The following is a 42,947-nucleotide window of genomic DNA, read 5'->3' on the forward strand; positions in this document are numbered from 1 at the left end:
TGTTTGGAACGCCATCGTTGTGGACGGTTTCTTCACGGAAACGCACGTCACCCTTGAATTGGGTCTTGGCGGCCCACGCCAGTTTCTGGTCGAAGGCGCTCAGAGTGTCGGTTTTCTTCGCAGTTGCTGCGATCTGCTCGTTGGTCTCTTGTTGAGCCTGGCGGGCGATTTGCTGGTCTTTTTGATCCCTGGCCAGCTCGGCTTGCAGTTCGGTGTACTGCGCAGGCGAAATCGATCCGTTTGCCTTGAGCATGTCGAGCAGTTTGGCGTCAACTGCGGCGCTGGCCGGAACACTCATGGCCAGCAGCAACCCACCACACAAGGCTGCCGCAGTTTTCGTGGAAGCAAGACGCATATCAATCTCCGAAGATGTAATGGGATGACTGAGCCATCCAGGACACAACCGACCGTTGACGGACGGAAAACAGTGACCAGGTATAGAACCCGGCGCTCTAAAAACAGGCGCCAGTATCGCGATGGTTTATGACAGAGCGGTGGCAAAGTGATGGCGTCTCGATGACGATACAAATAGGGCGTACACCCTTGTCCAGAGCCCTGTCGGCGGATTGCTCGTGTGGATTTTTTGGCGATGGGCGATACTCGCCGGGCTTTCACGCAAAGAAGTAGGGAAGAACTGATGCCGCTGCAACGTCTGGAAAGTCTGTCCGAAATCGCGTCGCAGACGTGGGACGCCCTGGTGCCCGAGAATCAGCCCTTTCTGCGCCACGCCTTTCTCGGCGCGCTGGAAGACAGCGGCAGCGTCGGCCCTCATTCCGGCTGGCAACCCGAGCATTTGTTGCACATCGAAGGCGATCGCCTGATTGCCGCGCTGCCCAGTTACCGCAAATGGCATTCCTACGGCGAGTACGTGTTCGATCACGCCTGGGCCGATGCCTGTGAGCGTGCGGGTATCGATTACTACCCCAAGCTGCTGACGGCTGTGCCGTTCAGTCCGGTCAGTGGCCCGCGTTTACTGGCCGCCACGCTCGAGGACGGTTTCGAACTGTTGAACAGCCTGCCGGGCTACCTTGAAATCGAACAACTCTCCAGTGCCCACATCAACTTCACCGACCCGTTCACTGACGCGGCCTTGGCCGAGCAGCCGGGCTGGTTGCAGCGAATCGGCTGTCAGTACCACTGGCAGAATCGCGGCTATCGGGATTTTCAGGACTTCCTAGACGTCCTTAGTTCGCGCAAGCGCAAGCAGATGCGCAAGGAACGCGAACAAGTGGCGGGGCAGGGCATTGATTTCGAATGGCTTGAAGGTAGGCAACTCGATCAGGCGCAGTGGGATTTTGTCTATGCCTGCTACGCCAATACCTACGCAGTGCGTCGGCAAGCGCCGTATCTGACGCGGGAGTTTTTCAGTTTGCTGGCCGAGCGCATGCCAGAGTCGATTCGCGTGGTGCTGGCCAAGCAAGGCTCACGGCCGGTGGCCATGGCCTTCAGTCTGGTGGGTGGCGACAGCTTTTACGGTCGTTACTGGGGCTGTCTTGCGGAGTTCGATCGTTTGCACTTCGAGACCTGTTTCTACCAGGGAATGGACTACGCGATTGCCAACGGCTTCCAGCGATTCGATGCCGGTGCCCAGGGCGAGCACAAGTTGATTCGCGGGTTCGAACCGGTGATCACTCATTCATGGCACTACTTGCGTCATCCCGGCCTGAAAGCGGCCGTCAAAGACTTCCTGCAGCAAGAGCGCGTTGGTGTGTTGGCGTATGCCGAGGAAGCGAGGACGGCCTTGCCTTACCGGCAAGACTGATCCTCACCCTGGGCTTCAGCTGCCTTCCTTGCCTAACCATCGATACGTCACGCCGCCGATCACAGCGCCGAGCAGCGGCGCCACCCAGAACATCCACAATTGCGCGATGGCCCAGCCTCCGACGATCAGCGCCGGGCCAGTGCTGCGGGCCGGGTTGACCGAGGTGTTGGTGACAGGGATCGAGATCAGGTGAATCAGCGTCAGGGCCAGGCCGATGGCGATCGGTGCCAGCCCGGCGGGGGCGCGCTTGTCGGTGGCGCCGAGGATGATCAGCACGAACATCGCCGTCATCACCAGCTCACAGACAAAGCCTGCGGCCATCGAGTATTTGCCGGGAGAATGCTCGCCGTAGCCGTTGGAAGCCAGACCGTTGGCGAGATCGAAGCCTTCCTTGCCGTTGGCTATGTAGTAGATCAAGGCCGCCGCGATAATCGCACCAATCACCTGAGCGATGATGTAGGCGGGCAGCTCTTTGGCGGGGAATCGACCGCCGACGAACAAACCGACCGAAACGGCGGGGTTGAGATGGCAGCCGGAAATATGGCCAATGGCGAATGCCATGGTCAGTACCGTCAGACCAAAGGCCAGGGCCACACCCAGCACCCCGATCCCCAGCGGAGAAGACGCGGCCAGGACCGCACTGCCGCAACCCCCCAACACCAGCCAGAACGTACCTAACAACTCAGTGACTGAACGTTTGAACAGAGACATGAGAGCGTCCTTGATAGGCTTCCTATCGAGACTGTATCGAGTGATGCATCCTGCACATTTACGACAGGCTCATCTCCAGAACCTTGGCTGATTACAGCAGGGTTTTGGCGGATTTCCAGTGGCCACAAAAAACCGCTAGAGCCCGTCATTGAAGGGCTGTAGCGGTTTTAATGATGTAGGAAGTCTATGTAGCAGCTGGCGCAGCCTGCGTTCGGCTGCGCAGCAGTCGTAAAATCATACAACGCGGTGTTTCAGGTAAAACGCATGTGCTGGATGAACGACTGCTGCGCAGCCGAACGCAGGCTGCGCCAGCTGCTACAAGGGCATTGGCGATCGACAAATTTAATCGATGCCGACAAACCCACCCGTCTGGTGCTGCCACAACCGCGCATACAACCCGCCATGGGCCAGCAGTTCGGCGTGGCTGCCGGTTTCGGCGATCTTGCCTTTTTCCAGCACCACCAGCCGGTCCATACGGGCGATGGTCGAGAGCCGGTGAGCGATGGCGATCACGGTTTTGCCCTGCATCAGGGTTTCGAGGCTTTCCTGGATCGCTGCTTCGACCTCCGAATCCAGCGCCGAGGTGGCCTCGTCCATGATCAGGATCGGCGCGTCCTTGAGCAGCACGCGAGCAATCGCTATCCGCTGACGCTGACCGCCGGAGAGTTTCACCCCGCGTTCACCGACGTGGGCGTCAAAACCGGTGCGACCTTCGGAGTCCGACAACAATGGGATGAACTCGTCGGCGCGGGCCTTGTGTACCGCCTCCCAGAGTTCGGCGTCGGTGGCGTCGGGTTTGCCGTACAGCAAATTGTCACGGATCGAGCGATGCAGCAGGGACGTATCCTGGGTGATCATGCCGATGCGCTCGCGCAGGCTTTCCTGGCCGACTTCGGCGATGTTCTGGCCGTCGATGAGGATGCGCCCGCCCTCCACGTCATAGAGGCGCAGAAGCAGGTTGACCAGGGTTGACTTGCCGGCACCGGAGGGACCGATCAGGCCGATTTTCTCGCCGGGCTTGATGGTCAGGTTGAGGTCGCCGATGATCCCGCTCTTCTTGCCGTAGTGGAAATCCACGTGCTCGAAACGCACCTCGCCACGGGTGACCGTCAGCGGTTTGGCCTGCTCGCGATCGGTGACGCTGACCGGTTGAGAAATGGTCTGCAAACCGTCCTGAACCATGCCGATGTTTTCGAAAATGCCGGTGACCACCCACATGATCCAGCCGGACATGTTGACGATGCGGATCACCAGACCGGTGGCCAGGGCGATGGCGCCTACGGTGATCAGCGACTGCGTCCACAGCCACAGGGCCAGGCCGGTGGTGCCGACGATCAGCAAGCCGTTCATGCTGGTGATGACCACGTCCATGCTGGTGACCACCCGGCCGGCCAATTGGGCTTTTTCGGTTTGTTCCTTGATCGCTTCGCGAGCGTATTGCTGCTCGAAGTTGGTGTGGGCGAACAGCTTCAGGGTGGTGATGTTGGTGTAGCCGTCGACGATCCGCCCCATGAGTTTGGAGCGCGCATCGGAGGACACCACCGAGCGTTCCTTGACCCGTGGCACGAAGTAGTAAAGGGCACTGATGAAGGCGGCGATCCAGGTCAGCAGCGGGATCATCAGGCGCCAGTCGGCTTCGGCGAACAGCACCAGCGAACTGATCGCGTAGATCAGCACGTGCCATAACGCGTCCACCGCTTGCACGGCCGAATCGCGTAGCGAGTTGCCGGTCTGCATGATGCGTTGGGCGATGCGCCCGGCGAAGTCGTTCTGGAAAAAATTCAGGCTCTGTTTGAGCACATAACTGTGGTTCTGCCAGCGAATCAGGCTGGTCATGCTGGGGCTCAGGGTCTGGTGTACCAGCAGGTCATGCAGGCCAACAAAAATCGGCCGAAAAACCAGGGCTACCACCGCCATCCAGGCCAGCTCGATGCCGTGTTCCTTGAAGAAATCGACGTTAGGTGTGCCTTGGGTCAGGTCGATGATGCGACTCAGGTAACTGAACAGCGCCACTTCGATCAGCGCACCGATCAGACCGACGAACAGCAGGACGGCGAAACTCGGCCAGACCTGCTTCAAGTAATAGGTATAAAAAGGCAGAACCCGATCCGGCGGAGCGGCCGTCGGGGCCTCGCGGAAAATGTCGATCAGTTTCTCGAAACGGCGATAAAGCATCAGTTCTCCGCCCGCGCACGGGCTCTCCTTTGAACAGTGTGAGCGGCGCACTCCGGCAGCCGCTCAAGACTTCCTATGTAGCTTAGTCGATGACTTTGGCCGACTTGATGAACACAGGATCGGCTGGCACATCTTTCATGCCGCCACGGGTGGTGGTTTGCGAGTTGACGATGACGTCCACCACGTCCATGCCTTTCACGACTTTACCGAAGACCGCATAGCCGTCACCGCTGTCGAGGAAGTCGTTGTCCTTGACGTTGACGAAGAACTGGCTGGTGGCCGAATCAGGATTAGAGGTGCGGGCCATGGACAGCGTGCCACGGACGTTATGCAGACCGTTTTTGGACTCGTTCTTGATCGGTGCCTTGGTTTCTTTCTGCTGCATTTGTTGAGTGAAACCGCCGCCCTGGACCATGAAGCCCGGAATCACACGGTGAAAAATCGTGTTGTTGTAGAAGCCGCTGTTGACGTAATCAAGGAAGTTCTTGGTACTGATCGGCGCCTTGACCGGGTCCAGTTCGATTTCGATCTGGCCGTTGGTGGTCTCTAGCAGCACGTGCGGCGCCTTGGCGGGCGTTGCGGCCATCAGGTTGGCGGCAAACAGAACGGAGCCAGCGACGAGGGCGATTTTTTTCAGCATGGGTCAGTGATCCTGAGTGAGGTGGTGTCGACTGCGGTGAGAAACTCGAGCAGCGTTTGGTTGAACATTTCGGGTTGATCCAGCGGGGTGGCGTGGCGCGAATCGGCGATCACCACCAGCCGCGCATCGGGCAGCAGTTTTACATAGGTCTCTTTCAGCGAGACCGGTGTGTAGTCACGGTCGGCGCTGACGATGAGGGTTGGACAGGAGACCCTCGAAAGTCGTTCCTGAACCCCCCAGCCAACGATTGCATCGAAGCTGGCGAGATAAGCATGTTTGTCGTTTTTTGCCCAGCGTTCGGCCATCTTTTGACGCAAATCAGCCTGTTCCGGTTTCGGGAACAGCTTGCCGCCCAAGGCCGTGCCGATGGCGCCCAGACTGAGGACGCGCATCAGGCTCCAGCGCTTGAACCACTGCCAGTAATCGTCGCGGCTGCGCAGTTTGACCTCGGGCGCGCTGTTGACGATGCACAGGCTTTTGAGCAATTGGGGCTGATCCACGGCCAGTTGAAAACCGATCATGCCGCCCATGGACAGGCCCACGTAATGAGTGGGGCCGAGGTTCAGGTGTTCAATGAGGGCGATCAGGTCGGCGCTGAACCCGGCGATGCTGTAGCGCTCGCGGGGTTTGTCCGAGCGACCGTGGCCGCGTACATCCGGCACGATCACCCGGTAGCGGGCCGACAGCGCCGGGATCTGCTTTTCCCAGTCCAGGGTGCTGGAGCCGAGCCCGTGAACCAGCAGCAACGGCGTGCCGTGGCCATATTCCTCATAGTGCAGGTTGCAACCTTCGTGTTCGAAATAGGCCATGCGTACACTCCGTGTCAGGCTTGTTCAGGGGCAGCGAAAGGTGCATCCAGCGGCGCAGTGTCGAAAGTGCGCAGCAGTTCGATGAGAATCTGCGTGGCCGGCCCCAAGGGTTTGTCCTTGTTCGAGTACAGGTAGAAGCTTGGGTTGCGGCTGCCGCCCTGGTCCAACGGTAGCAGCTTGAGCAGACCTTCCTTGAGTTCCCGTTCGATCATGTGCCGAGGCAACCAGGCGAAACCCAGGCCGCTGCTGACAAAGGTCGCCGCGGTAGCCAGGCTGCCGACAGTCCAGCGCTGTTCCGCGCCGAGCCAGCCGACGTCCCGTGGCTGCTGGCGACCGGAGTCGCGGATGACCACTTGCATCTGGGATTCCAGATCCTGGAAGTTCAGTTCGCGGTTCAGACGATGCAGCGGGTGTTCGGGGTGAGCGACAGCCACAAACTCTACGTCGCTCAATTCCGCGCCCAGATACCCGGGAATGCTGAGGCCAGTAATGGCCAGATCGGCCACGCCTTCGAGCAAGACTTCTTCTACCCCCGACAGCACTTCTTCGCGCAGACGCACCCGGCAGCCACGGCTTTGTGGCATGAAAGCGGTCAAGGCGCGAACGAGGCGGGCGCTCGGGTAGGCGGCGTCGACCACCAGCCGCACTTCCGCTTCCCAGCCTTGTTCCATGTGGTGGGCCAGGTCTTCCAGCTGACTGGCCTGTTTTACCAGTTGCCGCGAGCGGCGCAGCAACACGCCGCCGGCTTCGGTCAGCACCGCTTTGCGGCCGTCGATGCGCAACAGCGGCACGCCGAGCTGGTCCTGCATGCGCGCCACGGTGTAACTCACCGATGATTGCGAGCGGTGCAGCGCTTCGGCGGCCTGGGCGAAACCGCCGTGGTCGACCACGGCTTGTAACGTTCGCCATTGATCAAGGGTCACGCGGGGCGCTTTCATGAATAGCTCCTCTTGTCCTAAGCTGGCAGCCCTTTATGGAGACTGCTGAATGAAAAAGCTTTGTTGTGTGGTATCGGGTTGTGTGCTGCTGGCAATGCTGCCGCTGACGGCATTTGCTTATCCGATCGATGTGAAGAAAAACCTCAACGGCTTGAAGATTGACTACGAGACCTTCGACACGGATAACGACATCGGCTCCATCCGGGTGGCCAACTACGGCGACATCGATGCGAGCTGCAAGGCAGTTTTCAACAATGGCCCGGAAGCGCCGCGTACGCGCAAGATCGATGTGCCGGCTGGCAAACACAAAAACGCCACTGCGAAGTTCACCCGCAGCATTATCAAGCTGCGTATCGAGCTGACCTGCACGCCGAAATGACATCAAGCACCTGTGGGAACAGGCTTACTCCCACAGGACATGCTCAGCTTATAAACGAATTTATTGATGGGTTATAGCAGTTATTTGCGCTTTTTCATCGATATGACTCTGTTTAACCTTCACTCCATCGACTTACAACATTCTCAGATGGAGGCTACATCCCATGTCCCGCGTTCTGATCATCGAAAGCAGCGCCCGTCAGCAAGACTCGGTTTCGCGTCAACTGACCCAGACCTTCATCAGCCAGTGGCAAGCCGCGCACCCGAACGACCAGATCACCGTTCGTGACCTGGCCGTCAACCCGGTGCCGCATCTGGACATCAACCTGCTGGGCGGCTGGATGAAACCTGCCGAACAGCGCAACGACATCGAACAGGTTTCCCTGGAACGCTCCAACCAGTTGACCGACGAATTGCTGGCTGCCGATGTACTGGTCATGGCCGCGCCGATGTACAACTTCGCCATCCCGAGCACCCTCAAAGCCTGGCTCGACCACGTGCTGCGTGCCGGCGTGACTTTCAAGTACACCGACACCGGCCCGCAAGGTTTGCTCAGCGGCAAGCGTGCCTACGTGCTGACTGCGCGCGGCGGGATCTACGCCGGCAGCACCGCGGATCACCAGGAACCGTACCTGCGTCAGGTCATGGGCTTCATCGGGATTCACGACGTGACGTTCATTCATGCCGAAGGCATGAACCTGGGCGGTGACTTCCAGGAGAAAGGCCTGAGCCAGGCCAACGCGAAGCTTTCCCTCGTCGCCTGAGGCTTTAATCGCCAGATAATCCCTTGATGTTCAAGTGACCTGGCGCAACCCCTTCATGGCTTTACGCGCATCGAACCTCCCTTTGCACTTGTTGCTCCTGAGTGCTGTAGCCCGATTGAACGCTTTAGCGAGATCGGGCTTTTTTTTGCCCGGGATTTAGCGATGGCCGGCAAAAACCGCTATCGTCGCCGCCATTCGAAACGAGGCGAGCATGGGCTATCTACTTTTTGTCACGCTGATTCAGGCGTTTTCCTTCAGCTTGATCGGTGAATACCTGGCCGGTCATGTCGACAGTTACTTTGCGGTGCTGGTGCGAGTGGTGCTGGCGGGGCTGGTGTTCATTCCGTTGACCCGCTGGCGTTCGGTTGAACCGGCGTTCATGCGCGGCATGCTGCTGATCGGCGCGTTGCAGTTCGGCGTGACGTACGTCTGCCTGTACCTGAGCTTTCGGGTGCTGACAGTGCCGGAGGTGTTGCTGTTCACCATCCTCACACCACTGCACGTGACCTTGATCGAAGACGCGCTGAACCGGCGCTTCAATCCGTGGGCATTGGTCGCGGCACTGGTGGCGGTGATGGGCGCGGCGGTGATTCGCTACGACCGGATCAACCCCGATTTCTTCATGGGCTTCCTGCTGCTGCAACTGGCCAACTTCACCTACGCTGCCGGGCAGGTGCTCTATAAGCATCTGGTGGCCCGCCATCCGAGCGATTTGCCGCATTACCGGCGCTTTGGTTACTTCTACCTGGGGGCATTGGCGGTGGCGTTGCCGGCGTTTCTGTTGTTCGGCAAACAGAACTTCCTGCCCGAAGCGCCTCTGCAATGGGGCGTGCTGGTGTTCCTCGGCCTGGTCTCGACTGCGCTCGGGTTGTACTGGTGGAACAAGGGCGCGTGCCTGGTGAATGGCGGGACGCTCGCGGTGATGAACAATCTGCATGTGCCGGTGGGGTTGCTGATCAATTTGCTGATCTGGAATCAGCATGAAGAACTGGGGCGGTTGTTCCTCGGTGGGTCGGTGATTTTGATGGCGGTGTGGATCAGCCGGTTGGGCGTCAGGCGAGAAGTGCTGCCGTTGCGGGAACGTCCATGACGGACCTGATCGCCGCCATCGAGCAGATCTACAAGCCCGCAGGTATGACGTTAACGGATGAAGCTCGGCGCGAGGAGGAGAGTGCCGAATACGGCGCCTGCCGCTTCGGCCTCGATGGCCAGGCGATGGTCTTCCGAGTGGCGAAAACCACGCCGACCAAGATGGGTCAGTTCGTCACGCTGTGGAAGCGGCCAACGCCGACCAGCGAGATTGCACCGCTCGATAGCGGCGATGGCGTCGCCTTTGTGGTGGTGAGCGTTGCTGATGAACCCCATCGCGGGCAGTTTGTGTTTGACCGGGAGATACTCGCCGCCAAGGGTGTCATGTCGATTGGTGGCGAAGGTGGCAAGCGGGCGATTCGTGTCTATCCGCCATGGTCCAGACCCGTCGCCAAACAAGCGGTGAAAACGCAGCAATGGCAGTTGAAGTATTTCCTCGCGCTTGACCAAGGCGGTAATGCCGATCCCGTTCAGGTGCGCCGGCTCTTTGGAAAATAGCCCTTAAACCCCTGCGTGAGTGAGGTGTTACATGACGTGTTTTTCGGGCTCTGGAATATGGCTCGCACCCAGCAGCGCTGGCAACAACCCCGCCCGCAAATCCCCGCCACTCGGCTGCTGATACAGGCTCAAGCCAAACTCCGGCAACACCGCCAGCAGGTAATCAAAAATATCTCCCTGAATCCGCTCGTAATCGGCCCACGCGGTGGTGCGGGTGAAACAGTAGATTTCCAGCGGAATCCCCTGCGCGGTGGTTTGCATCTGGCGAACCATGCAGGTCATGTTCGGCTGGATTTCCGGGTGACTCTTCAAATACGCCAGTGCATAGGCGCGGAAGGTCCCGATATTGGTCATCCGCCGACGGTTGGCCGACATCGCCGCCACATTACCCTGGGCTTCGTTCCAGGCCTTGAGTTCAGCCTGCTTGCGACTGATGTAGTCGGTCAGCAGATGCACCTGGGACAGCTTCTGCTCTTCGTCATCGCGGATGAATCGCACGCCACTGGCGTCGATGAACAGGCTGCGCTTGATCCGTCGCCCTCCGGATTGCTGCATGCCGCGCCAGTTCTTGAACGACTCGGACATCAGGCGCCAGGTTGGAATCGAAACGATGGTCTTGTCGAAATTCTGCACCTTGACCGTGTGCAGCGTGATGTCGACCACATCACCGTCGGCGCCGACTTGCGGCATCTCGATCCAGTCGCCGACCCGCAGCATGTCATTGCTGGTCAATTGCACGCTGGCGACGAACGACAGCAGGGTGTCCTTGTAGACCAACAGAATTACCGCCGACATGGCGCCCAGACCCGACAGCAGCAACAGCGGCGAACGGTCGATCAGCGTGGCGACGATGATGATCGCGCCAAACACGTACAAGACCATTTTTGCCAGTTGCACGTAGCCTTTGATCGAGCGGGTACGGGCATGTTCGGTGCGCGCATAGATGTCGAGCAGCGCGCTGAGCAGGGCACTGACCGCCAACAGCAAGAACAGAATGGTAAATGCCAGCGCGACGTTACCAAGGAAGATCAGACTGGTCTTGCCCAACTCCGGCACCAGGTGCAAGCCGAACTGGATCACCAGCGAGGGGGTGATCTGCGCCAGACGATGAAAGACCTTGTTATGCCGAAAGTCATTGATCCAGTGCAATGCCGGCTGGCGACCGAGCATTTTGGTCACATGCAGAATGAGGTAGCGCGCCACTCGTCCGAGGACCAGCGCAACCACCAGCAATACCACCAATGCCAGGCTGGAATGCAGGAGAGGGTGCTGATCAAGGGCACCCCAAAGGTCTTGAACGTTGAGCCAGAGCTGTTTGATATCCATGGGTAAAAACGGTTCTTCTGTAGGACGCGACGGGGCGATTAGAGCATTTAAGACGCTTTGGATGACGTTTCAGGACAAAAGACGCAACAAAAAAACCACTGTTTAGCGCCGTTTGTATAAAGAAACTCGGCCTGAGCGCTCGAAACCGTTACCCTATGCAGCTGTTTTTTTGTATTTCTTCGAGGTAGCACCCGTGTTTTCCCAATTCGCCCTGCACGAACGCCTGCTCAAAGCCGTGGCCGAGCTTAAATTTGTCGAGCCAACGCCAGTGCAAGCAGCGGCTATTCCGCTGGCGCTCCAAGGGCGTGACCTGCGGGTGACAGCGCAAACCGGTAGCGGCAAAACCGCTGCCTTCGTTTTGCCGATCCTCAACCGTCTGATCGGCCCGGCTAAAGTCCGCGTCAGCATCAAGACCCTGATCCTGTTGCCAACCCGCGAGCTGGCCCAGCAGACCATCAAGGAAGTTGAGCGTTTCGCTCAGTTCACCTTCATCAAGTCCGGCCTGATCACCGGCGGTGAAGACTTCAAGGTCCAGGCCGCCATGCTGCGCAAGGTGCCGGACATCCTGATCGGTACGCCGGGCCGGATGATCGAGCAACTGAACGCCGGCAACCTCGACCTCAAGGAAGTCGAAGTACTGGTCCTCGACGAAGCCGACCGCATGCTCGACATGGGCTTTGCCGAAGACGTCCAGCGTCTGGTGGAAGAGTGCACCAACCGCCAGCAGACCATGCTGTTCTCCGCCACCACCGGTGGTTCTGGCCTGCGCGAGATGGTCGCCAAGGTATTGAACAACCCTGAGCACCTGCAGCTCAACAACGTCAGCGACCTGAATGCGACCACCCGTCAGCAGATCATCACCGCTGACCACAACCAGCACAAAGAACAGATCGTGAACTGGCTGCTGGCCAACGAGACCTATCAGAAGGCCATCGTGTTCACCAACACCCGGGCCATGGCCGACCGTATCTACGGCCGCCTGGTGGCGCAGGAATACAAAGCGTTCGTCCTGCACGGTGACAAAGACCAGAAGGATCGCAAGCTGGCCATCGACCGTCTGAAGCAGGGCGGCGTGAAAATCCTCGTCGCCACCGACGTCGCCGCTCGCGGCCTCGACGTGGAAGGCCTGGACCTGGTGATCAACTTCGACATGCCGCGCAGCGGCGACGAATACGTTCACCGCATCGGTCGTACCGGCCGTGCCGGCAACGATGGCCTGGCCATCTCGCTGATCTGCCACGGCGACTGGAACCTGATGTCGAGCGTCGAGCGCTACCTCAAGCAGAGCTTCGAGCGCCGCACCATCAAGGAAGTCAAAGGCACCTACGGCGGACCGAAAAAGGTCAAGGCTTCGGGCAAAGCCGTTGGCGTGAAGAAGAAAAAAGTCGACGCCAAAGGCGACAAGAAGAAAACCGGCGCCAAGGCACCGACCAAACGTAAAATCGCCAACCGCCCAAAGACCGACGCCCTGTCGCTGGTCAGCAAGGACGGCATGGCGCCGCTGAAGCGCCGCAAGCCGGAAGCGCCGGCTGCTGAATAAGGCGCGGTAGCGATCCAATAAAAAACCCGGACAGTGTCCGGGTTTTTTTACGTCAAAAGATCGCAGGCTCCCTGTAGGAGCTGGCGCAGCCTGCGATTCTTTGATCTTGCCGTTCAGCTCTTGGCTTTCTGCGCCGCCGATTCCAGCTCCTTGAGACGCTGATCGATCAACTGGCACTTGTCCGGTAAATCCTTGCTGGCCGTCTCCAGATCCATCTTCTGCAGCTCATCGTTGATCTCCTTGGCCTTGGCCGGGTTCTGCTCAGTGATCTTGGCGACTTCCTTGGCCAGTTGTTCGCGCTTGGCGGTGGCTTCCTCGGGAGGGCAGGCCCAAACGGGGAGGGCGCAGGCGAGGGTGGCGGCGAGGGTGAGTTTGAGCAGGGTTTTCATAAAGTCAGGCCTCGGTTCCGGTTAAGGCGGGTTATCCGGTTGAGGGCTGAAGGGCGAAAAAAGTTCAGTGACAGAAACGGGCGACCCACAGGTCGCCCGTTTTCATTCACTCCGCAGCCGTCTGCCAATTACATCCATCAAATCACAACCATCGCGTAACCGCGGGCAAGCCCCACAGGGGATTGTTGGTGTTCACGGATGCTGTGACCAACCCGGATCAAGCGATCTGCCCCCCATGACAGCAACTGTCCGGTGCCTTGTCCTCATACCGGTCGTGATACCTCACCCAATCCATAATTTCCTCTTCATTGCGGCCCTTGGGCGTGAGGTCGAGGTAGTTATAGGCGCCGACCAACATGTCCAGACCTCGGGCATAGGTTGAATAAGTGTGAAAAATCTCTCCAGCTTCATTGCGATAAAACACGCTGAGGCCGGGGAGTTCTTCTTCGGCGCCGTCGGATTTTTCGTAGTTGTAGGTGGCATTGCCGGCGGTGACGTCTTCTGCTCGGGCCGAGACGCCGAAGTCGTAATTGAAGTCGCAGCCTTCTGACGACACCCAATCGAATTTCCAACCCATGCGTCGTTTGAAGGCCTGGAATTCGGCGAACGGTGCGTGGGAAACCGTCACCACGGCGACGTCGTGATGGGCCAGGTGCTGGTTGGCGCCGTCAATGTGATCGGACAGGAACGAGCAGCCGGAACAGCCTTCGTCCCAGCCTTTGCCAAACATGAAGTGGTAGATGACCAATTGACTACGGCCGCCGAACAGGTCAGCCAGTTTCAGTTCGCCGTTCGGACCCTGAAAGCGGTAGTCCTTGTCGATTTTCACCCAGGGCAGGGCGCGGCGTTCGGCGCTGAGTTTGTCTCGTTCTTTGGTGAAGGCTTTTTCGTGGGCCAGGTGTTGCTTGCGCGCGGCTAGCCATTCTTCTCGGGAGACGACGGGATGATTCTGAATGTTCATTGGGATTCTCCTGCGGGGTGCTGGGAGGTGACTTACACAACCTAGTCGTTTGACCTACGCCCAATTCGACATACCGCCGGTCGATGCTGTTCAAAACCTCGGCTGAACGGCTACGAACCGCGCCGGTCACAACCTATGAAGGCCATCTCACTCGCGGGCACCGGAGGTTGAATCAGGATGACGACTTACAACTGGGATTTGATTGAACGCTTGCTGCATGAGGTGCAGAACGGCGCTGGCCACATTTTCACCCCACGGCCCTACGCCGAGCAGTATGCGGCGGAGAAAGCGTCGAAAGGTGAGCCGTTTGAGAACCTGGATCACCTGAAAACGGTAGCTGGCGAGTACGAAAAGTTACTGTTGATACGGGGCTATATCGAGCCTCGGCCAGAAGATCAGGGTGGCAATGGCGAGAACTACATTTTGACGCCTCGGGGCTCGAGTTTATTGAGCCTGATCGACAGCAGTATTCCGGGCAATGACCATCCGCGGCAGGTGTTGGATGAGCAGGAAGATGCGCTGGATGAGGTGAGGTTTGATGAGATCGCATCGAGGGCACAGATTGCCTGAAGATCACATCTACCCCATGTGGGAGCGGGCTTGTTCGCGAATGCGGTGTACCAGTTAACTTATCGTTGCCTGACACTGCATTCGCGAGCAAGCCCGCTCCCACATGGGATTTGCGTAGTGCTTAGCTCTGTTTTGCTGCTTTCAGGCACTTCAAATCATTGAAGTCCTTGCGCACCCCTTCGATCTTCTTCAACAACCGCTGGCGCTGTTCCGGCGTGCTTTCGGCCATCAAGTCCACAAATAACGCCCGTGCCTGGGCTTCGGTGCTGGCGTAGGCCTGGCGATAAGCGGGGGTCCACAAACTCTCGCGATTCACCAGAAGCGTCTCGATTCTCTGTGGGAATTCTGGACTCTGGCGCTGCGCAACTGCCGCACTGAACTGCTTCTGCCAATGGACGCGGTTGGCGATCCATTGCGTATTCTGGTCCCCCAAGGCGTTGGACCACGTGACAACGCGTAGCTGCTGGGTTGTGCTGAGCGGGCCGAGCCAGTCATTCAGGCGTTTTTCCATACGCTGGCTGCGCGCCTTGATCTGTTGATCGAGCGACGGTTTGAGGTATTGGTCCTGGCGTTTGCGCTGGTCTTTGGCAAAGGCGTCGTTCATCTCTGCGACTTGCTTGTCATCCAGCCCCTGTAACAGCTCAATGGCCGACGGGGTGATTTCCCGTGCGGTCTGGGCGATTGCCTTTTTGGCTTCCTGGACGCGGGTTTGCAGCGCAGCGTCGGTGACCTGGTTGGTCTCGACCATGACCTGCAAGCGATCCAGCCAGTCGAGATAGCCCGGCAATTGTGTGGTGCAGTGCCAGCTCAGGTGTTCCTTGAGGCGCTCGTTGAGCCAGCCTTTCTGCTCGCCGTTCATGTCCAGGTAGTCGCTGAGCGTCCACGGAATGATCACGTCGAGGTTGCGGTAGGCCAGGCCCACGCGGCTGCACGCACCGAGGGCGAGACTGAGGGTGATAACGACGGCGAGACACTTCAACCAGCGCGACATGGGCGAATCCTTTGCGAAGGCCTGGCTTTTTTAATGGGCTTTTCTATGTGAACGCAGGATGAGCCTCGCAGTTCAGCCGATCAGTAAAAGGCGTGTTCGGCCTTTAGGGTGACCAGCCCATCGCATTGGCTGTTGTGCCCGGAATAGGCGGAGCAACTGTTGCCACTCAAGCTGGAGTCACTGTAGATCAGGTCCAGATCAATGCCCATGAACGGACGGGAAAGTTTCACTGACCAGTCGGTGAAACTGCCTACGTACCCACCGTCGACGGACACCGGCATATTGAGCTGGTGGGTGGTGTATTTCATGCTGATCCCGATGCCGAACGGCTGATTGCCGCCCAGGTCGGCGAACACGGTGCTGTTCTGTTTGTCCGGATCGTTGATGAACGCTGCGCCGAAACGGCTGCCCAGAAAGGTCAGGCCACCGAAAAGCTCCTGGCTGTCGAGGGTGTCCACTTTTGGGTAGCTGTAACGGATCATGCCGACTTCGTACCCGAGGGTATTATCGAAAGGCTGTTTAAAGCCCATGTAGGAGTCGACTTCAAGGTTGGCCCCTGACGTTAAACCCATGCTCGGTGCCCATTGGCCTACATAAAAACCGCTGTCGTGACTCAGATCGAGACCACCGTGGAACGAGCCGGTGCTGGAAGGTTTGACCAGTCCCTGGGCCATGCTGCGGCTGGGGGTGGTGCCGAGTTTGAGATCGAAGTCGCCCAGTTCACGCTGAAAGATTTGCGCGTTGGCGACCGAACACGACAACAGGGTGCCGAGCAAAAAACAGGAGGGTTTGAGCATGCGTCACTCCATGACAGCGAGGAGCCGGAACTGAAACCTACTGAAACGCTTGATCTAGACGTGTGTAAGCATACCGGCGAATGCTCGGCATCGAGGGCCGTTCGTCGATTTTTGAAATATTGGTTTGTTTGCGGGGGTGTTGCGAGGAGGGTTCCAGTCCAAGCGCTTCGAAGCTCAAAGCGCTTAGGGACCAGGTGATGCGGCGGATCTAGGGGAAGTTACTTCTTGCCCAGGGTGATCTGCTTGGACGGGCCGAACGTCTGGCCGCTGACGCCTTTGGCAATTTGCTGGATCTCTCCGCCGGACTTGAGGAACGCAGCAATCTGGCTGTTGATCGATTCGCTGGTTTCAACGGCTGGAGCTGGCTTTGCTTTGCTGTTGGATGCTTTTACACGCATGGCGGCCATTAACCTATAGAAAATTAACTTGGCCAGGCATCGTACAGGAAATACTTGACAATTGCTTGGTAAATATCCCCCCGAAATACACAGGGCAGATGAAGAATTAATCACAAGTTATTATTCTGAATAGGCCTCTAAGCTGCTGTTTTAACTAAGAACGATCGTGAAAAATTACAGTTTTCCGTCTGGCGGACGGGTGCGAAAATTTCCAGAACGGCCTGACGAGCGGCCAGGCACGTGCGGTAAAGCCCAGGAAAATTAAGCCCTTCAGAGGATTTTCTTGCGCCACCGGGCTGGCCAGCGAACGCGGCCCGCAAAACCGGGTAGAATGCCGCCCACGCAATGAGGGTATTGGAAATGGCTTTAGTCGGGCGCTACAACAGTTTGCAAGTGGTTAAACACACTAACTTCGGTTTATATCTGGACGGTGGCGCGGATGGCGAAATCCTCCTGCCTAATCGTTATATTCCCAAAGATATTCCCAGCGAAGATGAAGACTGGCTCAACGTTTTTATTTATCTGGACAGCGATGACAAACTCATCGCAACTACCGAAAAGCCGAAAGTTCAGGTCGGTGAGTTTGCCAGTTTAAAAGTCGTTGAAGTCAACAGCATCGGTGTTTTCCTGGATTGGGGTTTGCCGAAGGATCTGTTGCTGCCGTACTCCGAAGAAAAGCGCCAGATGACCGCCGGCGAGTATGTGGTGGTGCACGTCTACCTCGACAAACACACCCGCCGCATCACCGCGACGGCGCGTCTGGATCGCTACCTCGACAAGACCCCGGCCAACTACACCCCTGGCCAGGAAGTTGATTTGCTGGTTGCCGAAGCCACCGATATGGGCTTCAAGGCGATCATCAACAACAAGCACTGGGGTCTGATTCACAAGAACGAAATCTTCAAGTTCATGCGCGCCGGTAAAGAAGAGAAGGGCTTTATCAAAGAAGTCCGTGCCGACGGCAAGATCAGCCTGAGCCTGCAACCGGTCGGCGAAGAAGCCGCCACCAGCCTGAACTCGAAGATTCTCGCCAAGTTGCGCGACAACAATGGCAGCCTGCCGGTCAGCGACAAGAGCGACCCGACGGTGATCAGCAGTATGTTTGGTGTCAGCAAGGGTAACTTCAAAAAGGCCATCGGTGCGTTGTACAAGAACGGCCAGATCGTTATTCACGCCGATCGCATTGAACTGAGCTGACCTCGCGCCCGCCCTCATGTAACGCGATTGCATAGGGTTGGAGTGTGATGAAAAAGTCCCGGCCCTGTGTCGGGGCTTTGCTTTTTACTGTCGAGTGACTGCCATGTTTTGTGTTGTCGAGGTGTTCCGGTGAGCGCCACCCGGCGCAGCGCCGATGGGTTTGCCCTGCAAGTGATGATTGGGTTGTGCCTGATCTGGGGGGTTCAGCAGGTGATGATCAAGTGGGCGGCGCCAGACATCGCGCCGGTCATGCAGGCCGCCGGGCGCTCGGGTATTTCCGCGTTGCTCGTAGGACTGTTGATCTGCTGGAAGGGCGGCTGGGATCAAGTGGGCAACACCTGGCGCGGTGGACTACTGGCTGGCGCGCTTTTTGGCCTGGAGTTCTTCTTCATTTCCGAAGGCCTGCAGCTGACCACGGCTGCGCACATGTCGGTGTTCCTTTACACCGCGCCGATCTTCACCGCATTGGGCGTTCATTGGCTGTTGCCGAGCGAGCGTTTAAGACCGGTCCAGTGGCTGGGGATTTTCCTCGCCTTCGTCGGGATCGCCATCGCCTTTGCCGGCGGGGTGTCGTGGGACAACCTCGATCACCGCATGTTGATGGGCGATGCGCTGGGCGTGCTGGCTGGCGCGTCATGGGGGGCAACGACGGTGGTGGTGCGCGCTTCGCGCCTGTCGGAAGCGCCGGTGACCCTGACGCTGTTCTATCAATTGATTGTCGGTTTCGTTGGGTTGTTGCTGATCGCCATCCTCAGCGGCCAGGTCACTCACGTCAGCCTGACCACCGTGGCGGTGGCCAGTGTGTTGTTCCAGGGATTGGTGGTGTCGTTCTTCAGTTACTTGACCTGGTTCTGGCTGTTGCGCCGTTATCTGGCGGCGAACCTGGCGGTGTTTTCGTTCATGACGCCGCTGTTCGGCGTCACGTTCGGCGTGGTGCTGCTGGGCGAAGAGCTGAGCTTCAACTTTGTTGTCGGCGCGGTGCTGGTGTTGTTGGGCATCACGTTTGTCAGCGCTGAGCAGTGGGTGCGCCGTCGCTTGCGCAAAGCCCTTGGGCAGAGCTGACCGGACGCAATAGCAGACCGCCAGCGACAATCAAACCGCTGCCGGCGAACACCAGCGCGGGCTGCAAACCACCGCTGAAGTGGCTGCTCAATGCGGCCAGCAACGGCCCGCTGAGCTGGCCCACCGCAAAGCACGCCGTCAGCAGCCCGGCGTTGCGCTGGGTGGCGTGGGGCGCCAGTTCCCGGGAACGTTGCATCACCAATTGCATGCAGGCAAGGAACGGCGTGCCGCAGAGGATCACGCCCAAGGCCAGGCCTGGGCCGCTGCCCAACAAGCAGGCGAAGACCCCGGCGGCTTGCAGCCACAACGTCGCCATCAGCCAATAGCGAGTGCCCTGCGGGTGTTGTCGACGCAGACTCACCAGCACCACCCCGATGGCCGAAGCAAGGCCGAAGCAAGGCCAGAACAGATCGGCCTGCCATCGGCCATGGAACTGCGCGTTGGCCATTTGCGAGAGGAAAGTGGCCGGAATGATGTAGCCCAAACCGTACAGCCCATAGACCACGCCTAAACGGCCGATGCCATGATTACCCGAGCCAGCGACGCTGGGAGTGGCGGCCACGGTCATGACCGGTTGCGGCAGGAACGGCAGAATCCCCAGCAGCATCGCCAGCCCGACGCCGGCATACACCAGCCACAAGGCTGCAGAAGTCTGCCCCAGCAGGTTCGATCCCAAGGCCAGCAAGCCCGTCAGAAAAATCCCCAAACCCGGTCCGGCAAATACCAGGGCACCAAGCCGTGGGCGACCGGCCGCCGCGGCCAGTGGCTGGCTCAACGCAGTGATCATCACCAGCACCCAGGCGCTGGCCACGCCGGTGCCGAACCGCAGCACCAGATGGGACCAAAACCCGTTGGCCCAGAACGAGGCCAACGTCAGCAATACACAGAGCCATAAACCACCCAGCAAACGCCGGCGGACTTGCTCGGGGCGGCGAGAGAACATCGCGTCCACTGCGCCAACGAAGTAGCCAAGGTAGTTGGCTGCGGCAATCAGACCGGCGGCGGTCAGGTCGATCTGACCTTCGCTGAGCAGGTGCGGCAACTGAGGCGTGAGGGCGAAACGCCCGATGCCCATGGCCATCATCAGGGCGATGAAACTGGCGAGTAAGCGAATCAGAGGGGACATGGTCTGAATTCCAGCAGAGGATCAATGACCGTCAGGCTAGGACTGATTGACTTTCTTTTAAAATGAATAATAGTGAGTAACTTGTTCTGATTTGGAGAATGGCGTGGAGTTCAGCCAATTGCGAATTTTCCAGGCGGTAGCGGAGGAGGGTTCCATCACCCGCGCTGCCGAACGCCTGCACCGGGTGCCATCGAACCTGTCGACCCGGCTTAAACAGTTGGAAGAGCAACTCGGCGTAGAGCTGTTCGTGCGTGAACGTCAGCGTTTGCAGTTGTCGCCTGCAGGAAAAGTCCTGCTGGACTACACCGCCAAGCTGTTCAATCTGCGCGACGAAGCTCAAGCGGCGGTGCAAGGCGGGCAACCGGCCGGGGACTTCGTACTCGGTACTATGTACAGCACGGCGGCGATTCATTTGCCGGGGTTGTTGGCGCGTTATCACCGCACTTATCCGGCGGTGAATCTGCAAGTGCAGTCCGGGCCGAGCGGCGAATTGCTTGAAGGTTTGCTCACCGGTCGCCTCGATGCGGCGTTGGTGGACGGTCCGCTGGAACTGGCCGGGCTCGACGGCGTGCCGTTGTGCGATGAACGGCTGGTGCTGATCAGCGAGGCTGATCACCCGCCGATCCTCAGCGCGCTGGATGTGGAAGGGCGCTCGGTGTTCACTTTTCGGCAGGGTTGTTCCTACCGGATGCGCCTGGAAGCCTGGTTCTCCCATTACCACGCGGCCATGGGCCGGGCGATGGAAATCGAGTCTTATCCGGGGATGCTCGCTTGCGTGATCGCCGGCTCAGGCGTGGCGCTGATGTCAGAGTCGATGCTCGCCAGCCTGCCGGGCCGCGAAAGCGTGGCGGTGCATCCGTTGGCCGAGCCATTTGCCAGTGCCACCACGTGGCTGATGTGGCGCAAAGGCATGGTTGGGGCGAACTTGAACGCCTGGCTTGAGCAGCAACAATTGGTCTATCCGTCGGCGCCGAGTCAGGCTCGGGCGATGGCTTGAACTATCGGTCAGGTATTTTGATCAATTCAGTAACAGATCATTGCGACTTTGGGCGAGCATTGCGTAGGACTTCGGACTATTATCAGTGCGAAGTGGCTACAGAATTTTGGCCACTCGGCACTACCCTGAAGGGGGCACCATGAAAGAGAAAATCCAAAACTGGCTGCACGACTTGGGTGTTGCACTCGGTTTGATCGAACCGCCTCTGCAACCTGTGCCTATTCGCACTGACGACGAACAACGCCGACGCCAGCAGCGCCGCCGGTAAACGTAACGCAGCCGTTGTTGTAGCAGCTGTCGAGCACCGCGAGGCTGCGTTCGGCTGCGGAGCAGGCGTAAACCCTGCGTGCAGGATTTTCCTGACACACCGCATCGTCTGAATTCACGACGGCTTCGCCGCCGAACGCAGCCTCGCGGTACTCGGCAGCTGCTACAGGGACCCAGGCGAATTCAAGAGAGTGGGCGGGCTTAGTGCCTTCCGATCTCCGTCAAAAACCGGCTCAAGTCATTCGCCGTCCTGACTCTCCAGCAGGCTTCAGGCGTGCAAGCGCTGCCACTCGTCAATCATCGTGCGCAAATGCTCTCCGGAAAAACTTCCGAAATGCCCGCCATGCACCGTGCGGATCGGCAACTCGCGCAAACGCTGCAGGCTGCGGGCGTAGTCGTCGAGGTTGGAGTGGTAGGCGTCTTCGATCAACGGCCCGTCGTAGATGATGTCGCCGCTGAACAGGGTCTCGGTCGCCGCTTCATACAGGCTGATGCCGCCCGGTGAATGCCCCGGCGTATGCAGCACTTGCAGCGTGCGGTTGCCCAGATCCAGCACGTCGCCTTCTTCGATCAGGCCAGTGGCTGGCGCAGCTTTGACCCGGTATTCGGCGTAGCACAACGGGCAATCGGGATGCGCTTCGAACATGTCGTCGCCGACAAAGGCTTTGCTCAAATCGTTGTCGCCGTCGGGTGCGGCGAGGATGTCCGCTTCAGCCGGATGCACCAGCCGCTCAGGGAATTCGTGGTGCCCGGCGATGTGGTCGAAATGGCAATGACTGGCCACGGCGACCAGCGGCCGTTCGGTGATCCATGGCAGTTGCTCGCGCAGGCTGACCAGCCCGGAACCGCTGTCGAGCAGCAAGTCTTTGTCGCGCCCCTGGATGTGCCAGAGGTTGCAACGATAGAAGGGGCGGATGTAAGGCTCGTGAATCAGGCGAATGCCGTCACTGAGCTGTTTCACCTCGAACCACTGATCGCGGCTGACGATCTTCATAAGCAGTTTCCTTCAGACGAAAAAAAACGGGTGTGGCAACCGACGCCACACCCGTCGAAGAAAGCATCAAGTCGTTATGTTCAGCTTAGGCGGCGCTGGCCACCACTGCAGGGCGAGGGGACAGCAAGCTGACTACCACGAAACTCACCAGACCTACGCCGAGGCTGTAGTAGATCGGAGTGTTGGCATCCAGACCGTCTTTGAACATGAACACCAACGCTGTGGCGAAGCCCATGCCCATGCTGGCGATAGCGCCAGCGGTGTTTGCGCGTTTCCAGAAAATCGCACCGATCAGCGGGATCAGCATGCCGCCCACCAACAGGTTGTACGCCAGGGTCAGGGCGCTGATCACGTCATTCACGACCAGAGCGATGCCGAGTACCACGATGCCGGTCAACAGGGTGAACAGGCGGTTGATGCCCAGCGTCGACTGTTTACCGCCGCGCAGTTTCGGCAGCAGGTCTTCGGTCAGGGTGGTGGCGGCGGCGAGCAGGCCGGCGCTGGCGGTGGACATCATGGCCGCCAGGGCAGCGGCGATCACCAGGCCACGGATACCGTCCGGCAGGGACAGTTTGACGATGGCGGCGAAGGCGTTGTTGACGTTGTCCAGGTCCGGGATCAGCACATGGGCGGCCATGCCGATCAGGGCGCAGGCCAGTCCGTAAAGGATGCAGTAGAAGCCTGCGAATGTACCGGCGACCTGAGCCACCTTGGCGCTCTTGACGGTGAACACACGCTGCCAGATGTCTTGGCCGATCAGGATCCCGAAGAAGTAGATCATGAAGTAGGTGATGATGGTGTCCCAGCCAATCGTGGTGAAGCTGAAGGCGGTTGCCGGCAGTTTCAACACCAACTCATCCCAACCACCGACGCGGTACAGGCAGATTGGCAACAGGATGAACATCAGGCCCACGGTCTTGATGACGAACTGGACGATGTCGGTCAGGGTCAGGGACCACATGCCGCCGATCGCCGAATAAATCACCACCACGCCACCGCCGACCAATACCGACAGCCAGAACGGCAGGTCGAACAGCACTTGCAGCACGGTGCCAATGGCCAGGATCGAGACCACGCCGATCATCAGCGCATACGCCAGCATGATCACCGCGCTCGCGGAGCGGGCCATCGGGTTGTAGCGTTTTTCCAGCACCTGGGTAACGGTGTAGATTTTCAGTTTCAGCAGCGGTTTGGCGAGGAACAGGTTCAGCGCCACGATCCCGCAACCGAGGGCCGCGCAGAGCCAGAAACCGGAGATGCCATGGACGTAGCCCAAGCGCACGGTGCCGACGGTAGATGCGCCGCCCAGAACGGTTGCGGCCATGGTGCCCATGTACAGGCTCGGGCCGAGGTTACGACCGGCGACCAAAAAGTCTTCGTTGGTCTTGGCCTTGCGCATGCCGTAGTAGCCGAGTATCAGCATCGCGGCGGCGTAGATGAGTACGACGAATAAATCCAATGCCATGATGGCGTGTCTCCGATTGTCTTTTTTATGGTGAAACAAAGATGGTTCTGTGGAGCTGCTCACTGTGGGAGCGAGCCTGCTCGCGAAAGCGGTCTATCAGTCACATTGATGTTGAATGTGCCGCCGTCTTCGCGAGCAGGCTCGCTCCCACAGGGGAAGCGGTTTCAAGCCGGCTGACGTAATTCAGATTTCGTGATGGTGCTGGCACCCTTGCTGCGTGGATCGTTTGGACCGAACACCGCGGCCGATTCCGGGAACAGGCTCAGCAGCGCCAGGTACACCAGCGACGCCAGGCCAAGGGTGACCGGCAAGCTGATGTCGATGCCGCCGGCCAGTTCACCGAGCGGACCCACGAACTGCCCCGGCAGGTTCACAAAGCACAAGCCCACCGCAGCACTCGGGATCCAGGCACCCAGCCCACGCCAGTTCCAGCCGTGCGTGAACCAGTAACGACCACCTTTCTCGCCGCGGGTGAACACTTGCAGGTCATCCGGGCAGTAGAAGCCGCGACGCACCAGCAGACCGATGATCATGATCACCATCCACGGGGTGGTGCAGGTGATGATCAGCACAGCGAAGGTCGATACGCTCTGCACCAGGTTCGCGGCGAAGCGACCGATGAAGATGAAGGCAATCGACATCACGCCGATCAGCAGCGTGGCCTTGACCCGCGACAGCACACGAGGGAACACGCTGGACATGTCCAGCCCGGTGCCATAGAGCGAGGTGGTGCCGGTGGACATGCCGCCGATCACCGCGATCAGGCACACCGGCAGGAAGAACCAGCTCGGCGAAACGGCCAGCAGGCCGCCGACGTAGTTGTTGGCGGCGATGTAGTCCGGTGCCTTGATCGCTACGATGGTGGCGGTGGCGAGGCCGAACAGGAACGGGATAAAGGTTGCGATTTGCGAGATCACCACCGCCGCCATGATGCGGCGCTTGGAGGTGTCACGCGGGATGTAACGCGACCAGTCACCGAGGAACGCGCCGAAGGAAATCGGGTTGCTCATCGCGACCAGCGCCGCGCCGATAAAGGCCGCCCAGAAACCCGGTTGACCCATGCTGACGGTGCCGGCGTAGTTCACATCGAACGGACCGATGAAGGCGAAGATGCCCAGCAGGAACAACAGACTGGCACTCCACACCGCGATCTTGTTGACCCACAGCAGGAAGCGGAAACCGTAGATGCACACGGTTAGCACCAGGATCGCGAACAGACCGTAGGCCAGGCCCAGGGTCAGGTCGGTTTCCGGAAGACCGATCAAGCGCTTGGCGCCACCGATCAGCGCATCACCCGAACTCCACACCGAGAGCGAGAAGAAGGCGATGGCGGTCAACAGCGACAGAAACGAACCGACGATCCGCCCGTGCACGCCGAAGTGCGCACCGGAAGACACGGCGTTGTTGGTGCCATTGATCGGGCCGAACAGGCCCATTGGCGCAAGGATCAGCGAGCCCAGCAACACGCCCAGCACAATCGCCCAGACGCCCGCCTGAAAAGACAGGCCGAACAGTACCGGGAAACTGCCGAGCACGGCGGTAGCAAAAGTGTTGGAACCACCAAAGATCATCCGGAACAAATCCGTCGGGCCTGCGGTGCGTTCACTGTCCGGGATCTGTTCGACCCCGTAGGTTTCAATGTGCGTAAGGCTTTGGTCTTTGTTGTTGTTATTCATGATCAGCTCCGATCATAAAGGCGCGCTCATCGTGTGTGAGCGTCACCTGTTTGGCTAAGGGGTTGGCAGCCCTTCCGGCATCGCGGACAAATGTTCGTGGCAGGCCAGCCATAGGCCTTGTTGTTGTCGGCGAAACACAATCGTCTCGCGCTCCTGGCTGAAGTGTTGCTCCCCTTGCATGCGCAGCTCGGTGGCCACGTCATGGATGAAAATCGCCACGTCACCCTGCAGGCTGACGAAGGCGTTGCTTGAGGTGCACGAGATCACCTCGAAGCCATCCTCCGAGCGCCAGGTGTCCCACAACGCCTGATAGGCATCGCGCGACAGCAGGGGCTGCTCGAGGGTGTAGAACACGAAGCTCGCGTCGGTGCTGAACGCACCGAAGTAGGCTTCGCGATCATTACGGGCGAAGGCGGCTACCAGATCGGCAGCGGCCTGGAGTACCTGATCACGTTCGTTCACGACCAATCCTCAGCGGTGGACTACGCCAGGCAGTACGCAGAGCATTTCGTACAGCAGGTTGGCGGCCAGCAGCGAGGTGTTACCGGTGGTGTCGTAAGCGGGCGAGACTTCTACCAGATCGCAACCGACCAGGTCGAGGCCTTGGCAGCCGCGAACGATTTCAATCGCCTGAATGGTCGTCAGGCCGCCGATTTCCGGGGTGCCGGTGCCTGGCGCCCACGCTGGATCGATGCCGTCGATGTCGAAACTCAAGTACACCGGACCGCCGCCAACTTTCTCGCGAACTTCGGCCATCAGTGGGGCCAGGGATTTGTGCCAGCACTCTTCGGCCTGAACCACACGGAAGCCCTGGTTGCGGCTCCAGTTGAAGTCGTCAGCGGTGTAGCCCTGAGCGCGCAGACCGATTTGCACCACGCGGTCCGGATCCAGAAGGCCTTCTTCGACAGCGCGACGGAAGGTGGTGCCGTGGGCGATTTTCTCGCCGAACATGTGATCGTTCACATCGGCGTGAGCGTCGATGTGCACCAGGCCGACCTTGCCGTGCTTCTTATGAATCGCACGCAGGATTGGCAGGGTGATGGTGTGATCGCCGCCGAGGGTCAGGGGGATCACATTGTGTTCGAGGATTTTGTGGTAGGACTCTTCGATGATCCGTACCGCGTCCAGCAGGTTGAACGTGTTGATCGCCACGTCACCGATGTCGGCAACCGACAGCGAGTCGAACGGTGCAGCGCCGGTGGCCATGTTGTAAGGGCGGATCATCACCGATTCAGCGCGGATTTCGCGAGGTCCGAAACGGGTGCCTGGGCGCAGCGAGGTGCCGATGTCCAGTGGGACGCCAACGAAGGCAGCATCCAGACCGGCAGCGGTTGGCACATGGGGAAGTCGCATCATGGTGGCGATGCCGCCGAAGCGCGGCATTTCATTGCCGCCCAGTGGTTGGTGAAGAATCTTGTCCACGGGTTCAGGCCTCATCTTTTTTGTATTAGGGGCCGATTCTGCGAAATGTAGTGGGCGGGAAGAATCGCTACGGACAAATACTTAGTTCAGATTTTTCTAAACTAATGGCTGGAGGGGGATTAGACTTTGCGGCATTGAGATTTGTGACCGGCTCAAGAACGACCCCTCACCCCAGCCCTCCCGAAGCGTCGGACCGCCCCAGAGGGGAGAGGGGGAAAGGGAGCCGATCTTCATCGTCTTCAAAACTGAGTTCGACTCGGTAGTTCAGCTCGCAGGATCCCGAGAGAACACCTCGGTCAGCTCCCTCTACCCTCTGGGGAGAGGGTTGGGGTGAGGGGTGTTTCCAACAGACAACACATCATCTAGCGGGAGCCCCCATGGCCAACGCATTACCCGACCTGAAACTTTTACGCATCTTCGTCAGCGTGGTTCGCCATCAGGGGTTTGCCAACGCCCAGCAAGAGCTCAACCTCTCGACCTCGGCCATCAGCACTTACATGAGCCAGCTCGAAGCCGCCCTCGGCCTGGTCCTCTGCCATCGCGGCCGCGGTGGTTTCAGCCTGACCAGCAAAGGCGAGCTGTTTCACCAGGAAACCCTGCGCCTGCTCGGCGAACTCGAAGGCTTCGAGCAATACGCTGCCGCCCTCAAGGGCGAACTGCGCGGCACCCTCAACCTGGGGGTGATCGACTCCACCGTCAGCGACAAGGCCTTGCCCTTCGCTGAAGCCATTGGCGCTTACAGTCAGGAACACCCGGCCGTGCATTTGCACCTCTCGGTGATGAGCCCTTACGAGCTGCAACTCGGCGTGCAGGACAACCGCCTCGACCTGGCCATCGGCGCGTTCTCCACGCGCATGAGCGGTCTGGTCTACATGCCGCTGTACCGCGAGCAACACTGGCTGTATTGCAGCAGTCGTCATCCGCTGTTCACCGAGCGGCGTATTCCCGAGCAAGTCATCACTCAGCAACGCATGGTTGGCCGCGGCTACTGGAGCCAGGCGGAACTGGCGCGCCACGGTTTCAAACACAGTGCGGCGACGGTGGAAAGTATGGAGGCGCAGCTGATTCTGGTGCTGTCCGGTGCCTACATCGGCTACCTGCCGGAGCACTACGCCCAGGCGTGGGCTGACAAGGGTGATTTGCGGGTGCTGCTGCCGGCGACTTTCGGTTATCAGGCGCCGTTTTCGATGATCGTGCGTCGTGGTCGCAGCCGCGAACCGCTGATCCAGACCTTCCGCGATTTGCTCAAAGCGCAACTGAATCAGGCCGCTTAAAGGAAAAAGACGCAATGTCCAGAATCCAATGTCCGCGCTGCCTGCGCCCGCAAACTCACTGTTTGTGCCCGCTGATTCCGAGCCTCGACAGCCGCACCCGAGTGCTGTTGTTGCAGCATCCGAGCGAAGTGAACCATGCGCTGAACACCGCGCGCTTGGCGGCATTGGGGTTGATGAATGCCGAGTTGATAGTGGGCGAGGTGTTCGAGGATTTGCCGGCATTGTTGAACCAGCCGGGTTATCAGGCGCGGCTGCTGTTTCCTGCCGATGATGCGCAGCCGTTGCAGGCTTATACCGCGTCAGATGAACCGCTTTTGCTGGTCGTCCCGGACGGCACCTGGCGCAAGGCGCGCAAGATGCTGCACCTCAACCCGCTGCTGGCGGCGCTGCCGAGGGTGACGTTGGCAGAGGGCGCGGTGTCGAGATATCGATTGCGCAAAGCACCGGGGCCGGGCGCGTTGTCGACGGTGGAGGCAATTGTTCAGGCGTTGCAGACCCTCGAAGCACCGAGCACTTTCGAACCGTTGCTACGACCGTTCGAAGCGTTGATCGAGGGGCAGATCGCAGCGATGGGGGAGGAGGTCTATCAGCGCAATCACAACAAATGACCACGTGTGGCGAGGGAGCTTGCTCCCGCTGGAGTGCGAAGCGCTCCCGAAACCTGCCAGCACGATATCCCTGATACACCGAGGTGTTGGGTTTGGGTCTGCTTCGCAGCCCAACGGGAGCAAGCTCCCTCGCCACAGGGATCGCGTCGGTTTAGCGTTCCCGCATCGCTTCGGTCCGGGCCTTGAGCACCGGTTTGAGCAAGTAATCCAACACACTTTTCTCCCCGGTAATGATGTCCACCGTCGCCACCATCCCCGGAATGATCAACAACGGTTTCACATCGCCGCCCAAATGGTTTTTATCCGTCCTCACCTGAATCAGGTAGAAGCTGTTGCCCTTGTCATCCGTAATCGTGTCCGCGCCAAGCAACTCCAGCTTCGCAGTCAACCCGCCATAAATCGTGTAGTCGTAAGCACTGAACTTGACCATCGCTTTCTGCCCCGGATGCAGAAACGCCACGTCCTGCGGCCGGACCTTGGCTTCGATCAGCAAGTTGTCTTCAATGGGCACGATTTCCACCATGTCGCTGCCTGGCTGGACCACGCCGCCGATGGTGTTGACCTTCAGCACTTTGATAATCCCGTGAACCGGCGACACCACCGTGGTGCGGGTTACGCGGTCATCGATAGCAATGCTCGATGCCGTGATTTTCGACAGGTCGGTGCGTTTTTCATTCAGCTCTTTCGCCGCGTCGGAGCGGAAGGATTGTTCCGACTCATCAATCTTGCTTCTGATCTCATTGATCGCCGATTCCGCACGGGGAATCGCCAGCGTCGTGGCGTTCAAGGAGCCGCGAATCTCCACCGCGCTGCGTTTGAGTCGCAAAATTTCCACCGGCGAAACCGCCCCCGTGCCCACCAGTGGCGCGGACATGTTCATTTCTTGTTGCAGCAGCGCCAGGCTTGAACTGAATTGGCCCTGTTTGGAGCGGAACTCCGCCAGCTCCTGGGTTTTTTGCCGAAGTTGCTCACTCAAGGTGCGCTGTTCGCTGGCCAGTCGACGTTGCCGTTGCTCGTACAGCGAGCGCTCGTCTTCGGCCACTTGCGGCGCCTTGGCGATCACTTCGGGGGACAGCTTGAATGGCCGGCCTTCCGCTTCGGCCGACAGCCGTTCGACCTGCGCGATCAGCGCATAACGATCCGCCTCGCTTTCGCCCTTGTTCGACAGGAATCGAGTGTCATCGAGGCGCAGCAAGGTGTCGCCCTTGTTCACCATTTGCCCTTCGCGCACGAAGATCTCAGTGACGATGCCGCCCTCCAGGTTCTGGATCACTTGAACCTTGCTCGACGGAATCGCCTTGCCTTCGCCCATGGTCACTTCCTGCAGCACCGCAAATTTGGCCCAGACCACCGCCGTGATAATCAGCGCGGCCGCCAGCCACACGGTGATCCGCGACCAGCGTGGTGAGTCCTGCAACGAGGCGCCGGCGGTTTCCGGCATGAATTCGCTTTCGGCGCTTTTGCTGAAGCTGCCAAAGTAGCCGCGCGGCTTCGAATCAGAGCGCGATGCGTCGGATGATGAACGGGCCATGGCTAGCTCCTAGACAGCCGCAGAGCCGACACGGCCCTTGCGCAGTGCATCGATGACCGCTTCTTTCGGACCGTCGGCGACGATCCGCCCGTTGTCCAGCACCACCAGCCGATCCACCAGGCTGAGCATCGAGGTGCGGTGGGTGACTAGCAGCAGGGTTTTGCCCTGGACCCAGCGGTGGAGTTTTTGTCGCAGAATGTCTTCGCTGCTGTTGTCCATGGCGCTGGTGGGTTCGTCGAGCAACATGATCGGCGGATCCAGCAACAAGGCACGGGCCAGCAACACCGCCTGACGTTGCCCGCCGGACAGCAGTTGTCCGCGTTCACCCACCGGCCGGTCGAAGCCTTGCGGATGCTGACGCGCCAGCTCGGTGACGCCGGTCAGTTCGGCGACTTCGAGCATCCGTGAATCGCTGATGTAGCGTGCCCCGAGGGTCAGGTTGTCGCGCAGGCTGCCGGCCAACAGCGGCAGGTCATGGGCGACGTAACCGATTTGCTGGCGCAGGTCGGCGACGTCCAGTTGCCGCAAGTCCAGGCCGTCGAGCAGCAACTGGCCTTCTTCCGGTGCGTAGAAACCCATCACCAGCCGCGCCAACGTACTTTTGCCTGAGCCGCTGCGACCGATGATGCCGATCCGCTCGCCGGGTTTTACGCTGAAGCTGATGTTGGCCAGGGCTGGACCGTTCTGGCCGTTGTAGTGGAACGTCACACTGCTGACGTCTATCGCGCCTTGCAGTTGCGTGCGTTCAAGCGGCCGTTGTTTGGCGTCGCGTTCCTGCGGCAAGGACATCAGCGCATCGGTGCTTTTCATGGTCAGTTGCGCTTGCTGATAGCGCGTGATCAAACCGGCAATCTGCCCCAGCGGCGCGAGCACCCGGCTGCCGAGCATGTAGGTCGCCACCAGCGCGCCGACGCTGAGGTTGCCGGCGATGATGCTGTAGACCCCGGCGACGATGGTTGCCATGCCGCAGAATTGCTGGATGAACAGCGTGCCATTGGTGGCCAGCGCCGAGAGGTTGCGCGCATGGCTGTCGAGGCGGGTGAGGGCGCCGTGGGTGCTTTCCCATTTATGCTGGCGTTCGCTTTCGGCGCTGCAGGCCTTGAGGGTTTCCAGGCCGCCGAGGGTTTCGATCAGCAGCGCCTGGCGTTCGGCGCCCAGGGTCAGGCTTTTCTGTACGGTGTCGCGCAGGCGCACCTGGATCACCATCGCGAAGATGATCGTGATCGGAAACGCCAGTACCGGAATCACCACCAGCCAGCCGCCGAGCAGGCCGATCACCACCAGCATCAGCACGGCAAAGGGCAGGTCGATCAGGCTGGTGAGGGTCACGGCGGTGAGGAATTCCCGCAGGCCCTGAAAGTCGTGAATGCTTTGGGCAAAACCACCGATGGTTGCCGGCCGCGCTTTCATCGCCATGCCGGTGATGCGTTCGAACAACGTGGCCGAAAGAATCACGTCGGTTTTCTTCCCGGCGGTGTCCAGCAGGTGCGCGCGCACCACCCGCAACACCAGTTCGAAACCGGTGCCGATCAGCAAGCCGATGGACAGCACCCACAACGTCGACGTGGCCTGGTTCGGCACCACCCGGTCGTAGGTCTGCATCACGAACAGCGGCACCATCAGCCCCAGCAGGTTGATCAGAAAACTCGCCAGAATCGCATCGCTGTACAACCACTTCGACAACTTCAACGTGTCGCGAAACCACGCCTCGACTCGCGGCACCAACGGCGCGCGCAAGTCTTCGAGTTCATGCCGTGGCCGCGCGAACAAGGCCTGGCCGCTGTAATTGGCGGCCAGCTCGTCCGTGCTGACCCATTGCTCACCGCCGTCGGCTTCGCTCGGCAAAATCAGCAACTGCCCGTCATCGCCCAAGCGTCGCAGAACGGCCGTACGGCCGTTCTTGAGGATCAGCATCACAGGCAGGTTGAGGGCAGAAATATCCGCCAGTTCCCGGCGCAGCAATCGCGCCTGCAAACTGGCCCGGGCCGCTGCGCGAGGCAGCAGATCCAGGCTCAAGCGTTGTTTGTTCAGGGGCAGCCCGGCACTCAGGCTGGCGCGACTGACCGTCGCGCCGTGGAGTTTGCAGAGAATCAACAGACCGTCCAGAAGCGGGTCATCGAAGCTCAGGCGCGGATCGACACCGATGTTGCCGGGTTCCATGCTGGTCACATTGATCGCTCCCGTTGCGCTGCGGCAATTGGCATAGGTATCTACACATCTCCCGGTAGGAGCTGCCGCAGGCTGCGATCTTTTGATCTTGTTTTTTTCAGGATCTAGATCAAAAGATCGCAGCCTTCGGCAGCTCCTACAGGGGTTACTTGAGTTCAGGCAAACGGGCTTCGTTTTTTACTTCCGTGGAGGCGATCGCATCGGCGGGCAACACCACCCGTTGTTTGCTCAGCAACTGACCCATGTTCGCCAGCACGCGGTACATCGAGAACTCCTCGGTGTAGCGCACTTCGGTGTAGCGGCGGTTGGCGTTGTAGAGCTCGTTTTCACTGTCCAGCAGGTCGAGCAGGGTGCGTTGACCGAGGCCGAACTGGTCCTGATAAGCCACGCGCACGCGTCGGCTGGTATCCGCGTATTCGAGGGCGGTCGGGGTTTGTTTCTTGGCATTGACCATGGCGTTCCAGGCCAGGTGAATGTTCTCGTTGAGTTGGCGCAAGGCATTGTTGCGGATGTCCATTGCCTGGTTGATCTGGTGCGCATTGGAGGCCAGGCGAGCCTTGTCGCTGCCACCGCGGAACAGGTTGTAGTTCATCACTACGCCGACTCGCCATTCGTTGTCGTGGCCTTCATCGCCCTGCACGTTGTTGTTCGCACCCACGGCGGCTTCGGCGTCGAAGCGAGGGTAGAACGGCGACTTGGCAACTTCGTACTGGCTCTCGGCCGATTGCACATCGGCCTGGGCGGATTTCAGGTACGGGTTGTTTTCCACCATGCCTTGCTGGGCTTCCTGCAGGGTGGCGGGCAGTTCGCCGCGAGTCGACGGCGGCGTTTCGAGCTCATCGGGCAGGCGCCCCACGACGGCGTAGAAGTTCGACTCGGCATCCGCCAGATTGACTTCAGCGGTATCGAGGTTGTTTTGCGCCAGTGCCCGGCGAGCGACGGACTGGTCGGCGTCGGCGGTGCTGCCGATACCACGCTGGGTGCGCAGACCGATCTGATCGTTGACCCGCATGTGAGCTTGCAGATTGTTCTTGGCCAAGGTCACCAGTTCGCGGTGCTTGAGCACATCGAGGTAGACCTCGATGGTGCGCAGGGCCAGATCCTGAGCAGTGCCCTGAGCGTAATAGGCCCGGGAATTGACCACGCCTTTGGTGCGCTGGACTTCGTTGGCGGTATTGAAACCATCGAAGAGCATCTGCCGCAGACGCAATTCCGATTGGGTGTATGTCAGGATTTCGGTGTGGTGATTGCCTAATGCCCGGGTGTTGGTGTTATCGCTGTACCCGCGCCCGTAGGCGGCATTCAGATCAACCGATGGGTAAAAGCCCCCCTTGGCGACTTTCACTTGCTCATCGGCCGAGAGGCGGCTGTCTACACGCGACGCCAGTTCCGGATGGGTCGCGATGGTGCTCTGGATTGCCTCCGTCAATGACATGGCTTGAGCCTGAGAAGTGCAGGCCATGGCCAACAGAATTGCGCTGCAGAGCGGGGTTAATACGCGCATGGGTGCCTCTCCCTGATTCCTAATGGTGCTTATTATTAGTCGCCAAATATTTGACGGCATTTATAGTGAAAACCGTTTCATGCTTGTAACAACAGAGCTAAGAACATTTTGGGGAAAACCATAGAAGAATTTTTCATAAGGCTTATGCCAAAAAAAACTTATGCGCTCCGCAAAATCCAGCACATTGTTCACTCCGAAAGCCCTTGATTTATGAGCGTTAGGGCGCTTGACAGGGCTTGAGGAAAGTTCCAAACCACATATCGATATAGGGCGGGGAAGTGCTGGAGGGGAGGGAAGCGGACGGTTTTGAGGTGACGGTTTTTTGTCACTTTGGTGGATCAAAACCGTTACGCATCGCTCAAAGGGCGACTTGTTGCGCAATTGGATCCCGATGCCATTGATTGCATAGGGTTTTTTATCCCGCAGCAGACACGTCGCCCGCGAGCGGCACGCTTGGCGAGAACGGCGCCAGGGCAGCGGCTTACTTCAAGTAATTGCTGCCAGCAGGCGATTCCGCCAGGCAACCCGTTGGAGCCAGGAGCACGTTCTTCGCAAAAACAGGATGCCGACAGCGGTTGGCAGCGGAGGAAGTGCACATGGCTACGCTCATCGGTATTGTCAGTAAGGTCATTGGTCAGGTGTTCGCGGTTGCGAGCGATGGCACCCGACGCGCGCTGGTCGAGGGGGACCGGTTATTCGCCGGCGATCAACTGGTCACCGGGGCCGAAGGCGCGGTGGCAGTGCATCTGCAGAATGGCCAGGAACTGACCCTCGGGCGTGGCAGCAGTATGGAGATGACGTCTCAGTTACTCGCGCATCAGGCACCCCATGTAGACACCGCTGAAGCGGTGACGCCGACTCAGGCGCAATTGACCGATGTCGAGCAACTGCAGAAAGCGATCGCTGCCGGCGACGACCCGACCCAGACTGCTGAAGCCACGGCGGCCGGGCCGGGTTCGAGCGGCGCACCTGGTGCACTGGGCGGCGGCCACACGTTTGTCATGCTTGAAGAGGTGGGCGGGCAGGTCGATCCGACCGTTGGTTTTCCTACCGCAGGTTTCAACGGCATTCCCGAATTTCCCCTGGAACGGCTGGCCGGAAACCCGGACAACGGCGACAACGGCGACAACGGTGCAGGCGGTGCAGGCGGTGCAGGAGGGTCAGGCGATGTTCCTGTGGCACCGGTTCTTCCTTTGGCACCGGTTGTTCCTGATGTGCCGAACAATCCGGTCACCCTCACCGGTCTGTCGGTGACAGGGGGCGAACTGACCGTCAATGAGGCCAACCTGGCCGACGGTTCGGCCCCCAACCCTGGGGCACTGACCAAGACCGGCACGTTCAGCGTGTCGGCTCCTGACGGGCTGACCAGCCTGAGCATCGGAGGGATCAACGTGATCAGCGGTGGCGTTGCCGCAGGCTTCCCGCAATCGATCACCACCCCGTTGGGCAACACCCTGACCGTCACCGGCTACAACCCGGCCACGGGGGTTGTGAGTTACAGCTACACCCTCAACGACAATGAAACCCATCCGGACGGTGACGGCGCCAACAGCATCACCGAGAATTTCGGCGTCGTCGCCACCGATACGGACGGCAGTTCGGCGACCGGGCAAATCAACGTCAACATCGTCGATGACCTGCCGACCGCCAACTCCGACTCGACCGCGGTCGCGGAGGGCGGCACCGTCAGTGGCAACGTGCTGTTGAACGACGTTGGCGGCGCCGATGGCCTCGCCGTCGAGGGGACGGTGGTCGGCGTGCGTGCCGGTTCAGACACCTCGACCTCGGCCGTTGGCGGTCTGAACACTCAGATCAATGGCACCTACGGTTACCTGACGCTGGATGCCAACGGCAACGCCGTCTACCACAGCAACCCGAACGCCGTGAGCGGCCCCGGCGCGACCGACACGTTCACCTACACCGTGCGCGACGCCGACGGTGACCAAAGCACCACCACCATCACCATCGACGTGCACAACAGCAGCATCACAGCGGGCAGAGACAACGACGTGACCGTCTACGAAAAAGCCCTCGACCTGAACCAGGATGGCCAGGATCTGGCGCCCGGCACCGTCACCGGCAGCCTGCCGGGCAATACCGGCGAAACCGCCAGTGGCACCCTGGTCGGCTCCGTCACCGGTGCCACCGGCGCGATCACCTACACCCTGGTCGGCAGCGCCACCGGCACCTACGGGCAGATCTTGCTCAATCCCGATGGCTCCTACACCTACACGCTGACCTCGCCGCCAAGCACCACGCCGCAGGCGAACGACGGCGCCAACACCTTGAGCGAAAGCTTCACCTACCAAGCCACCGATGCCCTGGGCAACAGCACCACCAGCACCATCGTGGTCAACATCGTCGATGACCAGCCGACTGCTCATGCCGACGAGACTTCGGTCGCCGAAGGCGGCACCGTCAGTGGCAACGTGCTGTTGAACGACGTCGGCGGTGCCGATGGTCTCGCCGCAGGTAGTGCAGTGGTCGGTGTGCGTACCGGCTCAGACACCTCGACCTCGGCCGTTGGCGGTCTGAACACTCAGATCAATGGCACCTACGGTTACCTGACGCTGGATGCCAACGGCAACGCCGTGTACCACAGCAACCCGAACGCCGTGAGCGGCCCCGGCGCGACCGACACGTTCACCTACACCGTGCGCGATGCCGATGGCGACCAAAGCACCACCACCATCACCATCGACGTGCACAACAGCAGCATCACAGCGGTCAGCGACAACGACGTGACCGTCTACGAAAAAGCCCTCGACCTGAACCAGGATGGCCAGGATCTGGCGCCCGGCACCGTCACCGGCAGTCTGCCGGGGAATACCGGCGAAACCGCCAGTGGCACCCTGGTCGGCTCCGTCACGGGCGCGGTCGGTGCGATCACCTACACCCTGGTCGGCAGCGCCACCGGCACCTACGGGCAGATCTTGCTCAATCCCGATGGCTCCTACACCTACACGCTGACCTCGCCGCCAAGCACCACGCCGCAGGCGAACGACGGCGCCAACACCTTGAGCGAAAGCTTCACTTACCAAGCCACCGATGCCTTGGGCAACAGCACCACCAGCACCATCGTGGTCAACATTGTCGATGACCTGCCGACCGCAAACCCCGACGCGGTCTCGGTAGTGGAGGGCGGCACCGTCAGTGGCAACGTGCTGTGGAACGACGTCGGCGGCGCCGATGGCCTCGCCGCAGGAGGCGCGGTGGTCGGTGTGCGTGCCGGCTCAGACACCTCGACCTCGGCCATCGGCGGCCTTAACAGCCAGATCAATGGCACCTACGGTTACCTGACGCTGGATGCCAACGGCAACGCCGTCTACCACAGCAACCCGAACGCCGTGAGCGGCCCCGGGGCGACCGACACGTTCACCTACACCGTGCGCGATGCCGACGGTGACCAAAGCACCACCACCATCACCATCGACGTGCACAACAGCGCCATCACAGCGGTCAGCGACAACGACGTGACCGTCTACGAAAAAGCCCTCGACCTGAACCAGGATGGCCAGGATCTGGCGCCCGGCACCGTCACCGGCAGCCTGCCGGGCAATACCGGCGAAACCGCCAGCGGCACCCTGGTCGGTTCGGTCAGCGGCGCGGTCGGTGCGATCACCTATACCTTGGTCGGCAGCGCCACCGGCACCTACGGGCAGATCCTGCTCAATCCCGATGGCTCCTACACCTACACGCTGACGTCGCCGGCCAGCACCACGCCGAACGCCAATGACGGGCCGAACACCCTGAGCGAAAGTTTCACCTACCAAGCCACTGACGCCCTGGGCAACAGCACCACCAGCACCATCGTGGTCAACATCGTCGATGACCTGCCGACCGCTCATGCCGACGAGGCTTCGGTCGCTGAAGGCGGCACCGTCAGTGGCAACGTGCTGTGGAACGACGTCGGCGGTGCCGATGGTCTCGCCGCAGGTAGTGCAGTGGTCGGTGTGCGTGCCGGCTCAGACACCTCGACCTCGGCCGTTGGCGGTCTGAACACTCAGATCAATGGCACCTACGGTTACCTGACGCTGGACGCCAACGGCAACGCCGTGTACCACAGCAACCCGAACGCCGTGAGCGGCCCTGGCGCGACCGACACGTTCACCTACACCGTGCGCGATGCCGATGGCGACCAAAGCACCACCACCATCACCATCGACGTGCACAACAGCGGCATCACAGCGGTCAGCGACAGCGACGTAACCGTCTACGAAAAAGCCCTCGATCTGAACCAGGATGGCCAGGATCTGGCGGCGGGCACCGTTACCGGGAGTCAGCCGGGCCTCACGGCTGAAACCGCCAGTGGCACCCTGGTCGGCTCCGTCACCGGTGCCACCGGTGCGATCACCTACACCCTGGTCGGCAGCGCCACTGGCACCTACGGGCAAATCCTGCTCAATCCCGATGGCTCCTACACCTACACGCTGACCTCGGCGCCCAGCACCACGCCGCACGCCGACGATGGCGAGAACACCCTCAGCGAAAGTTTCACTTACCAAGCCACCGATGCCTTGGGCAACAGCACCACCAGTACCATCGTGGTGAACATTGTCGATGACCTGCCGACCGCCAACCCCGACGCAGTCTCGGTAGCGGAGGGCGGCATCGTCAGTGGTAACGTGCTGGCGAACGACTTCGGCGATGCCGATGGGGGTGGGGTGGTCGGCGTGCGTGCCGGTTCAGACACATCGACCTCGGCCATCGGCGGCCTGAACAGCCAGATCAATGGCACCTACGGTTACCTGACGCTGGATGCAGCGGGCAACGCGGTCTATCACAGCAACCCGGACGCCGTGAACGATCCCGGTGCGACCGACGTGTTCACCTACACCTTGCGCGATGGCGATGGCGACGAGAGGACCACCACCATCACCATCGACGTGAACAATAGTTCGACGTTGACGGACCCAGTCATTGCGAACGCGCCACCGGTGGCGGTCGATGACCACATCATCACCAACGTGCTGTCGGGCAGTGTCGTGGTGCCAGGCGAATTGTTGCTGGCCAACGACACCGATCCGAATGGCGATCCGCTGACCGCGTCGCCGACAACCGTCAACACCGGTTGGATTGCCAAAGGCGCGGACTTCACCGGCACCATTCAAAACTTCAGCTTCATCGGCGGTAACGAGCAGGCGGTGACCCTCGCCCGCAGTGCATTCGTCGCCAATACGGCAGCCATGACGGCGGTGTTGGTCGTCAGCGGGGCGCTGGGACCGGTAAGCAGCAACACCCACGATGACGACCGCATCACCGTCGACCTCAAACAGGGTGAAACCCTTAACCTGGATCACAATCTGGCGGCCGGTCATATCGCCATGGAGTACTCAATCAACGGCGGCGCATGGATCGCCCTCGCGGACGGGCAAACCCTCACCGCAACGTCGGACAGCACCTACCAGATCCACATCACCAACATCGACAACGGTGGTCCGGGCAACAGCGGGCAGGGGGCGGAAAACTACGAGCTGACCATGACCGTCAACTACGCCGGAGCCCACATCACGCCAGATGCCCACGGCACCTACACCGCCAGCGACAGTCATGGTGGCAGCGACAACGCCGCCGTGACCATCACCTATCAGGACGGCCACACCCTCACCGGCACGGCGGGCGACGATGTACTGGTGGCGGGCACCGGCAACAACGTCATCAACGCAGGCGACGGCAACGACGTGCTCACAGCAGGTTCCGGCAACAACGAAATGCACGGCGGCGCCGGCAATGACTTGCTGTACAGCGGTGCGGGCAACGACCTGCTCGACGGCGGCACCGGCGTCGACACCGCGAGCTATGCCCACGCCACCGCCGGGGTTACGGTCAATCTGGGCGTGCTCGGGGCGCAGAACACTGCGGGCGCCGGGACCGATACCCTGACAGCAATCGAAAACCTGACTGGCTCGAACTTCAACGACAGCCTCACCGGCGATAACCACAGCAACATCATCAACGGCGGCCTGGGTAACGACATGCTCAACGGTGGGGACGGCGACGACTTCCTGATCGGCGGGCTGGGCAACAACACCCTCACCGGCGGCAGCGGTGCCGACACCTTCCAGTGGCTCAAAGGCAACAGCGGCCACGACGTGGTCACCGACTTCACGCCGGGCATCGACAAACTTGACCTGTCGCAACTGCTGCAAGGGGAAAACAGCACTGCGGCGTCGCTGGATGATTACCTGCACTTCAAAGTCACCGGCAGCGGCGATTCATTGGTCACCAGTATCGACGTCAGCGCCATGGCTGGCGCCGCGCCGAATCAAACCATCGACCTGGCGGGTGTGAACCTGGCCAGCCATTACGGCGTAACGCCGGGGGCGGGCGGCGTCATTGCCGGTGGCGCCGACACGGCAACCATCATCAACGGCATGCTCAACGACCATTCGTTGAAGGTGGATACGGTGTGACCTGAAACGACAAAACCCGCCATTCCTGTGTAGGGAATGGCGGGTTTTTATTGGCTTTGACGAAGGCTCTTAAGCATTGATCGTTCCCGCAGAGTGGGGAACGATCATTAAGTAATGGTAAATAAATGCGTCCCCTTTCCCCCGTCCCCTTTTCCCTACCACTTTCTTCCAAACATCTGGTTCTGGACTTATCGTGGGTTGCTACTTTAATTCCCGACAACCAAAACATTGTTGTCCGTGAAATTGCAGATATAGACGCGAGTGCTGTCCGAGCTGAAGGCTACACCTCTAGGGTCGCGGCCGACCGGGATGCGACGGACGCTAAAGGTCGTGGTATCGACTATCACGATGGCCTTGCCGTTATTCCACTCACTGGCACAGAGAGACTTGCCATCCGGACTGAGCGCCAAGTGCCACGCGCCAATTCCGATTGGGATGTTGTGAATGACTGCATGGGTACGGGCATCGATCACCACGAGCAGGCTGCCTTCTGTCCTGACGGTATAAATGCGAGTGCCGTCCCGGCTGACCACGATGCCGTGCGGATTGGACCCAACCTCGATGTTGCTGACCACGCCAAAGGTGCTTGTATCAATCACCGAGACCGTTCCGCTGGAGCCGCCAGTGCCATTTGCGTTGGCGGCATAGACACGACTACCGTCCGGGCTGACAGCGACTTCAAGTGCGTACTTTTGAAGGACTATGGTGTGGAGGGTCTCGAATCGAGCCGTATCGACTACCGCCAGCCTATCGTTGGGAAAGCTGGTAAAAGGATAAACCATGCTACAAACATAGGCACGAGAGCCATCCGGGCTTATGGCAATGCCAAATGGAGTAAGACCATGGAATGGGACGTTGGCAATAATGTCGAGGTTGGTGGTATCGACTACGGTCAAAAGATGGTTAAGAGACCCGGCGCCACCCCGGGTGATATAGACGCGGCTGTTATCCGGACTGACTGCAACACCGCACACATTCCCCCCTAGTGCAATGGAGCCAATCACTTGGTGAGTGGCGGTATCAACCACCGTGAGTGCGCCATAGTTAGGGGAATGTGATGTACCGACGATATAAGCTCGGGTGCCGTCGGGGCTAATTGCGATGTTGTAAGGGTAGGGAATTCCCGTAATGATCCCCTCTGATTCTTGTGGTCTGACGGTCGCAACGCCAGTCACGGTCTGGTTTTCATGCAGAGCAGTCAAGGAATAAGCGCCGGGCACCGTGTGCCCCTTCACCCCGTTTACAGTGATCTTTCCATCTTTGTCGGTGACGAAGCGGCGGCTGCCCCCGACGTTGTCGCTGAAAGTAAAATCTTTTGGCAAGGACAGTTCGACGGTTTCGCCGGGTAGATCCACGCCATTCTTCGCCAGCGCCAGACTGACTGTAAACCGGCCTGCCGGGGCGAGGGTGTAGGGGTCATTGTCAAAGGTCAGGGTCTCTACCGGGGCCGAAATCCTGAGCCGTAACTCGGGTGAGCGTGTCAGCGATCCTTTGCGGATTAGAACCCAGCGCAGTCTGAGGTTTCTGCCCCGATGTGCTTTGAGCAACTTGGGGCTAAGCGTGAAGTTGGCGCGCTTGTTCTGGTTCAACTTGACCGTCGCAAACTCCGGTGTGCCTGGAAGTGCATTGAGCGCCTCCAACCGCGCTTCGTCGCCCTCTTGAGCGGTCAGGTGTTCGACTCGAACCGTCACCCCTTCCGGATAAAGAGATGAATCAATCGGGTTCTTGGCTGGTGCGACCAGAAACGGTGCCTTCAGCTCAACCTGTGCATTACCTGTCACCATGACTGGCGTTGAGTAAGAGCGTCCCAGTTCCCGGCCATTTCTCAATTGCTTGTAGTACACCCATATCTGCCAACCACTTGCGTCGGCAAAGTAGCTATTGTTCAGTGACAACTCGGGAAAATGCGGGACGACTTTCACCTCCCTTGTCACCACCAAGGTCACGTCCTTGTCATCCGCGTTCCGGTAGGTGCAGGTCAGTTCCAGTGTGTCGCCTGTGGCCCATGGCGTGCGGATATGTACCTTGGCGATCACTGGTTGACCATTGAGTTCACCCAGGTCGATGGTGTCTGGCCCGTGTTGGGGGCTGAGGACGGGTTTGTCGAACCAGTTGCCCTTGAGGTTTACCCACAACGGGATGTTCACTGAGTACGGTTCCGGGGCAGGACCGTTGCCGATCCAGTCCTTGACCGTATAGGAGAAGGGAACTGCCGTCCCCTCGCCAGCGGCAACAAGGGCGGCATTGTCCACCAGAATCGGTAGCGGATTCTGGTGAGAAGTTTGCGCAGCTTCTTCGACGCTCACACTGTGTTCGATGACATGGCCGTTGCAATTGAACAGGATCGTGTCGAACGCCCTCATCAACGGGTAAAACACGTAAAACCAGACCCCGCGCTGGGCCAGTTCCGGCCCTACGCCGTACTTGGCGGCGTCCTCGACCTGGATCATCAATTGCGAATTCACGCCATCGCCCGGCTGGTCATCCCGCCCACCCGGCCCCTCCC

Annotated in this window: 36 protein-coding genes and 1 pseudogene (1 of these 37 only partly in view); 14 read left to right on the plus strand and 23 right to left on the minus strand. The window is 59.7% G+C overall.

Going from position 1 to position 42,947, the window contains the following annotated elements; all coding sequences use genetic code 11:
- A protein-coding gene (locus tag KGB23_RS17925; protein ID WP_223432034.1) for a putative porin crosses the window boundary here: on the minus strand, positions 1–355 show its 5' end (the start). 977 nt of this gene lie to the left of the window's left edge; the window shows 355 of its 1,332 coding nt (coding positions 1–355); its start codon is at positions 353–355; its stop codon lies off the left edge, out of view.
- A 282-nt stretch (positions 356–637) separates the two neighbouring features.
- On the opposite strand from KGB23_RS17925, the gene KGB23_RS17930 reads away from it, so the two are divergent.
- Positions 638–1,762 (plus strand): GNAT family N-acetyltransferase, encoded by a 1,125-nt coding sequence (locus KGB23_RS17930; protein WP_223432035.1) that lies wholly within the window; start codon positions 638–640, stop codon positions 1,760–1,762.
- 15 nt (positions 1,763–1,777) lie between these two features.
- Here KGB23_RS17930 and aqpZ read toward each other — a convergent pair whose 3' ends face one another.
- The 5 genes and pseudogenes from aqpZ to KGB23_RS17955 all read right to left on the minus strand — a co-directional run bounded on the left by aqpZ (position 1,778) and on the right by KGB23_RS17955 (position 7,035).
- Entirely contained in the window at positions 1,778–2,473 is a 696-nt protein-coding gene (gene aqpZ / locus KGB23_RS17935) for an aquaporin Z (protein ID WP_095127861.1), read from the minus strand.
- A 342-nt stretch (positions 2,474–2,815) separates the two neighbouring features.
- Positions 2,816–4,648: an ABC transporter ATP-binding protein gene (locus KGB23_RS17940; protein ID WP_223432036.1), complete on the minus strand. Its 1,833-nt coding sequence runs from the start codon at positions 4,646–4,648 to the stop codon at positions 2,816–2,818.
- Positions 4,649–4,730: 82 nt separating this feature from the next.
- A complete protein-coding gene (locus KGB23_RS17945; RefSeq protein WP_046048081.1) occupies positions 4,731–5,288 on the minus strand; it encodes a peptidylprolyl isomerase in 558 nt (185 codons plus the stop codon).
- A gap of 3 nt (positions 5,289–5,291) precedes the next feature.
- Positions 5,292–6,097: pseudogene (locus tag KGB23_RS17950) on the minus strand (alpha/beta fold hydrolase).
- A 14-nt stretch (positions 6,098–6,111) separates the two neighbouring features.
- On the minus strand, positions 6,112–7,035 hold the full coding sequence (locus KGB23_RS17955) for a LysR family transcriptional regulator (RefSeq protein WP_046048083.1): 924 nt from the start codon (positions 7,033–7,035) through the stop codon (positions 6,112–6,114).
- A gap of 49 nt (positions 7,036–7,084) precedes the next feature.
- Here KGB23_RS17955 and KGB23_RS17960 point away from each other — a divergent pair, with 49 nt between their 5' ends.
- From KGB23_RS17960 to KGB23_RS17975, 4 genes are all read left to right on the plus strand, one after another.
- The gene (locus tag KGB23_RS17960; RefSeq protein WP_223432037.1) at positions 7,085–7,414 is read left to right on the plus strand and encodes a 3-phosphoglycerate kinase; all 330 of its coding nucleotides are present in this window, start codon (positions 7,085–7,087) and stop codon (positions 7,412–7,414) included.
- Positions 7,415–7,577: 163 nt separating this feature from the next.
- Positions 7,578–8,177, plus strand: coding sequence for an FMN-dependent NADH-azoreductase (locus KGB23_RS17965; RefSeq protein ID WP_223432038.1), 600 nt, complete (start codon positions 7,578–7,580; stop codon positions 8,175–8,177).
- Between the two features lie 211 nt (positions 8,178–8,388).
- Complete coding sequence (locus KGB23_RS17970; RefSeq protein WP_095127855.1) at positions 8,389–9,267, plus strand: carboxylate/amino acid/amine transporter; 879 nt, start codon at positions 8,389–8,391, stop codon at positions 9,265–9,267.
- Positions 9,264–9,764, plus strand: a complete 501-nt coding sequence (locus KGB23_RS17975; protein ID WP_223432039.1) for a MepB family protein — start codon at positions 9,264–9,266, stop codon at positions 9,762–9,764. Before KGB23_RS17970 ends, KGB23_RS17975 begins: the two co-directional genes overlap by 4 nt.
- Before the next feature lie 27 nt (positions 9,765–9,791).
- Here KGB23_RS17975 and KGB23_RS17980 read toward each other — a convergent pair whose 3' ends face one another.
- On the minus strand, positions 9,792–11,090 hold the full coding sequence (locus KGB23_RS17980; protein ID WP_223432040.1) for a mechanosensitive ion channel family protein: 1,299 nt from the start codon (positions 11,088–11,090) through the stop codon (positions 9,792–9,794).
- 193 nt (positions 11,091–11,283) lie between these two features.
- Between KGB23_RS17980 and KGB23_RS17985 the strand changes: the two genes are divergently transcribed.
- The gene (locus tag KGB23_RS17985) at positions 11,284–12,630 is read left to right on the plus strand and encodes a DEAD/DEAH box helicase (protein ID WP_008153197.1); all 1,347 of its coding nucleotides are present in this window, start codon (positions 11,284–11,286) and stop codon (positions 12,628–12,630) included.
- 113 nt (positions 12,631–12,743) lie between these two features.
- On the opposite strand, the gene KGB23_RS17990 is transcribed toward KGB23_RS17985, so the two are convergent.
- Together KGB23_RS17990 and KGB23_RS17995 are read right to left on the minus strand one after the other, a co-directional pair.
- Positions 12,744–13,019: a hypothetical protein gene (locus KGB23_RS17990; protein ID WP_150655029.1), complete on the minus strand. Its 276-nt coding sequence runs from the start codon at positions 13,017–13,019 to the stop codon at positions 12,744–12,746.
- Between the two features lie 217 nt (positions 13,020–13,236).
- A complete protein-coding gene (locus KGB23_RS17995; protein WP_223432041.1) occupies positions 13,237–13,980 on the minus strand; it encodes a DUF899 domain-containing protein in 744 nt (247 codons plus the stop codon).
- Between the two features lie 177 nt (positions 13,981–14,157).
- On the opposite strand from KGB23_RS17995, the gene KGB23_RS18000 reads away from it, so the two are divergent.
- Entirely contained in the window at positions 14,158–14,550 is a 393-nt protein-coding gene (locus KGB23_RS18000) for a hypothetical protein (protein ID WP_046048098.1), read from the plus strand.
- 121 nt (positions 14,551–14,671) lie between these two features.
- Here KGB23_RS18000 and KGB23_RS18005 read toward each other — a convergent pair whose 3' ends face one another.
- From KGB23_RS18005 to KGB23_RS18015, 3 genes are all read right to left on the minus strand, one after another.
- Entirely contained in the window at positions 14,672–15,541 is an 870-nt protein-coding gene (locus KGB23_RS18005; RefSeq protein ID WP_223432042.1) for a DUF6279 family lipoprotein, read from the minus strand.
- Between the two features lie 80 nt (positions 15,542–15,621).
- Positions 15,622–16,338 (minus strand): TorF family putative porin, encoded by a 717-nt coding sequence (locus KGB23_RS18010; protein WP_223432043.1) that lies wholly within the window; start codon positions 16,336–16,338, stop codon positions 15,622–15,624.
- Between the two features lie 218 nt (positions 16,339–16,556).
- Positions 16,557–16,745 carry a hypothetical protein gene (locus KGB23_RS18015; RefSeq protein WP_172668627.1) on the minus strand — a complete coding sequence of 63 codons (189 nt, stop codon included), beginning with the start codon at positions 16,743–16,745 and terminating at the stop codon, positions 16,557–16,559.
- A 351-nt stretch (positions 16,746–17,096) separates the two neighbouring features.
- On the opposite strand from KGB23_RS18015, the gene KGB23_RS18020 reads away from it, so the two are divergent.
- Both KGB23_RS18020 and KGB23_RS18025 read left to right on the plus strand, forming a co-directional pair.
- Positions 17,097–17,933, plus strand: coding sequence for a S1 RNA-binding domain-containing protein (locus tag KGB23_RS18020; RefSeq protein ID WP_033056115.1), 837 nt, complete (start codon positions 17,097–17,099; stop codon positions 17,931–17,933).
- Positions 17,934–18,062: 129 nt separating this feature from the next.
- On the plus strand, positions 18,063–18,995 hold the full coding sequence (locus KGB23_RS18025; protein WP_046048101.1) for a DMT family transporter: 933 nt from the start codon (positions 18,063–18,065) through the stop codon (positions 18,993–18,995).
- Here the strand turns inward: KGB23_RS18025 and KGB23_RS18030 are convergent.
- Positions 18,940–20,121, minus strand: a complete 1,182-nt coding sequence (locus tag KGB23_RS18030) for an MFS transporter (protein ID WP_223432044.1) — start codon at positions 20,119–20,121, stop codon at positions 18,940–18,942. The two genes, KGB23_RS18025 and KGB23_RS18030, sit on opposite strands and share 56 nt — an antisense overlap.
- A 103-nt stretch (positions 20,122–20,224) precedes the next feature.
- Here KGB23_RS18030 and ptrR point away from each other — a divergent pair, with 103 nt between their 5' ends.
- Together ptrR and KGB23_RS30235 are read left to right on the plus strand one after the other, a co-directional pair.
- Positions 20,225–21,118 carry a putrescine utilization regulator PtrR gene (gene ptrR / locus KGB23_RS18035; protein WP_056742691.1) on the plus strand — a complete coding sequence of 298 codons (894 nt, stop codon included), beginning with the start codon at positions 20,225–20,227 and terminating at the stop codon, positions 21,116–21,118.
- 139 nt (positions 21,119–21,257) lie between these two features.
- The gene (locus KGB23_RS30235) at positions 21,258–21,386 is read left to right on the plus strand and encodes a PA1414 family protein (protein WP_007914492.1); all 129 of its coding nucleotides are present in this window, start codon (positions 21,258–21,260) and stop codon (positions 21,384–21,386) included.
- Here the strand turns inward: KGB23_RS30235 and KGB23_RS18040 are convergent.
- The 6 genes from KGB23_RS18040 to speB form a co-directional block, all read right to left on the minus strand.
- A complete protein-coding gene (locus KGB23_RS18040) occupies positions 21,337–21,504 on the minus strand; it encodes a hypothetical protein (RefSeq protein ID WP_223432054.1) in 168 nt (55 codons plus the stop codon). The two genes, KGB23_RS30235 and KGB23_RS18040, sit on opposite strands and share 50 nt — an antisense overlap.
- A 149-nt stretch (positions 21,505–21,653) precedes the next feature.
- Positions 21,654–22,379, minus strand: a complete 726-nt coding sequence (locus tag KGB23_RS18045) for an MBL fold metallo-hydrolase (protein WP_150655036.1) — start codon at positions 22,377–22,379, stop codon at positions 21,654–21,656.
- A gap of 85 nt (positions 22,380–22,464) precedes the next feature.
- The gene (locus KGB23_RS18050) at positions 22,465–23,844 is read right to left on the minus strand and encodes a sodium:solute symporter (protein ID WP_046048105.1); all 1,380 of its coding nucleotides are present in this window, start codon (positions 23,842–23,844) and stop codon (positions 22,465–22,467) included.
- Positions 23,845–24,008: 164 nt separating this feature from the next.
- The gene (locus KGB23_RS18055) at positions 24,009–25,520 is read right to left on the minus strand and encodes a purine-cytosine permease family protein (protein ID WP_223432045.1); all 1,512 of its coding nucleotides are present in this window, start codon (positions 25,518–25,520) and stop codon (positions 24,009–24,011) included.
- A gap of 54 nt (positions 25,521–25,574) precedes the next feature.
- The gene (locus tag KGB23_RS18060) at positions 25,575–25,982 is read right to left on the minus strand and encodes a YybH family protein (RefSeq protein ID WP_223432046.1); all 408 of its coding nucleotides are present in this window, start codon (positions 25,980–25,982) and stop codon (positions 25,575–25,577) included.
- Positions 25,983–25,991: 9 nt separating this feature from the next.
- The gene (speB, locus tag KGB23_RS18065) at positions 25,992–26,942 is read right to left on the minus strand and encodes an agmatinase (RefSeq protein WP_008153224.1); all 951 of its coding nucleotides are present in this window, start codon (positions 26,940–26,942) and stop codon (positions 25,992–25,994) included.
- Positions 26,943–27,319: 377 nt separating this feature from the next.
- Between speB and KGB23_RS18070 the strand changes: the two genes are divergently transcribed.
- A complete protein-coding gene (locus KGB23_RS18070) occupies positions 27,320–28,216 on the plus strand; it encodes a LysR family transcriptional regulator (RefSeq protein ID WP_008153227.1) in 897 nt (298 codons plus the stop codon).
- Positions 28,217–28,230: 14 nt separating this feature from the next.
- On the plus strand, positions 28,231–28,824 hold the full coding sequence (locus KGB23_RS18075; RefSeq protein ID WP_223432047.1) for a tRNA-uridine aminocarboxypropyltransferase: 594 nt from the start codon (positions 28,231–28,233) through the stop codon (positions 28,822–28,824).
- Positions 28,825–28,975: 151 nt separating this feature from the next.
- Here the strand turns inward: KGB23_RS18075 and KGB23_RS18080 are convergent, their stop codons facing one another.
- The 3 genes from KGB23_RS18080 to KGB23_RS18090 all read right to left on the minus strand — a co-directional run bounded on the left by KGB23_RS18080 (position 28,976) and on the right by KGB23_RS18090 (position 34,028).
- Positions 28,976–30,355, minus strand: a complete 1,380-nt coding sequence (locus KGB23_RS18080) for an HlyD family type I secretion periplasmic adaptor subunit (RefSeq protein WP_223432048.1) — start codon at positions 30,353–30,355, stop codon at positions 28,976–28,978.
- 9 nt (positions 30,356–30,364) lie between these two features.
- The gene (locus KGB23_RS18085; protein ID WP_223432049.1) at positions 30,365–32,524 is read right to left on the minus strand and encodes a type I secretion system permease/ATPase; all 2,160 of its coding nucleotides are present in this window, start codon (positions 32,522–32,524) and stop codon (positions 30,365–30,367) included.
- A gap of 145 nt (positions 32,525–32,669) precedes the next feature.
- Positions 32,670–34,028 carry a TolC family outer membrane protein gene (locus KGB23_RS18090; protein ID WP_223432050.1) on the minus strand — a complete coding sequence of 453 codons (1,359 nt, stop codon included), beginning with the start codon at positions 34,026–34,028 and terminating at the stop codon, positions 32,670–32,672.
- A 596-nt stretch (positions 34,029–34,624) separates the two neighbouring features.
- On the opposite strand from KGB23_RS18090, the gene KGB23_RS18095 reads away from it, so the two are divergent.
- The gene (locus tag KGB23_RS18095) at positions 34,625–40,441 is read left to right on the plus strand and encodes a retention module-containing protein (RefSeq protein WP_223432051.1); all 5,817 of its coding nucleotides are present in this window, start codon (positions 34,625–34,627) and stop codon (positions 40,439–40,441) included.
- A gap of 206 nt (positions 40,442–40,647) precedes the next feature.
- Here the strand turns inward: KGB23_RS18095 and KGB23_RS18100 are convergent.
- Positions 40,648–42,947, minus strand: a 2,300-nt coding sequence (locus KGB23_RS18100) for a YncE family protein (protein WP_223432052.1), incomplete at its 5' end; no start/stop codon positions are given.

Source organism: Pseudomonas sp. GL-B-26 (assembly GCF_019947405.1).
Classification (GTDB): Bacteria; Pseudomonadota; Gammaproteobacteria; order Pseudomonadales; family Pseudomonadaceae; genus Aquipseudomonas.

Coding starts and splice junctions, on each gene's coding strand:
- KGB23_RS18010 (WP_223432043.1), bottom strand. CDS start 16,338: ATGCTCAAACCCTCCTGTTTTTTGCTCGGCACCCTGTTGTCGTGTTCG.
- KGB23_RS17995 (WP_223432041.1), bottom strand. CDS start 13,980: ATGAACATTCAGAATCATCCCGTCGTCTCCCGAGAAGAATGGCTAGCC.
- KGB23_RS17930 (WP_223432035.1), top strand. CDS start 638: ATGCCGCTGCAACGTCTGGAAAGTCTGTCCGAAATCGCGTCGCAGACG.
- KGB23_RS30235 (WP_007914492.1), top strand. CDS start 21,258: ATGAAAGAGAAAATCCAAAACTGGCTGCACGACTTGGGTGTTGCACTC.
- KGB23_RS18050 (WP_046048105.1), bottom strand. CDS start 23,844: ATGGCATTGGATTTATTCGTCGTACTCATCTACGCCGCCGCGATGCTG.
- KGB23_RS18005 (WP_223432042.1), bottom strand. CDS start 15,541: ATGTCGCGCTGGTTGAAGTGTCTCGCCGTCGTTATCACCCTCAGTCTC.
- KGB23_RS17945 (WP_046048081.1), bottom strand. CDS start 5,288: ATGCTGAAAAAAATCGCCCTCGTCGCTGGCTCCGTTCTGTTTGCCGCC.
- KGB23_RS18090 (WP_223432050.1), bottom strand. CDS start 34,028: ATGCGCGTATTAACCCCGCTCTGCAGCGCAATTCTGTTGGCCATGGCC.
- KGB23_RS18015 (WP_172668627.1), bottom strand. CDS start 16,745: ATGGCCGCCATGCGTGTAAAAGCATCCAACAGCAAAGCAAAGCCAGCT.
- KGB23_RS18030 (WP_223432044.1), bottom strand. CDS start 20,121: ATGTCCCCTCTGATTCGCTTACTCGCCAGTTTCATCGCCCTGATGATG.
- KGB23_RS18000 (WP_046048098.1), top strand. CDS start 14,158: ATGACGACTTACAACTGGGATTTGATTGAACGCTTGCTGCATGAGGTG.
- KGB23_RS17970 (WP_095127855.1), top strand. CDS start 8,389: ATGGGCTATCTACTTTTTGTCACGCTGATTCAGGCGTTTTCCTTCAGC.
- KGB23_RS17960 (WP_223432037.1), top strand. CDS start 7,085: ATGAAAAAGCTTTGTTGTGTGGTATCGGGTTGTGTGCTGCTGGCAATG.
- KGB23_RS17975 (WP_223432039.1), top strand. CDS start 9,264: ATGACGGACCTGATCGCCGCCATCGAGCAGATCTACAAGCCCGCAGGT.
- aqpZ (WP_095127861.1), bottom strand. CDS start 2,473: ATGTCTCTGTTCAAACGTTCAGTCACTGAGTTGTTAGGTACGTTCTGG.
- KGB23_RS17990 (WP_150655029.1), bottom strand. CDS start 13,019: ATGAAAACCCTGCTCAAACTCACCCTCGCCGCCACCCTCGCCTGCGCC.
- KGB23_RS18020 (WP_033056115.1), top strand. CDS start 17,097: ATGGCTTTAGTCGGGCGCTACAACAGTTTGCAAGTGGTTAAACACACT.
- KGB23_RS17955 (WP_046048083.1), bottom strand. CDS start 7,035: ATGAAAGCGCCCCGCGTGACCCTTGATCAATGGCGAACGTTACAAGCC.
- KGB23_RS17980 (WP_223432040.1), bottom strand. CDS start 11,090: ATGGATATCAAACAGCTCTGGCTCAACGTTCAAGACCTTTGGGGTGCC.
- KGB23_RS18075 (WP_223432047.1), top strand. CDS start 28,231: ATGTCCAGAATCCAATGTCCGCGCTGCCTGCGCCCGCAAACTCACTGT.
- KGB23_RS18080 (WP_223432048.1), bottom strand. CDS start 30,355: ATGGCCCGTTCATCATCCGACGCATCGCGCTCTGATTCGAAGCCGCGC.
- KGB23_RS18055 (WP_223432045.1), bottom strand. CDS start 25,520: ATGAATAACAACAACAAAGACCAAAGCCTTACGCACATTGAAACCTAC.
- KGB23_RS17940 (WP_223432036.1), bottom strand. CDS start 4,648: ATGCTTTATCGCCGTTTCGAGAAACTGATCGACATTTTCCGCGAGGCC.
- KGB23_RS18045 (WP_150655036.1), bottom strand. CDS start 22,379: ATGAAGATCGTCAGCCGCGATCAGTGGTTCGAGGTGAAACAGCTCAGT.
- KGB23_RS18070 (WP_008153227.1), top strand. CDS start 27,320: ATGGCCAACGCATTACCCGACCTGAAACTTTTACGCATCTTCGTCAGC.
- KGB23_RS18095 (WP_223432051.1), top strand. CDS start 34,625: ATGGCTACGCTCATCGGTATTGTCAGTAAGGTCATTGGTCAGGTGTTC.
- KGB23_RS17965 (WP_223432038.1), top strand. CDS start 7,578: ATGTCCCGCGTTCTGATCATCGAAAGCAGCGCCCGTCAGCAAGACTCG.